Source organism: Halopelagius fulvigenes (assembly GCF_042662625.1).
GTDB classification, from domain to species: Archaea; Halobacteriota; Halobacteria; order Halobacteriales; family Haloferacaceae; genus Halopelagius; species Halopelagius fulvigenes.
Map to the genome: position 1 here is coordinate 1,049,144 of NZ_JBHSXH010000015.1, position 53,375 is coordinate 1,102,518.

At 68.7% G+C, this 53,375-nt stretch carries 63 protein-coding genes and 1 tRNA gene (2 of these 64 running past the window's edge); 31 read left to right on the forward strand and 33 right to left on the reverse strand.

Annotated features, from left to right (window positions below):
- The 10 genes from ACFQEV_RS15530 to ACFQEV_RS15575 all read right to left on the reverse strand — a co-directional run.
- On the reverse strand, positions 1-290 hold the beginning of the coding sequence (locus ACFQEV_RS15530) for an SDR family oxidoreductase (protein WP_379697941.1). Its footprint begins 613 nt before the window's first position; the window shows 290 of its 903 coding nt (coding positions 1-290); the start codon lies at positions 288-290; its stop codon lies off the left edge, out of view.
- A complete protein-coding gene (locus ACFQEV_RS15535; RefSeq protein WP_379697944.1) occupies positions 291-722 on the reverse strand; it encodes a DUF5791 family protein in 432 nt (143 codons plus the stop codon).
- An 80-nt stretch (positions 723-802) separates the two neighbouring features.
- Positions 803-3,871 (reverse strand): DUF7286 family protein, encoded by a 3,069-nt coding sequence (locus ACFQEV_RS15540; protein ID WP_379697946.1) that lies wholly within the window; start codon positions 3,869-3,871, stop codon positions 803-805.
- Positions 3,871-4,743: a DUF7284 family protein gene (locus ACFQEV_RS15545; RefSeq protein WP_379697949.1), complete on the reverse strand. Its 873-nt coding sequence runs from the start codon at positions 4,741-4,743 to the stop codon at positions 3,871-3,873. Before ACFQEV_RS15545 ends, ACFQEV_RS15540 begins: the two co-directional genes overlap by 1 nt.
- Entirely contained in the window at positions 4,740-5,150 is a 411-nt protein-coding gene (locus tag ACFQEV_RS15550; RefSeq protein WP_379697951.1) for a DUF7285 family protein, read from the reverse strand. Before ACFQEV_RS15550 ends, ACFQEV_RS15545 begins: the two co-directional genes overlap by 4 nt.
- Entirely contained in the window at positions 5,128-5,607 is a 480-nt protein-coding gene (locus tag ACFQEV_RS15555) for a DUF7283 family protein (protein WP_379697953.1), read from the reverse strand. Before ACFQEV_RS15555 ends, ACFQEV_RS15550 begins: the two co-directional genes overlap by 23 nt.
- Positions 5,608-5,649: 42 nt before the next feature.
- Positions 5,650-7,380, reverse strand: coding sequence for a type II secretion system protein (locus ACFQEV_RS15560; RefSeq protein ID WP_379697956.1), 1,731 nt, complete (start codon positions 7,378-7,380; stop codon positions 5,650-5,652).
- Position 7,381: 1 nt separating this feature from the next.
- On the reverse strand, positions 7,382-9,337 hold the full coding sequence (locus tag ACFQEV_RS15565; RefSeq protein WP_379697959.1) for an ATPase, T2SS/T4P/T4SS family: 1,956 nt from the start codon (positions 9,335-9,337) through the stop codon (positions 7,382-7,384).
- A 55-nt stretch (positions 9,338-9,392) separates the two neighbouring features.
- The gene (locus ACFQEV_RS15570) at positions 9,393-9,854 is read right to left on the reverse strand and encodes a DUF7311 family protein (protein WP_379697961.1); all 462 of its coding nucleotides are present in this window, start codon (positions 9,852-9,854) and stop codon (positions 9,393-9,395) included.
- A 1-nt stretch (position 9,855) separates the two neighbouring features.
- Positions 9,856-10,455: a DUF7310 family coiled-coil domain-containing protein gene (locus tag ACFQEV_RS15575; protein ID WP_379697963.1), complete on the reverse strand. Its 600-nt coding sequence runs from the start codon at positions 10,453-10,455 to the stop codon at positions 9,856-9,858.
- 75 nt (positions 10,456-10,530) lie between these two features.
- Between ACFQEV_RS15575 and ACFQEV_RS15580 the strand changes: the two genes are divergently transcribed.
- Positions 10,531-11,619 (forward strand): tubulin/FtsZ family protein, encoded by a 1,089-nt coding sequence (locus ACFQEV_RS15580; RefSeq protein ID WP_379697966.1) that lies wholly within the window; start codon positions 10,531-10,533, stop codon positions 11,617-11,619.
- A gap of 106 nt (positions 11,620-11,725) precedes the next feature.
- On the opposite strand, the gene ACFQEV_RS15585 is transcribed toward ACFQEV_RS15580, so the two are convergent.
- Entirely contained in the window at positions 11,726-13,075 is a 1,350-nt protein-coding gene (locus ACFQEV_RS15585; RefSeq protein WP_379697969.1) for an alkaline phosphatase family protein, read from the reverse strand.
- Positions 13,076-13,271: 196 nt separating this feature from the next.
- On the opposite strand from ACFQEV_RS15585, the gene ACFQEV_RS15590 reads away from it, so the two are divergent.
- Genes ACFQEV_RS15590 through ACFQEV_RS15600 form a run of 3 tightly spaced genes read left to right on the forward strand, consistent with a single transcriptional unit; the run spans position 13,272 to position 15,954 of the window.
- Positions 13,272-13,718, forward strand: a complete 447-nt coding sequence (locus ACFQEV_RS15590; RefSeq protein WP_379697972.1) for a DUF5788 family protein — start codon at positions 13,272-13,274, stop codon at positions 13,716-13,718.
- Complete coding sequence (polX, locus tag ACFQEV_RS15595) at positions 13,715-15,463, forward strand: DNA polymerase/3'-5' exonuclease PolX (RefSeq protein ID WP_379697975.1); 1,749 nt, start codon at positions 13,715-13,717, stop codon at positions 15,461-15,463. The genes ACFQEV_RS15590 and polX overlap by 4 nt, the downstream gene beginning before the upstream one ends.
- Positions 15,463-15,954, forward strand: coding sequence for a Mut7-C RNAse domain-containing protein (locus ACFQEV_RS15600; protein ID WP_379697978.1), 492 nt, complete (start codon positions 15,463-15,465; stop codon positions 15,952-15,954). Before polX ends, ACFQEV_RS15600 begins: the two co-directional genes overlap by 1 nt.
- A gap of 45 nt (positions 15,955-15,999) precedes the next feature.
- On the opposite strand, the gene ACFQEV_RS15605 is transcribed toward ACFQEV_RS15600, so the two are convergent.
- Positions 16,000-16,878 (reverse strand): cell division protein CdpA domain-containing protein, encoded by an 879-nt coding sequence (locus ACFQEV_RS15605; protein WP_379697980.1) that lies wholly within the window; start codon positions 16,876-16,878, stop codon positions 16,000-16,002.
- A gap of 188 nt (positions 16,879-17,066) precedes the next feature.
- On the opposite strand from ACFQEV_RS15605, the gene ACFQEV_RS15610 reads away from it, so the two are divergent.
- The 3 genes from ACFQEV_RS15610 (at position 17,067) to ACFQEV_RS15620 (ending at position 18,719) form a co-directional block, all read left to right on the forward strand.
- Positions 17,067-17,348 carry a DUF5789 family protein gene (locus ACFQEV_RS15610; RefSeq protein WP_379697982.1) on the forward strand — a complete coding sequence of 94 codons (282 nt, stop codon included), beginning with the start codon at positions 17,067-17,069 and terminating at the stop codon, positions 17,346-17,348.
- 10 nt (positions 17,349-17,358) lie between these two features.
- Positions 17,359-18,048 carry a CPBP family intramembrane glutamic endopeptidase gene (locus ACFQEV_RS15615; protein WP_379697985.1) on the forward strand — a complete coding sequence of 230 codons (690 nt, stop codon included), beginning with the start codon at positions 17,359-17,361 and terminating at the stop codon, positions 18,046-18,048.
- Between the two features lie 218 nt (positions 18,049-18,266).
- The gene (locus ACFQEV_RS15620; protein WP_379697988.1) at positions 18,267-18,719 is read left to right on the forward strand and encodes a DUF302 domain-containing protein; all 453 of its coding nucleotides are present in this window, start codon (positions 18,267-18,269) and stop codon (positions 18,717-18,719) included.
- Between the two features lie 30 nt (positions 18,720-18,749).
- On the opposite strand, the gene ACFQEV_RS15625 is transcribed toward ACFQEV_RS15620, so the two are convergent.
- From ACFQEV_RS15625 to ACFQEV_RS15635, 3 genes are all read right to left on the reverse strand, one after another.
- Positions 18,750-19,073 carry a DUF7344 domain-containing protein gene (locus ACFQEV_RS15625; RefSeq protein WP_379697991.1) on the reverse strand — a complete coding sequence of 108 codons (324 nt, stop codon included), beginning with the start codon at positions 19,071-19,073 and terminating at the stop codon, positions 18,750-18,752.
- A gap of 149 nt (positions 19,074-19,222) precedes the next feature.
- The gene (nreA, locus tag ACFQEV_RS15630; protein ID WP_379697994.1) at positions 19,223-20,488 is read right to left on the reverse strand and encodes a DNA repair protein NreA; all 1,266 of its coding nucleotides are present in this window, start codon (positions 20,486-20,488) and stop codon (positions 19,223-19,225) included.
- A 210-nt stretch (positions 20,489-20,698) separates the two neighbouring features.
- On the reverse strand, positions 20,699-21,682 hold the full coding sequence (locus ACFQEV_RS15635; protein WP_092537505.1) for a transcription initiation factor IIB: 984 nt from the start codon (positions 21,680-21,682) through the stop codon (positions 20,699-20,701).
- 118 nt (positions 21,683-21,800) lie between these two features.
- Between ACFQEV_RS15635 and rnhA the strand changes: the two genes are divergently transcribed.
- Both rnhA and ACFQEV_RS15645 read left to right on the forward strand, forming a co-directional pair.
- Positions 21,801-22,394, forward strand: coding sequence for a ribonuclease HI (gene rnhA / locus ACFQEV_RS15640; protein ID WP_379697998.1), 594 nt, complete (start codon positions 21,801-21,803; stop codon positions 22,392-22,394).
- Complete coding sequence (locus ACFQEV_RS15645; RefSeq protein WP_379698001.1) at positions 22,387-22,977, forward strand: DUF7108 family protein; 591 nt, start codon at positions 22,387-22,389, stop codon at positions 22,975-22,977. Before rnhA ends, ACFQEV_RS15645 begins: the two co-directional genes overlap by 8 nt.
- An 18-nt stretch (positions 22,978-22,995) precedes the next feature.
- Here the strand turns inward: ACFQEV_RS15645 and ACFQEV_RS15650 are convergent, their stop codons facing one another.
- Entirely contained in the window at positions 22,996-23,355 is a 360-nt protein-coding gene (locus ACFQEV_RS15650) for a PadR family transcriptional regulator (protein WP_379698003.1), read from the reverse strand.
- Positions 23,356-23,688: 333 nt separating this feature from the next.
- Here ACFQEV_RS15650 and ACFQEV_RS15655 point away from each other — a divergent pair, with 333 nt between their 5' ends.
- The 5 genes from ACFQEV_RS15655 to ACFQEV_RS15675 all read left to right on the forward strand — a co-directional run bounded on the left by ACFQEV_RS15655 (position 23,689) and on the right by ACFQEV_RS15675 (position 27,291).
- Complete coding sequence (locus ACFQEV_RS15655; RefSeq protein ID WP_379698006.1) at positions 23,689-24,222, forward strand: inorganic diphosphatase; 534 nt, start codon at positions 23,689-23,691, stop codon at positions 24,220-24,222.
- 241 nt (positions 24,223-24,463) lie between these two features.
- A complete protein-coding gene (locus tag ACFQEV_RS15660) occupies positions 24,464-24,598 on the forward strand; it encodes a hypothetical protein (RefSeq protein ID WP_379698009.1) in 135 nt (44 codons plus the stop codon).
- Positions 24,599-24,718: 120 nt separating this feature from the next.
- Positions 24,719-25,636, forward strand: a complete 918-nt coding sequence (locus tag ACFQEV_RS15665; RefSeq protein ID WP_379698012.1) for a rhomboid family intramembrane serine protease — start codon at positions 24,719-24,721, stop codon at positions 25,634-25,636.
- 1 nt (position 25,637) lies between these two features.
- Positions 25,638-26,402, forward strand: a complete 765-nt coding sequence (locus tag ACFQEV_RS15670; RefSeq protein ID WP_379698016.1) for an endonuclease V — start codon at positions 25,638-25,640, stop codon at positions 26,400-26,402.
- 46 nt (positions 26,403-26,448) lie between these two features.
- On the forward strand, positions 26,449-27,291 hold the full coding sequence (locus ACFQEV_RS15675; protein ID WP_379698019.1) for an SDR family oxidoreductase: 843 nt from the start codon (positions 26,449-26,451) through the stop codon (positions 27,289-27,291).
- A 68-nt stretch (positions 27,292-27,359) separates the two neighbouring features.
- Here ACFQEV_RS15675 and ACFQEV_RS15680 read toward each other — a convergent pair whose 3' ends face one another.
- Positions 27,360-28,625, reverse strand: coding sequence for an ArsA family ATPase (locus ACFQEV_RS15680; RefSeq protein WP_379698022.1), 1,266 nt, complete (start codon positions 28,623-28,625; stop codon positions 27,360-27,362).
- 45 nt (positions 28,626-28,670) lie between these two features.
- Positions 28,671-29,807 (reverse strand): pyridoxal phosphate-dependent aminotransferase, encoded by a 1,137-nt coding sequence (locus ACFQEV_RS15685; RefSeq protein WP_379699903.1) that lies wholly within the window; start codon positions 29,805-29,807, stop codon positions 28,671-28,673.
- Between the two features lie 85 nt (positions 29,808-29,892).
- On the opposite strand from ACFQEV_RS15685, the gene ACFQEV_RS15690 reads away from it, so the two are divergent.
- Positions 29,893-30,405 (forward strand): CinA family protein, encoded by a 513-nt coding sequence (locus tag ACFQEV_RS15690; RefSeq protein ID WP_379698025.1) that lies wholly within the window; start codon positions 29,893-29,895, stop codon positions 30,403-30,405.
- 112 nt (positions 30,406-30,517) lie between these two features.
- Positions 30,518-31,048, forward strand: a complete 531-nt coding sequence (locus ACFQEV_RS15695) for a metal-dependent hydrolase (protein ID WP_379698028.1) — start codon at positions 30,518-30,520, stop codon at positions 31,046-31,048.
- Position 31,049: 1 nt separating this feature from the next.
- Here the strand turns inward: ACFQEV_RS15695 and ACFQEV_RS15700 are convergent, their stop codons facing one another.
- The gene (locus ACFQEV_RS15700; protein ID WP_379699906.1) at positions 31,050-31,784 is read right to left on the reverse strand and encodes a PHP-associated domain-containing protein; all 735 of its coding nucleotides are present in this window, start codon (positions 31,782-31,784) and stop codon (positions 31,050-31,052) included.
- A gap of 147 nt (positions 31,785-31,931) precedes the next feature.
- Here ACFQEV_RS15700 and ACFQEV_RS15705 point away from each other — a divergent pair, with 147 nt between their 5' ends.
- Positions 31,932-32,234 carry a DUF7565 family protein gene (locus ACFQEV_RS15705; protein ID WP_092537529.1) on the forward strand — a complete coding sequence of 101 codons (303 nt, stop codon included), beginning with the start codon at positions 31,932-31,934 and terminating at the stop codon, positions 32,232-32,234.
- A gap of 180 nt (positions 32,235-32,414) precedes the next feature.
- Here the strand turns inward: ACFQEV_RS15705 and ACFQEV_RS15710 are convergent, their stop codons facing one another.
- The 5 genes from ACFQEV_RS15710 to ACFQEV_RS15730 form a co-directional block, all read right to left on the reverse strand.
- Complete coding sequence (locus ACFQEV_RS15710; RefSeq protein ID WP_092537531.1) at positions 32,415-32,870, reverse strand: transcription elongation factor Spt5; 456 nt, start codon at positions 32,868-32,870, stop codon at positions 32,415-32,417.
- A 1-nt stretch (position 32,871) separates the two neighbouring features.
- Positions 32,872-33,045: a protein translocase SEC61 complex subunit gamma gene (locus ACFQEV_RS15715; protein WP_092537533.1), complete on the reverse strand. Its 174-nt coding sequence runs from the start codon at positions 33,043-33,045 to the stop codon at positions 32,872-32,874.
- Between the two features lie 184 nt (positions 33,046-33,229).
- On the reverse strand, positions 33,230-34,378 hold the full coding sequence (ftsZ, locus tag ACFQEV_RS15720; protein WP_379698032.1) for a cell division protein FtsZ: 1,149 nt from the start codon (positions 34,376-34,378) through the stop codon (positions 33,230-33,232).
- Positions 34,379-34,480: 102 nt separating this feature from the next.
- Positions 34,481-35,800 (reverse strand): D-aminoacyl-tRNA deacylase, encoded by a 1,320-nt coding sequence (locus ACFQEV_RS15725; RefSeq protein WP_379698035.1) that lies wholly within the window; start codon positions 35,798-35,800, stop codon positions 34,481-34,483.
- A 53-nt stretch (positions 35,801-35,853) separates the two neighbouring features.
- Positions 35,854-37,176 carry a sodium:calcium antiporter gene (locus tag ACFQEV_RS15730; RefSeq protein ID WP_379698038.1) on the reverse strand — a complete coding sequence of 441 codons (1,323 nt, stop codon included), beginning with the start codon at positions 37,174-37,176 and terminating at the stop codon, positions 35,854-35,856.
- A 228-nt stretch (positions 37,177-37,404) separates the two neighbouring features.
- Between ACFQEV_RS15730 and ACFQEV_RS15735 the strand changes: the two genes are divergently transcribed.
- From ACFQEV_RS15735 to ACFQEV_RS15760, 6 genes are all read left to right on the forward strand, one after another.
- Positions 37,405-38,208 (forward strand): shikimate dehydrogenase, encoded by an 804-nt coding sequence (locus ACFQEV_RS15735; protein WP_379699908.1) that lies wholly within the window; start codon positions 37,405-37,407, stop codon positions 38,206-38,208.
- A gap of 255 nt (positions 38,209-38,463) precedes the next feature.
- Positions 38,464-39,114: a helix-hairpin-helix domain-containing protein gene (locus tag ACFQEV_RS15740; RefSeq protein ID WP_379698041.1), complete on the forward strand. Its 651-nt coding sequence runs from the start codon at positions 38,464-38,466 to the stop codon at positions 39,112-39,114.
- Positions 39,115-39,204: 90 nt separating this feature from the next.
- On the forward strand, positions 39,205-40,836 hold the full coding sequence (locus tag ACFQEV_RS15745; protein WP_379698043.1) for an anthranilate synthase component I family protein: 1,632 nt from the start codon (positions 39,205-39,207) through the stop codon (positions 40,834-40,836).
- On the forward strand, positions 40,833-41,429 hold the full coding sequence (locus ACFQEV_RS15750; protein ID WP_379698045.1) for an anthranilate synthase component II: 597 nt from the start codon (positions 40,833-40,835) through the stop codon (positions 41,427-41,429). The genes ACFQEV_RS15745 and ACFQEV_RS15750 overlap by 4 nt, the downstream gene beginning before the upstream one ends.
- Complete coding sequence (locus tag ACFQEV_RS15755; RefSeq protein WP_379698048.1) at positions 41,422-42,330, forward strand: aminotransferase class IV; 909 nt, start codon at positions 41,422-41,424, stop codon at positions 42,328-42,330. Before ACFQEV_RS15750 ends, ACFQEV_RS15755 begins: the two co-directional genes overlap by 8 nt.
- Before the next feature lie 46 nt (positions 42,331-42,376).
- On the forward strand, positions 42,377-42,787 hold the full coding sequence (locus ACFQEV_RS15760; RefSeq protein WP_379698051.1) for a Rieske (2Fe-2S) protein: 411 nt from the start codon (positions 42,377-42,379) through the stop codon (positions 42,785-42,787).
- A 28-nt stretch (positions 42,788-42,815) separates the two neighbouring features.
- On the opposite strand, the gene ACFQEV_RS15765 is transcribed toward ACFQEV_RS15760, so the two are convergent.
- The 5 genes from ACFQEV_RS15765 to ACFQEV_RS15785 all read right to left on the reverse strand — a co-directional run bounded on the left by ACFQEV_RS15765 (position 42,816) and on the right by ACFQEV_RS15785 (position 44,783).
- Positions 42,816-42,971, reverse strand: coding sequence for a hypothetical protein (locus ACFQEV_RS15765; RefSeq protein WP_379698054.1), 156 nt, complete (start codon positions 42,969-42,971; stop codon positions 42,816-42,818).
- 15 nt (positions 42,972-42,986) lie between these two features.
- Entirely contained in the window at positions 42,987-43,148 is a 162-nt protein-coding gene (locus ACFQEV_RS15770) for a hypothetical protein (protein ID WP_379698056.1), read from the reverse strand.
- A gap of 231 nt (positions 43,149-43,379) precedes the next feature.
- Positions 43,380-43,454 (reverse strand) — tRNA-Met (locus tag ACFQEV_RS15775).
- Positions 43,455-43,524: 70 nt separating this feature from the next.
- Entirely contained in the window at positions 43,525-43,974 is a 450-nt protein-coding gene (locus tag ACFQEV_RS15780) for a GtrA family protein (RefSeq protein ID WP_379698058.1), read from the reverse strand.
- A gap of 2 nt (positions 43,975-43,976) precedes the next feature.
- On the reverse strand, positions 43,977-44,783 hold the full coding sequence (locus tag ACFQEV_RS15785) for a glycosyltransferase (protein WP_379698060.1): 807 nt from the start codon (positions 44,781-44,783) through the stop codon (positions 43,977-43,979).
- Between the two features lie 169 nt (positions 44,784-44,952).
- On the opposite strand from ACFQEV_RS15785, the gene ACFQEV_RS15790 reads away from it, so the two are divergent.
- Positions 44,953-47,403: a DUF2298 domain-containing protein gene (locus ACFQEV_RS15790; RefSeq protein ID WP_379698063.1), complete on the forward strand. Its 2,451-nt coding sequence runs from the start codon at positions 44,953-44,955 to the stop codon at positions 47,401-47,403.
- 32 nt (positions 47,404-47,435) lie between these two features.
- Here the strand turns inward: ACFQEV_RS15790 and ACFQEV_RS15795 are convergent, their stop codons facing one another.
- Positions 47,436-47,693: an HAH_0734 family protein gene (locus ACFQEV_RS15795; protein WP_379698065.1), complete on the reverse strand. Its 258-nt coding sequence runs from the start codon at positions 47,691-47,693 to the stop codon at positions 47,436-47,438.
- A gap of 174 nt (positions 47,694-47,867) precedes the next feature.
- Between ACFQEV_RS15795 and ACFQEV_RS15800 the strand changes: the two genes are divergently transcribed.
- From ACFQEV_RS15800 to ACFQEV_RS15820, 5 genes are read left to right on the forward strand one after another with little or no spacing between them, the layout of a single operon-like run.
- Positions 47,868-48,149 carry a 50S ribosomal protein L44e gene (locus tag ACFQEV_RS15800; RefSeq protein ID WP_379698067.1) on the forward strand — a complete coding sequence of 94 codons (282 nt, stop codon included), beginning with the start codon at positions 47,868-47,870 and terminating at the stop codon, positions 48,147-48,149.
- Positions 48,150-48,152: 3 nt separating this feature from the next.
- The gene (locus ACFQEV_RS15805) at positions 48,153-48,338 is read left to right on the forward strand and encodes a 30S ribosomal protein S27e (RefSeq protein ID WP_379698069.1); all 186 of its coding nucleotides are present in this window, start codon (positions 48,153-48,155) and stop codon (positions 48,336-48,338) included.
- Positions 48,339-48,362: 24 nt separating this feature from the next.
- Complete coding sequence (locus ACFQEV_RS15810; RefSeq protein WP_379698072.1) at positions 48,363-49,160, forward strand: translation initiation factor IF-2 subunit alpha; 798 nt, start codon at positions 48,363-48,365, stop codon at positions 49,158-49,160.
- Position 49,161: 1 nt separating this feature from the next.
- On the forward strand, positions 49,162-49,341 hold the full coding sequence (locus ACFQEV_RS15815; protein ID WP_379698075.1) for an RNA-protein complex protein Nop10: 180 nt from the start codon (positions 49,162-49,164) through the stop codon (positions 49,339-49,341).
- A gap of 7 nt (positions 49,342-49,348) precedes the next feature.
- Positions 49,349-50,107, forward strand: a complete 759-nt coding sequence (locus ACFQEV_RS15820) for a proteasome assembly chaperone family protein (RefSeq protein WP_379698077.1) — start codon at positions 49,349-49,351, stop codon at positions 50,105-50,107.
- Positions 50,108-50,478: 371 nt separating this feature from the next.
- On the opposite strand, the gene ACFQEV_RS15825 is transcribed toward ACFQEV_RS15820, so the two are convergent.
- The 3 genes from ACFQEV_RS15825 to ACFQEV_RS19940 form a co-directional block, all read right to left on the reverse strand.
- Positions 50,479-50,850 (reverse strand): DUF7344 domain-containing protein, encoded by a 372-nt coding sequence (locus ACFQEV_RS15825; protein ID WP_379698079.1) that lies wholly within the window; start codon positions 50,848-50,850, stop codon positions 50,479-50,481.
- Positions 50,851-50,923: 73 nt separating this feature from the next.
- A complete protein-coding gene (locus ACFQEV_RS15830) occupies positions 50,924-51,823 on the reverse strand; it encodes a PhzF family phenazine biosynthesis protein (protein ID WP_379698082.1) in 900 nt (299 codons plus the stop codon).
- A 66-nt stretch (positions 51,824-51,889) separates the two neighbouring features.
- Positions 51,890-52,057: a DUF7563 family protein gene (locus ACFQEV_RS19940; RefSeq protein WP_464391782.1), complete on the reverse strand. Its 168-nt coding sequence runs from the start codon at positions 52,055-52,057 to the stop codon at positions 51,890-51,892.
- A gap of 169 nt (positions 52,058-52,226) precedes the next feature.
- Between ACFQEV_RS19940 and ACFQEV_RS15835 the strand changes: the two genes are divergently transcribed.
- Together ACFQEV_RS15835 and ACFQEV_RS15840 are read left to right on the forward strand one after the other, a co-directional pair.
- Complete coding sequence (locus tag ACFQEV_RS15835; RefSeq protein WP_379698085.1) at positions 52,227-52,934, forward strand: phosphoribosyltransferase; 708 nt, start codon at positions 52,227-52,229, stop codon at positions 52,932-52,934.
- A gap of 7 nt (positions 52,935-52,941) precedes the next feature.
- A protein-coding gene (locus tag ACFQEV_RS15840; RefSeq protein WP_379698088.1) for an HD domain-containing protein crosses the window boundary here: on the forward strand, positions 52,942-53,375 show its 5' portion. It continues 205 nt past the right edge of the window; 434 of the gene's 639 nt are visible here — the first part of the coding sequence; the start codon lies at positions 52,942-52,944; its stop codon lies off the right edge, out of view.

Here is a 53,375-nt window from a genome sequence, read left to right on the forward strand (position 1 = left end):
CCGTACTCGGCGATGGCGTTCTCCAGTCCCTCGACGAAGACGCGCCGGGCGGCGTCCGCGCCGCGCCCGCCCGAACTGGCCGCGAAGACGACCCACTCGGCGTCCGGCAGGTCGGCGAGGCTCTCGGGGTCGGTCACGTCGGCGCGGCGGGCGTCGAGGCCCGCGTCTTCGACGGCCGAGAGACCTGAGTCGGAGCGTCGGACGCCCGTCACCTCGTGGCCGTCGGCCGCCAACTGCCGACCGAGTTCGAGTCCGACGTAGCCGCACCCGAGGACGACGGCGCGGGCCATCTATCGGTCGTTACGCTCCTCGATGTAGCGCTGGATGGCCGCCAGTTCGCGGAGGGTCATCGCCGAACGCCCCTCTATCGCCTGCTGAATCTCCTGCCCGGAGAGGTCGAGGTCTACGTTCGAGGCGATGGTGTCCACGTCGAGGACGCCGGTCGTCATCCCCAAGAGGAGGTGATCCCGGATTTCGAGGACGATGGTCTCGGCGTCCGGCGCGTCGCCGTCGAGGGCGGCGAGTTCGGCGGCGTCTTCGAGGCGAAGGTCCGGCGCGGGGCCGTCCGCGACGGCCGCGACGTCGGACTCCTCGACGCCGGTGCGTTCGGCCGCCGTCTCGACGCCGACGCGTTCGACGGCGCGCCGTATCTGCGCCTCGTAGGCTTCTCGCAACTCCGCTGTCGAGAGCGACGCCGGGTCGTCCGCCGCGTCGTAGAGCATACCACCGACTCGCCGCCGCGCACTCAAAACCGTTGTCCTGTTCGCGCACGCTCGCGCCGGGGCCGCGCTCGTTTCGGCCGTCACTCCCGCGGACACCGCCCCGTCGGCGTCTCGCACCCCGGGCCCGGTTTCGCGCCGTTCCACGCGGGCGACCGCTCGACCGCGTCGCCGTCTTTGTCGCCGACGCCGAGTCCCCCCGACGGGACGACCACCGGAACGACCGTCCGAACGTTGAACCCGACGCGTTCGCTCCGGCCGAGCGTCTCCTCGGTTCCGTCGCCGTCCACGTCGAGGGAGACTGCGCTCCCGTCGCGGACGTAGGTGACCGGCGTCTCGCCGCCGCGGTCCGCCGAGACGGCGAAGCGAGCGTACTCGCCGCGCGTCTCGACGACCCAGACGTTCGCCGTCGCCACCCACGGGTTCAGCGTCGGCGAGAGGGGGAGGCCGGCGGGCGTGCCGCCGACGGAGGCGTCCGCGTACTTCTCGGCGGTGCGTTCGACGGCGCGTTCGGTCCCGCGCGCCGCCGCGTCCTTCAGGAGTTTCGTCCCGAGTTTGCGCGTCCGCGACACCGTTCGGTTGGTGGCGCGTTCCGGCACGCGGACGTCGGACTCCGTCGCCGCGGCGGCGACATCGACGCGAAGCGCCGTCTCCACTCGGTCGCGGGCCGTCGCGTCCGCCGGTTCGACCTCGGCGGCGACGGCCGCTGCGAACGACCCGTTCGTCGCCGCGACGGCGCGCCGCCCGGTCCCCTCCCACCGGTCGAACGCGGCGTCGACCGCCCGCCGCCGGTCGTCCGCCGGAAGGTCGGTCTCCGCGCCCAACGTCTCGAAGGCCCGCGACCGAACGGCGCGAAGCGAGTCCTCGGTCTTCCGTTGGAGGACGGCGCGGCGACCCGCCAACGTCTCGTCGTCGATGGCCGCGAGCGTCCGGTTCGCGGCGGTGAGCGCCTTCCCCGCGGTTCGGAGCGACACGGAGTCGCCGGACCCGAACAGGCCGTTCACGACGACGTCCGAGGCGTCCCCGTACGGGAGCGTGAACACGTTGGTGTTGCGCGCCGCGAGGGGGTAGTATCTGGTCTCGTCTTCGACGCCGTCCACCCGGTCACCGGAGACGGGTTTCAGAGAGAGGTACGCCGGGTCGCCGTCGGGGACGAACGTCGTCATCCCCCCGAGCGTGGAGTCGTTTCCGTACGCACGTCGGGCGGGCGTCCGCACCGTGCGGTTGGCCGCGAGGCGGTTCGTCCGTCCGGCGTCGACGCCGCGGGAGGCGAGGGCCTCCTCGATGCCGTCGTTTCGGGTCGCGGTCCGGTTCGCCCGTTCGTCGAGGGCCGCGAGGAGTCGGTTCAGGTAGGCCGCCCGCGCCGCGACGCGAACGCGGTCCGCCGCCCCGTCGTACGAGTCGGGGGCGGCGACAAGCGACGCGCGGCGTTCTCTGATGGAACTCGCTAACTGGGCCGCGGGGTTGACGCGTCCGGTCGCAACCGCCCGCGCGGGTGGTTCGACGGCGACGTTCCGAACTCGTTCGCGGAGAGACGCCACGTCGTCGTACACCCACGTGCGGAGCTCGTCCGGGCGTCGGCCGTCGACGGTCGTCACGTCCGGTTCCTCGCCGCCGACCGCGCGCCGGGCGACGGCGTCCGCACCGCCGCGGTCGGAGAACGCATCGCCGGCGGCGGCGGGTACCTCTCGAAGGTTCGGTCCGCCGACCGCGCCGCCGCGTTCGAAGAGCGGTTCGACCGGTCGCTCCGCCCCCGGAACGGGTGTGAGCGACGCGACGATGGCCATCTCCACCCGGTAGACGTCGGTCCACGTCGCCTCGGTAGTTCGGGACGACCGGTTCGCGTGCCGCCACGTCCGTTCGACGCGGCGTTCGACCGCGACGCGCCGGACTGCGGTGTCGAAGACGCGTTCGCCCGAGTCGGTCCGCGGACGCGTCGTCGTCCCGTTCGCCGACTCCACGCGCGTCTCGCGGAACGTCTCCCGTGAGGTCATCGTCCACCCCTCTCCGGGGGCGTCCGGCGCGGGGCGGGACCCGTCGTGGACCGTCGTCGCGTCGGTTCGGACCGCCACCCGCACCCGGTACCCGTCGCGGCGAACCGTCTCGAACCCCGGGCGCTCCCCGCCGCCGCGGAGGAACCCGACGAACGCCTCGTCGGCCGTTCGGCCCACGTCCACGCGGAGCGTCTCGTCCGTAGAGGGCGGTGCGGCGGTCGGAATCGTCGCATTCTCCGACTCGGGAGGCGCCGCGGCGTCGGTCACTCCGTCGGCGACGAACGCCGCCGCGTCGCTCCCCGCAACGGGCGCCAGCACGTCCGTGAGTCCGGTTCGGGCGGTGGCCCGCCGGACGCCACGGCGCGCGTCGGGGTCGGTCCGGCCGAACGCGGCGCGTTGGGCGGTCAGGAGGCCGGCGTTCGTCGAGAGTTCGACGTGCCGGTTCGCGAGGACGTTCTGGATCGGCGCGCCGGCGTACTGGGCGGCCCCCCGGGCCTGCGCGACGCCGAGAAGTCCCGCCGTCGTCCGGCGGGCGAGTCCCGGGGCTTCGAGCGGGTTCGCGTCGAGACGGCGCTGGTAATCGACGGTTCGGTCGTGTAGTCCGAGGACGGGAACGGCCACGGTGAGCGTCCGCGTGACCGACTCCTCGGCGACCACCCGTCCGTCGCGTCGGGCCGAGAGCGAGACGTTCCTGACGGTGACCCGAAGCGCGGTTCCGTTGGCCGCCTTCGCGACCGACACCCGGCGTATCGCCTCGCGGACCGACGACTCGTTCGTCGGACGCGGGAGCGACGCGTTCGCCACCACGTCGCCGCGGACGTGTTCGACCGAGCGAAGCGACTCCGCCGCGGCGAGCGAGATGCGGAGGCGGAGATACCGGCGGAACGTCCGGTTCTCTCCCAGAACGTCGCCGACGGCGGTGGTCGAGTTGTCGGTCACGGGGTCGCGGGCGGCGGCGAGTGCGGCGTCGCGGGCCGCGGTTCGGAGCGCCGTCGTCGTCTCGGCGTCGATGCGGTCCATCGACTCGTCGACGGACCGGTCGGCGGCGCTCGGTCCGCGCGTCGCGAGCGACGCGCCGTACGTCGAACTGGTCACGAGGAGGAGGACGCCCACGAGAGCGAACGGAACGCGTCCGCGGTTGTCGTCCGCGAGGCGCATCAGACGGCCCTCCCGTCGGACTCCCACGTCCGAACGACGACCCGGACCCGGTGGACTTCGACCGCCTCCGCCGCCGCCGCGGGTGACTCGAACCGGTCGCGCAGTTCCGCCTCGACCGTAGGTGCGAGAGCGTCGGCGAGGCGGCGGTTCAGCGCCGTCGTGTTCTCCGCGCGGAGGTCGCGTTCCACGGGGGCGCCGAGTTCGTGCCCGAGGCGACCGTAGCGGTGCCACGCCAGCGCCGAGACGGGGTAGTCGCCGCGAAGGGCAAGCGACGTTGTTTCGGAAGGAACGAGCGCTTCGACGGTTCGCTCGGCGACGGCCGAAGAGAGCGTCTCGAAGTCCTGCGTCGCGGCCGAAGGAACCGGTTCGACGCCGCTCGGAACCGACAGCGTCGCGGCGTGGACCGTCGCCGCCGCCGGCGGTTTCGTCCCGACGCCGACGCGCCCGCCGACGGTCGAACCGGGGTAGGGACGCCACGCCGCATCGACACGGAGCGAGGACGTGTCGAACGCGCCGACGACCGCGCCTCGGACGGCCCGCCGGAAGTCGTCCCGCGACCCAGTCAGTGAACCGTTCCCGAACCCGGCGGTGGCGACGGCGGCGCGCGAGAGGAGGCCCGCGAGCGTCCCGTGCGTCGTTCGGCGGAAGTCCGAGCCGTTCCCGCGGGGGAACGCGGCGGAGGTGCCCCGTACGGGTCCGGTCCCCGGTCGAAGCGCGTACTCCACCGTCGCCGTACTCGTGGCGAGCGTCTCCGCCGCGGCGTCCGTGCGCGTCGCATCGCTCGTTTCGACCGGGTCGGAGACGGCGGTGACGCCGAAGACGGCCGCGCCGACGAGGAGGAGACAGACCGCGGCATCGACGGCGGCGTTCATCGCCACACCTCCACGCGGAGGCGGCCGGGGACGGCGGACCCGGGGGCGAGGCGGACGCTCGTCGTCCGACTCGCCGCGTCGGTCGCCCTCGCGCGCGGCGGCGTCGGACCGGCCGTCCACCGCCGGTCGCCGGCGGTGAGCGTGACGTTCAGTCGGCGTCCGTCGGGCGCTACTGACTGCGCCGTATCGAGCGCCGACGGGTCCACGACGCCACCGTCGGCGAGTTCTTCGGAGACGCGGTGGAGCGTCGGGTCGGCGTACGCTCGGTCGTCGCCGACGGGGACGGTGCCGCCGAGGGCGACGACGTAGATGCTCACGCCGGTGCAGACGGCGAAGAGCGCGGCGAGGGCGGCGAGCGGAGACGCCTGCCCCCGTTCGCTCCCCTCACGCGTCCACGAGAACGACATCGACTCCCTCCCAGGAGGTGCGGCGAACGATGAGCGTGCGGTCCACGTCGCGCCACGTCGCGTCGTCCGCGCCGACGCGGGCGTCCACGACGGCCTGCTGAAACGCCGCCTTCGACTCGAAGACGCTCTCCGGCGGAGCGCCGTGGAGGACCGCGCGAAGCGGCGAATCGCCGACCGGAACGGGCGTCACGGGGCCGAATCCGAACGTCGCGTGCGCGGTTCCGGCGTCGTTTCGCAGCGAGATGCGACGAGTGCCGATTCGAATGGCAGAGGCGTCCAGCGGATGTTCGGCGGTGGCGTCGTACTCCGCGGCGGCCACTCGGTCTACGGTCTCCGCGGCGTCCGCCGCGTTCGGCGGCGGCGTCGTCGGGAGGCCCGCGACGGCGCCGACGAGTGCGAGACTCGCGAGCGACAGTCCGAACCACGCGTACCACGAGTCGAGGGGAACGTCGAGCATGGGGACGCTGGCCCCGCGTCCGTATATAAAGTCTCGCAGGGGTCAGAACAGAAGCGACGCGCCGGCGAACGCGGCGAGGTACGCTCCGGTCGCCGCCAGAAGCGCGAGGCCGACGCGGTAACCGACGAGCGTTCGGTCGAGTCCGCGGTCGAGTCCGGTCGAGAGTACCGTCAGCAGACCGGCGAGACAGAGCGCGTACGCGCCGACCGAGACGCCGAGCGTCGCCGTCGGGAGCGCCGTCGCCTCGCCCGAAAGCGAGAGGTCCGTCTCGGCCATCCGGGCCGCCATCGCAACCGTCGCGCCCGCGACGAGGGGAGCGAAGAACGCCGCCGTGTTGGCGAGCGTCCCGGTCACGGACGACAGTTGCCGCCGCGCCTCGCGTTCGACGCGCCGGAGTTCGCGGAGGTGGTCGGCGGTGGCGACGACGGCGCCGCCCGCCGGCCGGCCTTCGCTCGCGGCGGCGGCGAGAAGCGCGGCGGCCCCCCGCGTTCGAGGGCTCGGAACGCCGGCGAGCGCGCCGTACTCGCCGAGAAACGCCTCGCGAACGCCGACGCGGAGTCGCCGCCGAACCCCGGCGGCGTCCGACAGCATCTCGCCGGTCGCGCCGTCGATGTCCTCGGCGGCGTCTTCGACGGCCGTCTCGACGGCGGTTCCGTCGTCCACGCGTCGGCCGACGAGGTACAGGGCGTCGTCCAATCTGGACTCCACGTCGCGGACGCGGCGGCGAACGCGGGCCATCGGGTAGTAGTGGGCCGCGAGCGACGCGCCGAGACCGAATCCCGCGGCGGCGACGGGCGACGCCCACGTGGCGACCGCTCCGCCGCCGACCCATCCGACGCCGACGCCGGCCAGTCCGGCGAGGAGTCCGCGGCGCGGACCGGCGGTCACGTCCGGGTGGTCGCCTCCGACGCGCGGCGGCGGGAGGGCGACGGGACGGCGGACGAGCAACCACGCGCTCGCCGCGACGACGACGAGAGGCAGGAAGGCGTTGTAGACGAAGACGAACGCGCTCGTCGGGAGCGTCAGCCCCGCGGCCCGTGCGGCGGGGAGGACGCCGACCAACGCGAGGGGTAACAGGACGCCGAAGGCGTACAGCGCCGTCGTCGGCCCGCGGACCGTCGAAGCGAAGTCGGCCATCTCGTCGTGCGTCCCGTCGAGAACCGCCTCCAGCGCCCGGTCCAGCGACCGACTCCGCTCGCCCTCGGCGGCGTCGGCGCTGGTGAGGAGGAGCGAGACGGAGCGGTCGAGGGCGGGGAACCACGGCGACCATTCCTCGGCGAACGACTCCAGCGCCGACTCCGGCGCGCCGCGCGCCCGCCGGACGTGCGACTGAAGGCTCTCGGAGAGGGGACCGTCGCCGGTTCTCGTGGCGAACGCCGCAGCCCGTTCTGGCGTCGGTTCGAGTCGCATCCGGAGGGCGGCCCGGCCCACGAGGTCGGCCGTCTCGCCCAGCGCGCGCGTCCGGCGGAGCGCCGCCGTTCCGACCGGGAGGCGGTGGACGGCGTGCGTCGCCGCGAGGCCCGCCGTCACCGCGAGGAGGAGTCGCGTGACGACCGGAGACGCCGGGGCGAGGAGCGTCGACGCGACGAGGACGGACACCGAAATCGGAACGGCGGCGACGTAGCCCGCCCGCACGACGGTTTCGCCGTCCGCGTCGGAGCCGAGAAACGCCAGCGACCGCCGAAGGTCGTCGCCGACGGACACCGGCCACGGATACGCGCGCGCCAACTGCCGCGCCACCGCCGTCGCCGTCGAATCGCCGCTCGCGGCCACGTCAGTTCACCTCCCGTCGGCGGTAGGCGGTACGGACGTCCTCCGGGCGGGTCCTGTCCGTCTCGGCGAGGCGGCCGAGGTGCGCCGTCCGTTCGTCGAGGGCCGCGAGAACGTCGGCGTACGCTTCCGTCGGCCCGGCGAGGGACTCCGCGAGCGTGCTGTCGCCGCGTTCGAGGAGGCCCGTCGCGTCGAGTCCGTCCGCGCCCGACTCGTAGAGCGTCTCGAACCGCACGCCGTCCGCGCCGGTGCGCACCTCCTCGACGCTCGCGACGCGCCTCTGAGGGCCGTCGCGGGCGCACGTCACCACGAGGTCGGTCGCGCCGAACGCCGACTCGGCGACGCCGAGGTCGGAGACAACTCGTTCCCGAACGGCCGCCGCGGAGTCGCCGTGTATCGTCCCGAGGACGGCGTTGCCGTGCGCGCCGACGCGCATCGCCTCGTACAGCGTCCCCGCCTCCTCGCCCCGAACCTCGCCGACGACGAGAGCGCCGTCGCCGAGTCGGAGCGCCGTCTCGAGGGCGTCGTCGGGCGAGAACGACCCCTCGCTCCCGTCGAGTTCGACGGTGAGCGGTTGCACGTCGCGGCCGCCCTCTCTGAGCGCTTCGACCGGCAGTTCCGGCGTGTCCTCGACGGTGACGAGGCGCGTCGCGGCCGGGAGTTCCCAGAGCAGGGAACCGAGGAGCGTCGTCTTCCCCGCCCCGCGCGTCCCCGCCACGAGCGCCGCGGCCCCGCGTTCGGCGGCCAGAGAGAGCAGTGCCGCCGCGTCTGTGGGGAGCGTCCCCGCCGCGACGAGTCCCGGGAGCGTCCACGCGTCGTCGCCGTGCGCCCGGAACGCGAAACCGATGCCGTCGCTCGCGGGCGCGGTGACGCCGGCGACGCGCACCTTCGTCCCGTCGGGACGCGTCACCGCGGCGTCGAGTGCGGGCGTCGCGCGCGAGAACGCCCGTCCGCTGGCGCGGCGGAATCGCGACGCGAGGGCGGCCGCGCCGTCGGCGGTGAGTCGGACGTTCGTCCGCACGCGTTCGCCGTCGAGGGTGACCCGAACCGGGTTCTCCTCGACCGGCGCCGACGCCACCACGTCCGTGACGCGCGGGTCGGCGAACAGGTCGTCGAGGACGCCGTTCCCGCGGGTGTACCGCCGGAGCACGTCCGTCAGCGTCTCCACGGGCGTCGCGTCGTCAGCGACGCGGCGGACGGCGCGGCCCGGCGCGCGGTCACCGCCCTCGACTCGGCCGCGGGCGAGGCAGTCGTACGCGGATTCGAGCGTCGCAGTCGCGGAGGGGTCGAGGGCGTGCGCGACGGGCGTGAGGTGATAGAGCGTCCCGTCGGGCGTCTCGTACGTGCGGACGGTGGCACCCGACGGAAGTTCGCGGCGGCCGAGAAGCGACGCCCCGGCGGGCGGACGAAGCGTGACCCGCGACCGGGCGACCGACGGCCCCACGGCGGGTCGAAGCGCCTCGTCGTACCCCGCCGCTCGCGCGGCCCCCTCTTCGAGACCGGTTTCGGCGACGATGCGGCCGACGGCTCCAGCCCGCCCCGCCGCCTCGCGCGCCGCGCCGAGCGGGTCGCGCCGGGCGCGGGCCGCCAGCGACTCGTCGTGAAACGCGACGCGTTCGACGAACCGACCCGCCGCGAGGAGGAGTCCCGCCGCGGCACCTTCGTACGTCCGACCGACGCCGTCGGCGACGGTCCGGACGACGTCGGCGTCGCGGGTCGCCAACGCGCCGACGACCGTCGCGCGGCAGTCGGGGCTCGAAGCGAGGTCGCCGCCGCCGGGGCAGTCGTCCGCGTCCACGACGAGCTCCGCGCGACGCCGACGCCCCCGCCCGGCGGGCGTCTCGAACCGCGGGTCGCACCGGCAGGTGTCGTCTTCGGAGTCCGCTCCCGACCGAACGGCCCCGACTCCCGCTGCGACGGCGGAAGCGAGGTTCAGACCGGCGTCGAAGTCGATTGGCATGGGGTGGCTGGTCCCGTTTCGGTATATAAACCTCCGGCGGTGCGACCCGACCCGTTCACGCCGGGCGAACGACGACGACGGTTCCCTCGGGCCGGGAGAGGAGCGAGAACGAGAGCGCGTGCGACCCCGGCCCCCGGAGGACGACCGGTCCGTCGAGCGTCCGGAGGGGGACCGGAAGCGACAGTCGTCGCTCCGTCTCCCGACCGCCGGAGAGGGCGTACGTCAGCACCGGACGGGACCCCGTCGTACCGGGTCTGCCGCCGACGGCGACGTACGAAACGCCGGCGGCGGTCCACGAACGCGCGGGGACGCTGACGCGGACCGTTCGCCACGGGGCCGTCGAGAGCGAGGGCGTCGGGTCGTCGCCGTACGCGAGCGATTCGACGGCCCGAACCATCCGCTCGGCGTCAGCGTCGAGACTCGTCGCCGCGCGGTCAGCGCGGGCGTCTTCGACGGCCGGAAGCGCCGCCGCGAGGAACGCGGCGGTGAGCGTCACCGAGAGGAGCAGTCGAATCACCTCAGAGCGCCCCACGGAGACGCGCAGCGAGGGAGTCTCCCTCCTCTTCCGCCCCCGTCGCGTCCCCTCGCGCGTCCGACCGCTCCGTCTCCGCGTCCCTCCCCGAGACGCCCGCGTCCGCGTCCGTTCGGTCCGCTCCCGTCCCGCCGTCCTCCGGCGCGCCGGAGAGGTCGTCGACCGGAACGCGTTCCACGACGAGATCCGACTCCCCGGCCGCGGAGGATCCGAGCCGTTCGACCGCCGCGAGGGCGGCGTCCGCCTTGCGTTCGACCGACTCGTCGACCGCGCGCACGCCGCCGAGGAGGCCGCGCACGGCGTCGAGTTCGGCTTCGAGCGTCTCGACGCGCTCCCGCAGCGCCCCGAGTTCGGCGTCTCGCCCGTCCGTCGAGTCGTCCTCGCCGCCGCTGCGCGCGCCGGTCGCTCTCCCGGCGTCGCCCGCCGGAGAGGGTTCGTCAACAGGCCGAGAGGTGCCGTCGCCGTCGGCCGCCACCGCCCGTTCGACGGCGTCGAGGCGGGCGGCGAGCGCGTCGAAATCGACGGACGTCGTCCGTCGGTCGGTCGTACGCCGCTCGGCGGTATCGCGCGTCGAGTCCGGAGTCATGGGACTGACTGGTCGCGTCATCTGACTTAAACTACTGGTGGGAAGGTTGAAGGTGTCCAGCCTCAAGCGAAGGGTATGAAAACCGTCCTGATTGGTGTCGGGCAGGCGGGTGGCAAGCTCACCCGGGAACTGGCCGACTTCGACTCTCGAATGGGCTTCGGGGCCGTCCTCGGCGCTATCGGAGTCAACACCGCGGAAGCCGACCTCCGAGAACTCCCCTTCGAGACGGTCCTCGTCGGACAGGACCGCGTGAAGGGTCACGGCGTCGGCGGCGACAACGAACTCGGCGCGGAAGTGATGCAGTCCGACAAACAGGAAGTGCTCGCGGCCCTCGACGGTCGAATCACCGCGGAGGCCGAGGCGATCTTCGTCGTCGCCGGACTCGGCGGCGGCACGGGAAGCGGCGGCGCGCCCGTCCTCGTGAAGGAACTCAAGCGCATCTACGACGTGCCGGTCTACGCCCTCGGCGTCCTCCCCGGCCGAAACGAGGGCGCGATGTACCAGGTGAACGCCGGCCGGTCGCTGAAGACCGTCGCCCGCGAGGCCGACTCCCTCCTCCTCGTGGACAACGACGCCTTCCGCGCCACCGGCGAGAGTCTCGGCGAGGGGTACGACGCCATCAACCGCGAAATCGCCCAGCGAGTCGGGTTGCTGTTCGCCTCCGGCGAGGCCGTCGAGGGCGTCGGCGAGAGCGTCGTGGACTCCTCTGAGGTCATCAACACGCTCCGCTCCGGCGGCATCGCGGCGCTCGGATACGCGTCCGGCGAGTCCGCCGAGAACGCGGAGGGGAACATAAACACCGTGATGAGCACGACCCGTCGCGCGCTCATGACGGGGACGAGTCTCCCGGAGGCCAACGAAGCCGATGCGGCGCTTCTCGTCGTCGCGGGCGTCCCCGACAAGATTCCGCGCAAGGGCGTCGAGCGCGCCCGGCGATGGCTCGAAGAGGAGACGGGCAGCCTGCAGATCCGCGGCGGCGACTTCCCCCTCGACAGCGACCGAATCGCGTCGCTGATCCTGCTCGGCGGCGTCGAACGCTCCGACCGACTGAAGAGGTTCATGGCGCGCGCGAAGGAGGCCCAGAAGGAGGCCGAGGAGGAAGCGGCGAAGCAGGAAGACCCGGCGGACGCGTGGCGGAACGACGAGCTCGAAGACCTGCTCTGAGGGCTCCGGTCGCGGACCCGGTACGACCGCTATTTTTCGGCGTCGGCGCGGAAAACGGAGAACGACAGCGACGGAGCGGAGGCCGTCGGGCGGAACCGAGCGTCGGTTACTGGTTGAGGAGGCTCGCGCCGTCGAAGTCGGGGCGGCCGTAGTCGACGCCCATCAGGTCCAGAATCGTCGGCGTGATGTCGTAGAGGTTGGCGTCCCCGATGCTCGCGTTCGGGTCGTCGATGTAGAGCGACGCGTTGTCGAAGCTGTGCATGCCGTTCCGCGGACCCTGTCCGAACACCTCCTCGTGGCCCTTGAAGCCGGACTTGAGGTCGAATCCGTTGTTCGGGACGACGACGAGGTCCGGGGCGATGTCGTCGTGGTCGCCGCGGAACGCCTCCTCCTTCTCGACGACGCGGGCGGCCACCTTGTTGCCGTCCGGGCCTTCGAGGTTCTCGAGCATCTCCTTCAGTTCGTCGCGGCGTTCCTCGTACTCCGCTTCCGGAACCGCGCCGCGCGGTTCGCGGCCTTCGAGGTTGATGTAGAAGCGGCCGGGGATGAGCGAGTACGCCAGCGTGTCGTCGGAGATGTCGGCAAGCTGGTCGTGGTCGTCGTCCTCGTAGGAGAGCCACCCCTCCTCTTCGAGCAGGGCGTTGCAGTGCACCTCGTAGTCGAGCGAGGTGAAGCCGTGGTCGGAGGCGACGACCATCGTCACGTCGTCGGGGAGCATCTCCCGAATCTGGCCGAGGTAGTCGTCCACCTTCCGGTAGAACTCCATGAACGCCTCCTTGTTCTCGCCGTCGCGTTCGTAGTCCTTGAAGAGGAAGTGGTTCACCCGGTCGGTGGTCATGAAGACGCCGAAGAAGAGGTCCCAGTCGTCCTGTTGGATGTAGTGAGAGAACGCGTCGAACCGCCTGTCGATGGTCTTGTGGGCGTTCTCGACGAAGTCGGACTTGTCGTCTTGGTGTCCGAGCTTCGCGTTCACGTCGATGATGTAGTCCAGTTCTTCGAGTTTGTCGCGGAAGTCGTCGGGGTAGGCGGCCTTCTCGACGCTCGGCGAGAGGAAGCCCGAGACCATGCGCTGGACGTTTCGCTGCGGCGGGAACGTCACGGGCACGTTCATCACGGTGGCCTTCCGTCCGGCCTCCGTGACGCGGTCCCAGAGGCGCGTCGCCTGCACGTCCCGACCCATCGGAACGTACGTGTCGTAGGAGCCGTTCTCCCGGTCCTGGAAGCCGTACACGCCCGTTTCGCCGGGGTTCACGCCCGTCGTCAGCGCCGGCCAACAGGCCGACGACTCGGGCGGGACGATACTCTCTATGTCCCCGGCGCTCCCGTCGTCGGCGAGACGAGCCATGTTGGGGAACTCGTCGGGATTCTCGGAGAGGAGACTAAACGGGACACCGTCGATTCCGATGAAGGCGACGCGCGGTTCGTCCTTCCCGCGCAGTCGGTCGAACAGACCCATAGAGTTCCGTACCGTGGTTACGCATAAGAAGGTTCTTCTACTTCCGAACGTCTGCCGCCGGCTACGACAATCTGAATCCGTCTGACTGTCGCCGATACCGACTCGTCCGCGGTACGCGGGCCGAAGACGCCTCCGAACCGGACGACTGGGGGCGAAGGAGCGAAGTGTCGCGCCCCCCTACTCCGGCGCAGTAACCGTGAAAGAGTTCGAGCGAAAGCAGCTACTCGAACGCGCCAATCGCGAGGCGGCGACGATAGGCGCGGACATCCCCGACGTGATCGACGTGCAGGGCGAAGAGGTCGAACTCCGCGACTTCGTCTTCGAGATAAAGCGCCGCGACACCGTCCCCGCGGGGGAGAAAGAGCGAGTCGAGACGGCGAAGCGCAACCTCCGGCGCGAACGCCTCCAACGCCTCCGGAAGATAGAGGACAACGAGGTGAGCTTCGAGGAGGGCGAGGAACTCGTCGAGAGCATCATCGGCATCGACCGGGCGTTGAACGCCCTCGAACAGCTCCGGCCGAAGGACCTCGAACAGGAAGAACAGCTGCAGGAGGCCGCGGACAAGAAGCGCTGGATGAGTTTCCTGAAGCAGGCGTTGGGCCGCGACGACGCGAGCAGCAAGCGGCGGGGTGGCCGCCTGTGAGCCGAAACGCCGACGTGGCCGCCCTCTTCGAGGAGTTCGCCGACAGACTGGAGGCGAAAGGCGTCAAGTACAAGCCGAACGCCTACCGCCGCGCCGCGGACAACATCCGCGCGCACGACCGCCCCATCGAGGGACTCGCCGCCGAGGGCGAGGAGGCCGTCGAGGAGATTTCGGGCGTCGGCGACGCCATCTCCACGAAAGTCGTCGAGTACTTCGAGACGGGCGAGATCGAGGAGTTGGCGGAGTTGCGCGACGAGATGCCGGTCGACATCCAGGCGCTGACGAGCGTCGAAGGCGTCGGGCCGAAGACGGCCGGAACGCTGTACGAGACGCTCGGAATCACCACGCTGGACGAACTGGAGGCCGCCGCCGAGGCGGGCGAGATACGCGAGGTGAAGGGGTTCGGCCCGAAGACGGAGGAGAACATCCTCTCGAACGTCGCGTTCGCCCGGCAGGCCCAAGAGCGAGAGCGCATCGGCGACGCTCGCCCCCTCGCGGACGACGTCCTCGAACTGCTCCGCGGCGACGGCGCGGTGGCGCAGGCGGAAGTCGCGGGCTCCATCCGCCGGTGGCGCGACACCATCGGCGACGTGGACGTGTTGGTCGCGAGCGAGGACGCGGCGTCCGTCGTGGAGACGTTCACCGGGTGGGCCGGCGTCTCGACGGTCATCGAGTCCGGGCCGGAGAAGGCCAGCGTCCGGGCCAACGGCGTCCGAATCGACCTCCGCGTCGTCGTCCCCGAGGAGTACGGTGCGGCCCTGCAGTACTTCACCGGGAGCAAGAACCACAACCTGAAGGTGCGGAACGTCGCGATCCGGCGCGACCTGAAGATGAACGAGTACGGAGTCTTCGACGTGAGCGACGTCGAGGACCCCGACGCGGGCCAACGGGTCGGCGAACGCGTCGGCGGCGAGACGGAGGAGTCGATGTACGCAGCCCTCGATATGCCCCCGATACCGCCCGAACTCCGCGAGGACACCGGCGAGGTGGAGGCCGCGTTGGAGGGCGACCTGCCCGAACTCGTCGAACGGTCGGACCTGCGCGGCGACCTGCACACGCACACGAACTGGTCCGACGGGCGCAACTCGCCCGCGGAGATGGTCGCCGCGGCGGAGGAACGGGGCTACGACTACTACGCGGTGACCGACCACGCGACCGGACCGGGGATGGTCGGCGGCGTCGGACTGGACGACGACGAACTCAGAGAGCAGATGGACGCCCTGCAGGACGTGGCGGCGGACGCGGACCTCGAACTCCTCCACGGCGTGGAGGCGAACATCGGCGCGGAGGGCGACATCCACACCGACGACGACGTGTTGGCCGAGTTGGACGTGGTCGTCGCCTCCCCGCACGCCGCCCTCGACCAGGACCCCGAGGCGGCGACCGAACGGCTGATCCGGGCGGTCGAACACCCGTCCGTCGATATCGTCGGCCACCCGACGGGCCGCCTCATCAACGACCGGGCGGGCCTCGACATCGACGTTCGGCGGGTCGCGGAGGCCGCCGCCGAACACGACGTGGCGCTCGAAATCAACGGCGACCCCGCGCGATTGGACCTGCACGGCGAACGCGTGAAGACGGCGATAGAGGCGGGCGCGACCGTCGCCGTCGATACCGACGCCCACCGGCCGGAGACGCTCGATTACGCGCGGTACGGCGTCCACACCGCCCGCCGGGGGTGGTGCGAACCCGCGGACGTGCTGAACGCGTGGGACCTCCCAGAGTTACGGTCGTTCCTCCACTGATGGTCGAGGAATCGGACTCGGCCCCCGCCGACGCCGAGGACCGCCTCCTCCTCGATTCGATGCTCGGCAAACTGGCGACGTACCTGCGGATGTGCGGGTACGACGCCGCCTACGTCCTCGACGAGGGCGAGGACCCGGGCGACGAGAGTCTCCTCGAACGCGCTCGGGAGGAGAGCCGAACGCTCGTCACGCGCGACGAACAGCTTGCGCGGCGCGCCCCAGAGAGCGTCTTCCTGCGGACCAAAGACATCGAAGCGCAGTTGCGCGAGTTCCGCGACGCCGGATACGACCTGACGCTGAGCGACGAACCGGTCCGCTGCGGGTCGTGCAACGGAGACGTCGTCCCCGTCGGCGACGAGGAGGCCGTGCCGACGTACGCGCCGGGCGCGGAGGAGGCGAAGCGGTATCGCTGCCGCGACTGCGGGCAGGTGTTCTGGCGGGGGAGTCACTGGACCGACGTGGCGGAGCGACTGGACGAGCTCGGAGAGTAACGGGGGAGGCGGGAAACGGAAGCGGAGAATCCGATTTTCGGGGGCTCAGCGCGGCGTCCACTCGTCGCAGGCGTCCATGTCGTCCATGAGTTCGTCGTATCGTCCGCAGTAGGGTTGGATGCCCTCGTCGGTTCGGACGTACTCGAAGTGGTCGCAGTTGCCGCAGTACGCGTCGGCGGGCGTCGACGGAGACTGCCCGGCGGCGTCCATCGGCGAGGAGAGGGACTGCGTGTCGGTGCCGCCGTCGGACATCGACGCCGTGGACGCGGGAGACGACGGAGAGGGGTCGGCGGCCGGGCCGGAGTCGGCGGCCGAGTTCGCGGCGGTTTGGGTGTCCACCTCGCCGTCGGGTTGCCCGCCGAGGAAGCCGATGCCGCCGAGTCCGCCGCGGGAGCGTTCGACTTCGACGTAGCGGGTTTCGCCCTTCTTCGTCACCTCGACGGTGGCGGTGCCGCCGGGGTCGTTCCGCGTCTTGAAGTTCGCGACGCCGACGAACAGGCACCAGAACGTGGTGATGGTGCCGAGAAAGTAGACGGCGACGGTGGGGAGCGTCAGTTCGGTGAGTCCCTGTCCGCACGTCGCACCGGACCACTGGCAGGGGTACGCGTGCGAGAAGAGGACGACGCCCATCAGCGCGATGGCCGCGCCGACGACGGCGGCGGCCTTCGTCAGCCGATCCGACGGGAGGACGGCGAAGACGCCCAGAAACACCGCCGGGACGCCGACGCCGCCGAGGATGCCGCCGAGCTCCCGAACGTCGCCGAGCGTCGTTCCGGCCCCGATGAGAAGGTCCGTCGATGCGACGACGATTCCGGCGATGACGAGGAGTGCGCCGACGAGGAACAGCCCCAGTCCGAACGTCAGTCGCCGGAGGCTCGGCCCCGAACGTCCCTCCCCGTGGTACACCTCCGAGAGACTGGTCATGGCCCGAGTTTGAACCTCATCCCACAAAACGGTGCGTCAGACGCACGTACGACGCCGCCGGACTGTCGCGGAGCGAAGAGCGTTCGACGCCGGCCGCCGAAGCGGCGCGAGAGCCCCGCGAGAGCGGTGCTGCGGCCACCTGAAGTCGTGTCGAAGGGATTATTGCCGGGGATGGCGAACTCCGGAATATGGCTGACGAGGAAGAAGACGAGGGGCCCGTCGTCGAACTCGGCGAAGAGACGCCCGTGGAAGGGCAGCCAATCGCGCGCGTCGCGTCTCGACTGACGTGGCCCAAGCAGGCCAGTTGGGTCGAACGGCAGGAGGGCGACGCGGTGATTCGGACGCCGTCGGGCCCGCAGACGCTCTCGGACGTGCTCGACCGGGTGGACGAGACGTACTTCGACAAGCGTCAGACGTTCATCGAGGAGGTCCAATCGATCGTCGGAACCGGACCCGTCGAGACGGAGTAGGACACCACCGGTGTTCGGATATCGGACGCTTCGGGACTCGCTCGCCCGCCTCACGTGGGTTCAGCGCTCTCTCCTCCTCGGATCTCTCCTGACGGTTCTGTGGGGCGTCTGGACCGTCCCGCCGTCGAACCTCACGTACCGCGTGGTCCGCGACGTCGTCGTGTTTCTCGTCTTTCCGGGGATACTCGCCATCACGCACGGCCGCGACCTCGGGTGGCGCGTGGACCGGACGGCGCTTCGGAACACCGTCCTTCTGGCCCTGTTCGTCCTCCCCTTCTACCTCGTCGGGTCGTCGCTCCCCTCGATACGGGCGTACTACCCGATGTGGGAGACCAGCGCCGCCCTCGGGGAGTTCCTGCCGCACGCCCTCAAGCAGTTCGTCGTCGTCGTCGCGGCGGAGACGTACTACCGCGGACTGCTCTGCGTCGGCGTCGGCGACGAACTCGGCTTCAAGAGCGTGTTCATAAGCCCCGTCGTCTACGCGTTCCACCACCTCGGGAAACCGCCGATAGAACTCCTCCTCTCGGGGCCGACGGACGTGCTGTTCGGCGCGGTGGACTACAAGAGCGACTCGATCCTCCCCTCCGTCGTCGCCCACGGGTTGGGTCTCGGACTCCTCGATTGGTTGGTCCTGCACGACCCCCTGCTGCCGCCCGAACAGGTCGTGGGGTGGTTCCGGTGGCTACAGATTCCGCTCTAAAACCCACCTTTTTCGAGGGGGTCCTCGCGCGCCGGAGGCGCGCTCGAACCCCTCCAAAAACCTGGCCAAAAAGGGCCGCGACTCGCTCGCTACCGCTCGCTCGCCGCGGTACAGTAGGGTACAGGACAGCACCGTACCGCACCGCTACTGCGACGGGGAGTCGTGCGCGTTAGACGCACTCCCATAGACTTTCGCCGGTACCGCGCGAACCGACGAGTATGGCACTACCGTTCGACCCCGACAGTCTCGACTCGGAGGACATCGGCGAGAAGCGCGCGACACTCCACATGGACCACGAGGAGGCGGTCGAACACGTCCGCGAGGCGTTCACCGACGCCGGGTTCGGCGTGGCGACGGAGTTCTCCCCCTCGGAACTACTGAACGAGAAGGTGGACGCCGACCGCGACCCCTACTACGTCCTCGGGGCGTGCAACCCCCAGATGGCCGACGAGGTCCTCGACGCCACCGACAACCGGATGGGGGCGCTCTTCCCCTGTAACGTGGTCGTCTGGCAGGAGGAACCGGGCGTCCAGACGGTGTACCACGTGAGCATCATACGAATCGGCAGGCTCACCGGGGTGGCCCCCGACGACGAGGCGATGGCGGAGATCATCGAGACGACCGGCGAACTCGCCGACGAAGCGTACGCGAACCTCGACACCGCGGAGTGACGGCGAGGCGGTCCGCCGCGCCGGCGGTCGTCACTGTTCCCCGTCGAACACCGCCTCCAGAATGTGCTCCGCGTCGCCGATGTTGTCCGCTAAGGCGACGCGGTTCCCGCCGTCGGAGAACTCGACGAGGCCCTCCGAGTCGAGTTTCGGGAGGTGAGCGTGGTGAAGCGAGATGAGAACGGAGTCGATGTGTCGGTCCGAGACGTCCTCGTTCGGAAAGTCCGTCTCCTTCATCGCGATGTCCGTCGCCAAGGCGTCTATCGACATCGGCGTCTGGTTCTCCTTGAGCGACAACAGAACCAGTAGACGACGAGCGTTGGCCAGTGCGCCGAGTCTCCGCACATCGTCATCCATGATTCTATAAATAGACGCTGAATATGGCGCTGGATGCACAATCACCTCTCACGAATATTATACCTTGCGTCGAACGCCGCGCGGCGGGAGTACGCGTCCGTCAGTGAGGCAACCGGCGAAGCGAGCGTCCGCCCGAGTTCGCCGACGACTCAGGAGAAGTCGGCCAGGTTCATCTGCAGTCCCGAAGCCATCGTGGACTTCCGCCGCAGGTCCGAAAGCGAGACGGGGAGGTACTCCGCGACCTGACGGACGGCGGCGGCGAACGTCTCCGCCTCGGCGTGTTCGCCGTCGAAGGCGTTGCGAATCGACTCGCGCACCTGCCAGACGCCGACCGGCCCCCAGTAGTCGTCGGAGACGTGGCGGACGACGAGCGCTTTCGCCTGCCGCCCGCGTTCGTTGAGGTGTTCGAGGACGCCGAGTCGGGAGGCGTGGTACGCGCCCGCCGTCTCCTCTACGTACCCGGTGCGCCCCTCGAACCCCTCGCGGTCCGCCGCCAACCACATCCCCGCGTCGGGGTCGGGGTTCCAGACGCTCCCCGGCGCTTTCAGTTCGACGAGTTCGTACTCCCACTCGCCGGGCGCGAGAATCACCCAGAAGGCGTTCCCGAGGAACTCCTCGCGGTGAATCTCCACGGAGTTCACGCTCGGGTTCGTCTGTATCCCCCCGCGGAGGAACTTCCCGACGGTGTCGTCCACGGCGGTGATGGACCACCGGGTGGGGACGAGTTTCCGGTTTCGCCCCTGTCCGAGTGCGCCCGCCGAGAGGATGGTGTTGATGTCGTAGACGTCGAACCCGCGGCGGTAGAGGTAGTTCATCGCGCCCTCGGCGTTCCAGTCGTCGTCTTCGAGCGTCTTCTCCACCGGACGGGGGACGTGGGGGTTCTCCGCCAAGTCGGCGGACCGAGCCCTCGCGCGGGGGCCGGTCGGCGTCGCGATGTCGTTCTCGGTCACGTCGAAGTCGATGTCCGGCGTCCCGTCGAGGCCGATTTCGACGCTCACCGGCCGGTCGGCGATGGCGACTTCGCGTTGGACGCCGAGGAAGCCGTCCCACGCGTCGTGCACCTCGACGGACTTCGTGGTCTGATTCGAGTTCAGGAGGCTCGTCCGTCGCTGAAACACGTCGTCGATGCTGACGCCCTCGTCGTACCACCCGGCGGACGTCTCGAAACGGGCGGCGTCGTCCTCGTGGCCGACGGGCGAGAGGATGCCCGTCGAGACGTTCGGGTAGTTGGAGGTGCCGACGAAGATGGAGGGCGAGACGCCCCCGAACAGCGAATCGCCCTGCACCGTCTCCTCGAACCGGTGTTGGAACCGTTCGAGGTGGTTCAGGATGTCGTAGGACTTCTCTTGGGCGAGGCGGCGGCGCTTCGCGCGGTCGCCCTCCGCTTCGAGGTCCATGTACTCGTCGAGGCGCATCCTAGTCGTCAGAGATACGGCGGCCAGTCGCTTGAACCTGTCGCGCTGACCGCGAGACGGCGCGGCGAGAGGGGGTTCGCCGCGGCGTCGCAGTCGGGGGACGAAAACGAGAACCGAGTCGAAACCGGGTCGGGTCGAACCGACCCGAGTCGAGTCGGACGAGCCCAGTCGGGCGGTGCAGAGAGGAGTCGGGTCGGGTGCGAGGCGGCGTTACCCGTGGATGCCCATCGCTTCTATCTGCTCTTGGTAGCGGTTGCGGATGGTCACTTCCGTCACCTGCGCCACGTCGGCGACTTCGCGTTGGGTCTTCTTCTCGTTACAGAGCAGCGACGCGGCGTAGATGGCGGCGGCGGCGTAGCCCGTCGGGGACTTCCCCGAGAGCAGTCCCTTCTCCGCCGTCGTCTCGATTATCTCGTTGGCCTTCGATTGGACTTCCTTCGAGAGGTCGAGTTCCGAGCAGAACCGGGGGACGTACTTCTTGGGGTCGACGGGCTTCATCTCGAGGCCGAGTTCCTGAGAGATGTATCGGTACGTCCGGCCGATCTCCTTCCGCTCGACACGGGAGACTTCGGAGATCTCCTCGAGCGACCGGGGGATGCCCTCCTTCCGACAGGCGGCGTAGAGCGCGGAGGTGGCGACGCCCTCGATGGAACGGCCGCGGATCAGGTCCTCGCTGAGTGCGCGGCGGTAGATGACGGAGGCGACTTCCCGCACCGACCGCGGAACGCCGAGCGCAGACGCCATGCGGTCGATCTCCGAGAGCGCGAACTGCAGGTTCCGTTCGCCCGCGTCCTTCGTCCGGATGCGCTCCTGCCACTTGCGGAGGCGGTGCATCTGCGACCGCTTCCGCGAGGAGATAGAGCGTCCGTACGCGTCTTTGTCCTTCCAGTCGATGGTCGTCGTCAACCCCTTGTCGTGCATCGTCTGGGTGGTCGGCGCGCCAACCCGAGACTTCTCCTGACGCTCCGAGTGGTTGAACGCGCGCCACTCCGGACCGGGGTCTATCTGCTCTTCCTCGATTATGATGCCCGTCGGTTCGTGGATGAGTTCGCCGTCGCCCGTGCGGACGAGTTCCTCCTCGTCCACCTCCTCTAAGTCTATCTCGTCCTCCTCTTCGTCGTCTACGTTCTCACTTTCGCCCTGCCATCGCGTCCGTTCAACATCTCGCTCCCGCTGGCGGGTGGGCCGTGTCATCGCATTTTTATAGTCCAGAGTGGCTTACACTTAAAATCTGGGGCGCATTTCGGTGAACGTTCGGCACGCGTGGAGTTCAGAACGAACGCGATTTACGGACGCTCCCGAACATGGGAGTATGCCGACTGTCGAGTGCGACCCAGAGGAGGCCCGACGGCGACTCGAAGACGCCGGCGTCGAGGTAACGGACGGCAACACCGAGTACGAGCGGTGGCGGGCGACGCACGGCGACGCCACCGCCGTCGCCTACGACGAGAAAGTCGTCGTGCAGGGGGCGCGGCCGACCGACCTCGTGGCGCTGTTGGAGTCCCGCGGCGGCCGAGCGCACGTCTACTTCGACGGCGCGAGTCGCGGCAACCCCGGCCCGGGGGCCGTCGGGTGGGTCATCGTCTCCGCGGACGGAATCGTCGGCGAGGGCTCCGACACCATCGGGCAGACGACGAACAATCGCGCGGAGTACGAGGCGCTGATTCGTGCGTTGGAGGCCGCAGAGAAGTTCGGCTTCGACGAGGTGGACGTCCGCGGCGACTCGGAGCTCATCGTCAAGCAGGTCCGCGGCGAGTACGACACGAACAACCCCGAACTCCGGGAGCGTCGCGTCCGCGTCAGGGAACTCCTCGAACGGTTCGACCGGTGGTCCTTAGAGCACGTGCCGCGGGAGATAAACGACCGCGCCGACTCCCTAGCCAACGAGGCACTCGACCATGCCTGAAGACGACTCCGCGGCGGAGACGGAAGAGGAGACGGACGAACTGCCCGGTGAGGCTGTGGAGGAGGTGGAGCGTCTGACTCGACTCGCCAGAAGCGCGGTGGACGAGAACGAGGCGGCCGCCTACGAGGACCGGCGCGAGACGATCTTAGCGCAGTTCGGGTTCGACGCGCGGGTCCGCGAGGAGGACGAAACGCTCGTGCTGTACCCCTCGGAGTGGCTCGAAGACGGCGTGGTCCAGTTGGACCGCATCGACGACGTAGACAGGGGGATAGAGCGTCCGCTGGGGACCGACGCGGGGGACGAAGGCGAGTTCGACGCCGTCGAGAGTCACAACTCCTCGGTGGTGGATGCGGTCGAAGAAGCCCACGGCCCGGTGCACGCGGCGAACGCGCGCGCGTTCGCGGACTTCATGAGTAACCACTACGTTCGGCGCGTCGAGTCGGCGTCGCGGAAAGAAATACGGGAGTTCTTAGACGAGTACTACCTGCGGAACGCGTGGCCGTCGGAAGATCAGTCGTCCGTGGTCGCCGAGAGTCTCGAACTGACGTTCGAGGCCGCCGGAGCGGACGTGCCCGAGTTCTGATTCCGTCGGCGTTCGCGTCTACAGGTACGAGTCGATGAGTTCGCGAACCTCGTCGGCGCGCGTCTCGTCCGTGACGAACTTGCCGAGCATCCAGTCGAATCGGTCGAGGACGGCGTCGTGGCCCTTCTCGGTCAGTTCGTACTGGTTGGTCCGCTTGTCGAGTTCGCTCTTCTCGACGAGTTCCATCTCGACTAAGTCGTCGAGGTTGGGGTACAGACGCCCGTGGTTGACTTCCGTGCCGTAGTACTCCTCGAGATTTCGCTTGATAGCGAGCCCGTACATGGGTTCCTCGGCAAGGATGACGAGGATGTTCTGTTGGAACGCGGTGAGGTCCCGCGCAATGCCGGAGATGTCGGTAACTGTTTGTGCCTCTGACATGGTAGGCAAAATGTCATCAAGCTATTTAACACTTCTCAACTGACGGTACATTTCCCGTTTATCCGTCGAAACCGGGCATCTCACTGGGGTACGGTTGTGTATACGTTCCCGCCTCGAAGTCCACTTTCGGTCATTTTTGTCAAGAAATAGTCGTCATTCGATACTCCTTTAGTATTATCTATAGGTGTTCGCCTGTCAAAATTTACTAGCCGGCTGCCGGACGGAACCGCGCGGAATCGCGTCCCGTCGGCGGTTCATGCGGAGAGCGAAATCGAGTCCCGTCGGCCACGTCGATTCGAAAATACTTTGCCGGCGTTGGGAGTGGCAGACGGTATGGTAAACCTCTGGGAAGACATGGAGACCGGCCCGGACGCGCCCGACGTGATTTACGCCGTCGTCGAGTGCCTGAAGGGAGAGCGAAACAAGTACGAGTACGAGAAGGACATCCCCGGCGTCGTCCTCGACCGAGTTCTCCACTCGAACGTCCACTACCCCTCCGACTACGGGTTCATGCCGCAGACGTACTACGACGACGAGGACCCCTTCGACGTTCTCGTCCTCGTCGAGGACCAGACGTTCCCCGGGTGCGTCATCGAGGCCCGCCCCGTCGCCCTCATGGAGATGGACGACGACGGCGAGAAGGACGACAAGGTCATCGCCGTCCCCGTCGAGGACCCCCGCTACGACCACGTGCAGGACGTCGAGGACCTGACCGACCAGCAGAAGGACGAAATCTCCGAGTTCTTCGAGACGTACAAGAACCTCGAAGAGGGCAAGCAGACCGAAGTGCTCGGCTGGGAGGACGCCCAAGCGGCGAAGGACGCCGTGGAACACGCGATGGACCTCTACGAAGAGAACTTCGCGTAACCGCTCGACTACGGACGCACTTTTTCGCCGCCGTCGACGGACGGAGTCCGTCGGGAAACCGAGTGCCCTCGGTGACGACGAACGCCGAGAGCGTCGCGTGTCGCGGCCTCCGGCGCCCGCCCCCTCCGCTAATCGCTTGACCGCGAGAGGGCCGATTCCCGCCGGTAATCTCCGCCGCCGGGGAGCATGTGTTATGCTTATGAGTAATCTTTTCCGCGCGAGGCCGCTAGTTCGAACCGAGATGAGCGTCGATAGCGCGTACCCCGGCATAGACCACGTAACGGTCGTTCCGACGAACTACCACCCGGAGGAGTCCGAGGGCGGCGACGGAGACGCCGAGGGAAGCGACGAGTCGGCGACGGCGGAGCGACGCTGACGGACCGGCGGTGACGCGCGGTTCGCGTTCTCGCTCGACTGCGGGCGTCCTTCGACGGTAGAGTATCGTCTTCGCGCGCGAGGGGAACCCCTTTTATCGCGCCGGGATTAACCCTCGGTAATGGCAACCTGCGACGAGTGCGGGAAGCACGAGAACCTCCCGTACCAGTGCCGACGGTGCGGGAACACGTTCTGTGCGGAGCACCGCCTCCCGGAGAACCACGATTGTCCGGGGTTGTCGGAGTGGAACGACCCATCCGGGGTGTTGGACAGCGGTTTCGACGACTCGGTGGCCGACGAAGGGAGCCGAAGGTCCGGCGTCCTCAGCCGTCTCACCGGGACCGGCGGTCCGCTCGGCTACTTCCGCGGCAACATGGCGTACACCTTCCTCGGCCTCATGTGGGTGACGTTCGCCCTGGAGTTCGTCGTGCTGTTTACGCTCGGCGGGGAGACGTTTCAGTCGCTGTTCATGCTCACTTCCGAGAATCCGCTGTACGTCTGGACGTGGGTCACATCCGTCTTCGCGCACAGCCCCAACTCCTTCTTCCACATCGTCGGCAACAGCATTGTCCTCTACTTCTTCGGCCCGTTGGTCGAACGGTACGTCGGGTCGAAGAAGTTCGCCGCTCTGTTCCTCGTAAGCGGGGTGATAGCCGGACTCGCCCACGTCGGGTCGAGCATGCTCCTGACCCCAGCCGTTCCCACCGCCGTCCTCGGCGCGTCGGGTGCGGTGTTCGCCGTCCTCGGAGTGCTGACGGTGCTGAACCCGAGCCTGAAGATTTACCTCTACTTCCTCATCCCCGTCCCGCTTTGGCTGTTCACCGCCGGGTTCGCCCTCATCTCCACGGTGTTCTTCCTCTCGCCGGGTACCGCCGGGGCGGTCGGACAGGGCAACGTCGCGCACTTCGCACACCTCGTCGGCCTCGTCATCGGTCTGGCGTACGGCCGCCGAGTGAAAGGTAGACGCCGGGTCCCCAACAGCCTCCAGTTCGGAAGCGGCGGCGGCAGGGGCCCCGGGGGGCCGGGCAGGCGCTTTTAAGATGCTCCCGACTCGTCCCGAGTTCGTCCCCGACTCGTCGCAGTCGCGCGAGGAAATGGAGTCGATGCAGCTCGACGTGGCGGACGCCGCGACGTGGGACGACGACTTCGGATTCGAGGTGGAGGCGGTCGGACTCGCCGACTGGGCGCCCGACGACGCTCCCCTCGTCGCGGGCGTGGACCAAGCGTTCCTAGACGACCGGGCGGTCAGCGTCGTCGTCGTCATGCGCGGGGGCCGCGTAATCGAACGCGCGTCCGCCGTCGTGGACCTCGAAATCCCGTACATCCCCGGGCTGCTCTCCTTCCGCGAGGGGAACCCGATTCTCGCCGCCTTCGAGGAGTTGGAGGCGACGCCGGACCTCGTCGTCTTCGACGGGAGCGGCCGCATCCACTTCCGGCAGGCCGGGTTGGCGACGCACCTCGGCGTCGTCCTCGACGTGCCGAGCATCGGCGTGGCGAAGAGCCTCCTCTGCGGGACGCCCCGCGAGGGCGTGGACGGCAGACCCGCCGGGTGGCGGACCGAGATTCTCGCCGGCGGCAGGGTGGAGAACGCCGACTCCGGGGAGGTCATCGGTCACGCCTACCAGTCGCGGCAGTACGACAACGAACCCATCGTCAACCCGTTGTACGTCAGTCCGGGCCACCGCGTCTCGGTGCCGACGGCGACCGACCTGGTGGCGCGCCTCTGCGGGAAGTACAAGCTCCCGGAACCGACGCGGCGCGCGGACTCCTACGCCGACGAGGCGAAGTCGTCCGTCGAGAGCTAGGTCTAGACCGCCTATAATTAACACACCGGGGGCCGATGACGGTGACGTGCATCCCAAGACGGTCCTCATCACCGGTTGTTCGTCCGGCATCGGCCGCGCCGCCGCCCGTCAGTTTCTCGACGAGGACTGGCGGGTTTACGCGACGGCGCGAAATCCCGCCGACATCGAGACGCTGGGGGAGGAAGGCTGCGAGATAGCCACCCTCGACGTGACCGAACAGGACGACGTGGACCGCGTGGTGGAACGAATCGTAGAGGAGGAAGGACACATCTCGGCGCTGGTGAACAACGCCGGGTTCGGCCAGTTCGGCCCCCTCGAAGACGTTCCGACCGAACAGGTCCACCGCCAGTTCGACGTGAACGTCTACGGCCCGCACCGCCTCGTCCGGGCCGTCCTCCCGCACATGCGCGAACAGGGCGACGGCACCATCATCAACGTCTCCAGCGTCGCCGGGCGCGTCTCCTTCCCCGGCGGGGGCGTCTACTCGGGGTCGAAGTTCGCCGTCGAGGCGATGACCGACGCCCTGCGGAACGAGGTGGCCGAGTACGGCATCGACGCCGTCGTCGTCGAACCCGGGCCGGTGAAGACGAACTTCTCGGACCGCGTGCAGGAGGAGGTGGCGGGCGGCGAGGACGACATCCCCGGCATCGAGCGCTCGGGGGCCTACGAGTCGTTCTACGCCCTGTTCGAGGACACCAGAGAGCTCGGCGGCGGTCCGGGGTCGATTCCGGCCGAACGCGTCGCCGACGACATCGTGGACGCCGCCTCCTCGACGCAACCAAAGGCGCGCTACCAACCTGGGACGGTGGCGCGCGTCTCGACGCTGGCGCGCTTCCTCCCGGACGCGTGGTTCGACACCACGTACCGACTCCTCCAGAAACTGGTGTGACCGCCGGCCGACCGCCCCGGGTTTCTCGTTCCCGTCTCCGTCTCGCGTCCCCGCGTCCGCCGTCGGGCCTACGCCAGGCAGGCGGCGACGACGCGGAGGGCGTCCTCTCCCTGTACCTCCTCGGCGAGGAGGGGGACGCGCTTCACGTCGCGCCCGCGGAACAGGTCCGTCGCCGTCTGTAAGGCGTTCTGCTGGACCTGCCAGCGACGCTGGCAGAACTCGCAGTGCTCTAAGTCCGGCGTGACGACCCACTTCGGGTCCACCGACGCGTCCGTCACGTCCGCGAGGTTCTCCATGACGCGGTTGACGACGAGCGTCTGCACCGGAATCTCGTAGCCGTCGAGTCGTTCGACGAGTCGCTTCGACTCCACGACGCTCATCTCCTCGGGAATCATCACCACCCGGAAGTCCGTCTTCGAGGGGTCCCGGAGGACGCGGCGGAGTCGTTCGATTCGCTCGCGAAGTTCGTCCAAATCGCCCATCCCCGAGTCGTTCGTCCCCCCGCCGAACAGACCCTTTATCTGGTCCATCATGCCGGAGAACTGCTGTTTCATCCGGGCGATGCGCCCGAGCATCGAGTCCATCACCTCGGGGAGTTCGAGCAGTCTGAGCGTGTGCCCCGTCGGGGCTGTGTCCACGACGACGCGGTCGAACCGCGGGTCGTCGAGGTACGCCAGCAGTTGCTGCATCGCCGCCGCCTCGTCCGCGCCGGGCATCGAACCGGGCGACATCCCCATCGGCCCCTCCGGACCGAGGAGTTGCTCCATCCCGCCCATGTCCATCCCGAAGGGGTTCTGCCCCGAGTCGTCGCCGAAGGGGTTCCCCCCGCCTCCGCCGGACTCCTCGAAGGGGTTCTCCTCCTCGGGGGACTCGAAGGGGTTCTCGTCCGAGTCGGGGTCGAACCCGCCGCCCGCGCCCGCGTCCGCGCCGCCCCCGGTGAACGGCCCCTTCATCGCCGCGTCGGGGTCGATTTCGGCGGCGTACAGGGGGATGTCCTCGCGTACGCGCGCGGGTTCGGCGGGCACGTCCGTCCCGAGGGTGTCCGAGAGCGAGTGCGCGGGGTCCGTCGAGACGACGAGCGTCGAGGTGCCGTCGGCGGCGGAGGCGAGGGCCGTCGCCGCGGCCATCGTCGTCTTCCCGACGCCGCCCTTCCCGCCGTAGAGGACGTAGTCGGGGGCGTCCACGCCCGACGGGAGATTCGTCTCGTCGGTTCGCGTCTCGGTGTCGACGGGGACGCCGGCGCCCCCGCCGTCGTCCGGCGCGTCGTCGCTCGACTCGTCCGCCTCAGCGTCGTCTTCGACGCGTTCGACGGGTTCGACGTCGATGTCGGCCATGGAGGGAGGGACGCGGCGCGGACTTGTGTACCCGTCGGTCTCGGGTTACTCGCCCGACGCCGAGAAGTAGTCCGCCAGACGGGCGGCGGCGTCGTCGGCCCGCGGCGTGCAGAGGGCGAACCGAATCCAGTCGTCGTACGCCTCGCCGAACGCCTCGCCGGGCATCCCCGCGACGCCCGCCTCGTCTATCAGTTTCTTCACGTTCTCCAGCGTTCCGGGGAAGTCCTCGAACCGCGCGAGCACGTAGAACCCGCCGTCGGGGTCGGTGTAGGACGCGCCCGCGGCGTCGAGGGCGTCGGTGAAGGCGTCGATTCGGTCGCGGAGTCTGTCGCGCGACGCCTCGTAGTACTCCGGCGGCGTCTCCTCCAACGCCCGGAGGACCGCCGCCTGCGCCGGTCTGCTGGTGGCGACGTTCACGAGCATGTGGCGCGTCTTCGCCGCCTCCACCAGCGATTCGGGGAACACGGCGTACCCGACGCGGAAGCCCGTTATCGCCATCGTCTTCGAGTATGCCGACGTGACGACGACGCGGTCGGAGTCGAAGGTGAGTGCGCTCTCGAACCGCCGGGAGAAGTCGAAGTGGTCGTACACCTCGTCCACGAGGAGGAGGGCGTCGTTCTCCTCGGCGAGGGCGACGAGTTCGGCCACCGACTCGCGGTCGTACACCGCGCCGGTCGGGTTGTTCGGCGTGTTGACGACGACGCAGGCGGTGTCCTCGGAGATGGCGGCCCGCATCGCGTCGAGGTCCAACGACCCGTCGGTGGCGACGGGCACCTTCGTCGCCTCCGCGCCGAGCATCTGCGCCTTCCCCGGGTAGTACGGGTACACCGGGTCGGTCAGCACCATCTCCTCGCCCGCGTCCCGTTCCATCGCGCGCGCCATCGCGAGGTAGTTCGCCTCGCCCGCGCCGTTCGTCACGACGACGCGGTCGGAATTGACGTTCCGGCGGGCGGCTATCTCCTCGCGGAGTCGCCGGAGACCCTCGCTCGGCGGGTACTGGAAGTCGGCGGGTTCGCCGTCGGCGTACTCGCGCAGACCCTCGCGGACGGCGGCGGGCGGATCCCAGTCCGGACTTCCCGACACCATGTCCACCACGTCCCTGTCGGCGCGGTGGGCGTACTGCATCACGAGATAGAACAGGGGCGAGTCGTAGGCGTCGCCTGCGCCCTCCTCGGAGTTCATGTCGTGCGACGGGTGGCCGCCGAGGGTGGTGGTTCTTTCGCTCCGCAACGGGGAACTTTTGCCCGCCGCCCCCGTCGTCTCTCGCATGCGCGAGTTCGCCTCCGACCCGCCGGTCGAGGAACGCGTCGGCGACGCCCTCCGCGAGGCGGGGGAGACCCTCGCCGTCGCCGAGTCCTGTACCGGGGGCCTCGTCGGATCGCTTCTGACGGACGTTCCGGGCTCTTCGGACTACTTCGACCGGTCGGCCGTCACCTACTCCTACGACGCGAAGTTGACCGAACTGGCCGTCTCGCGGGAGTCGTTGGACGAACACGGGGCCGTCTCGGAACCGGTCGCCCGGCAGATGGCCGCGGGCGTCCGCGACACCGCCGGCACCGACTGGGGCGTCGCCACCACCGGCATCGCGGGACCGACCGGCGGCACGGCGGAGAAACCGGTGGGGACGGTGTACGTCGGCCTCGCGTACGCCGGCGAGTGGGGAAGCGGCGACTCCGAGACGACGGTCGAACGGCGCGTCTTCGACGGCGACAGGCGACAGGTGAAAGAGCGAATCGCCCGGACGGCGCTGGAGGCGGTCCTCGAAGCGGTCGAAGGCTGAATCCTCGCCCCGGCCCCGTCCCGGACTCCGCCCTCGTTCGCGCCCGGCGGATGACAGACACCCCCGATACGTGACAAAACGTTTGTATCACAGCATTACGGACTAGTCACCGATGAACAAAGACGGTCACGTGCTGAACGCGGCGTTGTTGGCGGTCGGTCTCGGCGTCGTCCTCAGCGTCGATCCGACGGCGGGTCCCGTCGTGGACGACTCCCCGACGGAGACGCTACTCGCGGCGGGTCGGACGGCGGTCGAACTCTCCTTACCCGTGGTTCTCGGCGCTCTGTTCCCCGACGTGGACACGGCGTTCGGGAAACACCGCAAGACGCTGCACAACCTCCCCGTGCTGGCGCTTTTCGTCGCCTTCCCCCTCGTCTTCGGCAACTTACAGTACGTCTGGGTGGGCGTGGCGACGCACTACCTGTTGGACGTGGTCGGGTCGAAGCGCGGCATCGCGCTGTTCTACCCGTTCTCGCCGACGGAGTACGACCTGCCGACGGGCGTCGCCACCTCCAGCAAGTGGGCGACGACCGTCACCGTCGTCGTGACCGCCGTCGAACTCGTCGCGTTGGCCGTCGTCCACTACTTCGTCTTCGCTCTGGACACCACGTTCGTCGAGATGATGGCGATGGTCGGCGTCTGACTCAGTACTCGCGCACGTCGTCGAACCGGCCGTCGTAGGCGATGTGACCGGGGTGGGTCGGTTCCATCCCGGACAGAAAGAGGCGGTCTATCTTCCCCCACGAGTTCTCGAAGCCGAGGTGGGCGAACTCCGCGAGTGCCCGGCCCCGGTGGACGAGGCCGGACCGGTGCACGACGCGGCGGGGCGCGCCGGAACGGAGGGCCGCCACGAGGTCGGACTCCGACCCGACGGGGCGGTCGAACTCCGTCCACGTCTCGCCGACGGTGCCCGGCATGTGCGCGTACGACGACCCGAACCCCGGGAGGTCGAGTTCGCGCGCGATTTCGCGCGCCGCGCGGTTGTGGTACGGGAGCGACTTCGTGTTGTACGTCTCCACCGCGTGAATCTCGTCGCGGTGGGCGTCGATTTCGTCGCGGTCCAGACTCACGGTCAGGAGCGTCGGGTGCGGGACGAGGACGGCCGCCTCCTGTTCCGCGAAGGCGGCGAACGCGCCCTCCATCGAGATGAAGTCGGGGACGGGGTCCGAGAGACCGATAGCGAGGAGGTGGCGGCGGCGACGCCACGACCCGGAGAACACCTCGCGGGCGGGGACGACGAGGAGTTCGTCGTCGGAGAACTCCGCCGCGCGTTCGCGGACGTCCGGCAGGCGCACGAAGTGCGGCGCGTACACCAACACGTCGATGCCGCGGGCCTTCGCGCGGGCGACGACGCGTTCGTCGAGAATCTTCACGTGCATATCGACGCGGGTCGTTTCCGAGGCGGACGCGGACGTGGACGCGGTCACGTCTCTCGATGTGCGGACGCCGGAGTTAGATATTACTATTCGCCGACCTATCGAGGGAGCCTGCGGAACGATTTAGTCCCCGGTATCCGTCTCGCGGGTATGGGCCTGTGGAAATGCGGTATCGAGGGGTGCGACGGGCGGTTCGAGGACGTGGAGTCCGCCGTCATCCACCAGACGACCGAACACGAACGGCACGAGTGCAAGGTCTGCGGCACCATCGTCCCCGAGGGGTACTTCGCCATCCGACACACGTTCGAGGAACACTCGCGCGCGGAGTTCGTCCGGGCGTACGACGCCGACTCTTCGGCGGTACGAGAGCGCGAGGACGTCAAAGCCGCGGTCGAGGAGGAGGCGGACCTCGAACGCGTCGTCTCGGACCTCAAAGAACGCGGTGCGCTGTAACGGGCGACGGACCGCGGCGCGAACCGGGGAGAGGGAGAGCGCGGAGAACAGTCGAACGCGGCGCTATCCGGGCAGAGAGGGTCGCCGAGAGACGGAGACGGAGACGGAGCGGTGCGAACCGCGCGCGTTCCGTTCGTCGCTGTTCCCGTGAACGAAGTGAACGAGAGTCAGACGAACGCGTTAGCGTTCGTCACTGTCGAGGACGCGAATCTGGTCGCCGCGGACCGTCACCGGAATCGGGACCGTCGCCTCGTACAGTTCGACCGTCACTTGGTCCTTCGTCTCGTCGATTCGCTGCACGCGGGCCTTCTCGCCCTTGAACGGGCCGGCGATGAGTTCGACGATGTCGCCCTCCGCGATGCCCTCCACGTCCGGCGTCGGCGAGAGGAAGTGTTCGACTTCGGCCATGCTGGATTTGCCGACGTTACCGCCGCTCGAGACGAGTCCGCGTGCGTGCGGAATCTCCTCTAAGACGCGCTTTATCACCGCGTCTCCGTCCGCCTCGACCATCACGTAGCTCGTGAGCGAGTCGGGCGCGAGGACGGCGTGTATCTCCGACTCCTCGCGGTTGGCGATCATGTCCGCGACGGTCCGTTCCTGTCTCGCGGTCGTCTTTACGGCGAAGATTGGCGGCACCTCAGACACCTCCGGGGAGGAAACTCATGACCGCGAAGATGACGAATCCCATGAATCCCACGAGGAAGATGCCGGCACCGGCGATGAGACCGATTTGGGAGAACTCCTCCCAAGAGGGGGTGCTCGCCAGTTTCAACACCCGCACGTAACTGTTCAGGTCGTACTTGACGTCCATGTTATCGGGGTTTGTGCGGCGGGCTTTTTCTATCTATTGATGCGAACGGGAGCCTCGGCCGGAGAATCGTCCGATGGCCGACGCTCGACCGCCCGCGAGAACGAGAGAACGGGGTCCGACGCCCCGAACCGACCCGAGAACGGCGCGCGCGCGAGGTTCGCGCGGCGACTCCGAACGGCGGCGGTTAATCGACGTAGTCGATGTCCTGACCCGCGTTCGCCGGTTGCGGTTGGGGTTCCTCCTCTTCGTCGCTGCGACCGTAGATCTGCGGCGACTCGACGCCCGTGACGACGATCATCGTCCGCATCTGGCCCTCCAGTTCCTCGTCCACGGAGGTGCCCCAGATGATGCGCGCGTCGGGGTCGATGCGGTCGTAGATCTCCTCGACGACGCCCTCGGCCTCCTCGATGCTCATGTCCGACCCGCCAGTGACGTTGACGAGCGCGGAGTTCGCGCCGGAGATGTCCACGTCGAGAAGCGGCGAGCGAAGCGCGCTCTTGACCGAATCCTGCGCCTTCTTCTCGGTGTCGGACTCGCCGAGTCCGATCATGGCGACGCCGCCGCGTTCCATGACCGTCTTCACGTCGGCGAAGTCGAGGTTGACGAGGCCGGGTTTGGTGATGAGTTCGGTGATTCCCTTCACCGAGCGCATGAGAACTTCGTCGGAGACTTTGAACGCCTGCCGGACGGGCAGTTTGCCGACTGCGTCGAGCAGACGGTCGTTCGGGACGACGATGACCGTGTCCGCCACGTCGCGGAGGCGTTCGAGTCCGGCCTCGGCGTTCGTGCGCCGGACTTCGCCCTCCGCGGTGAACGGCGTCGTCACGATGGCGATGGTGAGCGCACCCGACTCGCGGGCCGCCTTCGCCACGACGGGCGCGGACCCCGTGCCGGTGCCGCCGCCGAGTCCGGCGGTGACGAACACCATGTCGGACCCGTCGATGGCCTCGTAGATCTCCTCTTGGGATTCGATTGCCGCTTCCTCACCCACCTGCGGAAGCGACCCCGCGCCGCGCCCCTGCGTCTTCTGTTCCCCCATCAGAATCTTCGTGTCCGCGTCGATTTCGACGAGATGCTGCACGTCGGTGTTCGCCGCGACCAGCTTCGCCCCCTTGATTCCCTCCTCGAACATCCGGTTGACCGTGTTCCCGCCCGCGCCGCCGCACCCGACCACGGTGATGTTCGTCTGTAAGTCCTGGAGGACGTCCTTCAGTTCGTCGTCGGTCATCGTTCCCGTCCGGCGAATCTCTTCACCCTCGGAAGCGCCGACGTCAGGAGTCCCATCCCCCGTCTCTTCGGCCTCGTCAATTGCTTCGTCGACGATAGAGTCCATACTATATGGCCGTTCTTACCGAATGGAGCATTATTATCTTTCCCCCTCGCGTCAGACGACTGTCGGACGACTGACGCGGCAGTTTACTGCGATATTAAGCGGTCAGACTTTGAACACGATGCGCTGTTCGGTGCGCACGTCGTCTGGCTCGACGGTTTTGCCCCCGACATCGACAGGTTGACCGGCGGACAGCTTTCCGAACGCCGGCCCCTCGGGGACGCCGAGTTCGGCGGCGGTCGAGGGGTCGAACGCCTCCCGGCGCGCGACGACGGCCCGTTCCGTCCGTTCGACGGAGTCGTACTTCTCTCGGAGGACGTCCGCGAGTGCCGCGACGAGTTCGTCGTACGCGCCTTCCTCCGGGAGTGCGGCGCGCCCCCGCGCCTTCGTCCCTCCGTCGATAGTCTCGTAGGCGACGGAACGGTCGTGAATCGCCGCGAGGGCGGACTCCGCGTCCACGCCGCCCGCCTCCGAGAGCAGTTCGTCCGGAAGCGAGACCACCTCGTACTCCGCCGCGTCCGCCTTCCCGAGGCGCAGGCCGTCTTCGACCGGCGAGAGGTCAGATTCGAGGCGGTCGAGGAAATCGAGGGGGACGCCCGTCGCCTCCCGAACCCACGACTCGTCGACGACGCGGTAGCCGAGTTCGTCGAGGACGGCTTCGAGTTCGGGGCGGTCGTCGTCCACGACGGCGTACTCGGCGTCGGACGCCTCGAAGGCGCGCCGGAGGACGTCGCGGTTCGCCTCCGGGTCGCCCATCGCGTCTAACTGCCAGTCCGCGCCGACGTGGCCGACGGCCCAGTCCGTCTCGCGGACGATGCGCGTGAAGCGCGGCGCGTAGTGGCCGCCGCCGAAGCCGACGAGCTGTCGGTCTCGGTCGGCGTCGGCGTTCGAGAGGTCGAGAACCGCCGCCGCCACGGCGCGCGCGCCCGCCGGGTCCTCCCACTCAGACTCGCCGCTTCCGAGTTCGACGAACATGGAGGGCGCGCCCGCGTCGGTCGGACCGTGGTGGGTGCACTCGATGCCGACGTCGTACTCCTCGGGGGCGTGTTCGGCGAGGGCCTTGACGACGCGCTTCTGTGCGTTCGGGCAGGCGCGGGCGAACGCGCCGGGTTCGCCGCCGTACTCGGCGGGGCCGAAGTTGCCCGTGAAGTGCGCCGTCAGGAGCGGTCCCGTCTCGCCCGCGTGCCGGGAGACGAACGCGACGAACTCGGGGTCCTCGGAGAACGCGTCGGCCACCCGGCCGAGTTCGATGTGGAGGCCGTCGAACTCCCGGAGTTCGAACTCGCCGCGGCGGTAGTACGTTCCGCCGCCCTCGCCGTCCGGGCGGGAGCCGTCGGTCCGTTCGTCCCAGTCGGCCAGTTCCAACAGGCGGTCGCCGATGTGGGCCGATGCGCTGTCGGCGCGGCTGACGACTACGGCTATCACGAGAAGAAGTCGCCGCGCCGCGATGTAAAGCGCGTCGAAGGCGGTCGGTCCGGTCAGTCCGCCTCGACGTCCGTCGGCAGGGGTTCACCGCGGATGGTCGCGGCGGTGATGCGGGTGAGCCGGCGGAAGTCGTCGAAGCGCTGCGCGACGAGTCCGACTCCGAGGATCATGTAGACGACCGAGTAGCCGACGAGCAGGTAGATGGAGTACGTCTCGGCCAGCGGTTCCGCGACGGTTTGGATGATGAAGAACTCGGCGACGACCTGCGAGACGAACAGGACGAGAAGCGCCACCGCCTCGCGGACGCTAATCTCGAAGTTCATCAGGATGGCCAGCGCGAAGAAGCTCTGCGCGGCGGTGAGCCAGATTTCGGCCGCCTGCTTGAAGTCGAACGGGAGCATGCCGTACCGGCCCAGCGCGATGCTGTAGACGACGACGAGCGTCCCGATGAGCAGCGTCCACTGGTTCAGTTTCGAGGAGATGAGGGCGTTGAACGCCGCGGTGGCTCTGGCCTTGTTCACGAGGTACGCCGTGACGATGAGTTCGGGACTCTCGCTCGCCAGCGGCGCGAACCACTGAATCATGAAGAACTCGGGGATGCCGAACTGGAGGCCGATCTCCTCTAAGCCGTGCGCGAACGGTTCGACGGCCGTGAAGATGAGAAAGCCCGAGTAGGCGAAGAGCGTCAGCACCGCGGGGATGCGCACGCCCTTCTTGCGCGCTTGGAAGTACGCGGGGACGCCGACCTGTTCTTCGTGCTCCTCCGTGTCGCCGCGGATGATGATGCCGATGTAGGCGAAGTAGAGGCCGACGAGGACGACGGTGTCGAACCAGTCGATGCCGCCGTGGAGGGGGACGAAGAAGGCGAACACCGTCGCGGCGAACAGGAAGAGGATCTCGGTGGAGATGCTCGGGTCGAGTTGCACCGCGTCGCGCAGCGTGCCCGGCTTGTCCACGACGTCGTCCTTCGAGTCGGGGAGCTGCGACGCCTTGTAGATGGAGAACAGCGCGATGCCCGACCAGCCGAGGCCGATGAGGATGCGGTTCGCGCCGGTCATGTTGGCGACCGCGAGGTTGGCCGCGTTGGGGTCGCTCGCGGCCTGCCACGCGTACAGCGCGTCGACGGCGTACTCGGGCGCGACGGCGAGCACCGCGAGCACCGCAAGCGCGAACGCCCGCGGCACGTCCTTCTCGGCGGTTTCGGCGCCCCACGCGAGGAGGAACGACGCGCCGAGGACGGCGATGCCGCTGATGGCGACTCTGGTAATCGTCGAAACGCTCTCTGCGGACCCGGTCGCCCACAGCCCGACCCACGGGAGAGTCAGGAGGACCGTCGCCGCGACGGCGACGAGCGGATGGCGAAGGCGTGAACTCATCGTAAACCGTTCAGTTCCCCGTCCGCCTATCTTTTATGCTTCCGACAGCAGACCGCGCTTCCCGCGCGAGACGCGTCGTTACCCGCCATATCGTCGGTTTCGCGCCGGGGAAGTGCCGATGTGCGAGCGACCCGCGCGGCGAAATTGTCCGCCGCCCCGTCCGCGGACCGCGGGCGAGCCGTCTCGGGGTCTTTTAAGCCGCCCCCGGTCCGAGAGGGACGCATGAGCATGCAGGTGTTCGGACTGGTGGGCAACCCCGTCGGCCACTCGCTGTCGCCGCCGATGCACGAGGCGGCGTACGAGGCCCTCGGGATGGACGCGCGGTACGTCACCTTCGAACCCGACCCCGACGGCGTGGACGCGGCGTTGGCGGGGGCGGACGCCCTCGGCATCTCGGGGCTCAACGTCACCATCCCGTTCAAGGAGGACGCGCTCTCTCACGTCGAACCGGACGAACTCGCCGAGCGAATCGGCGCGGTCAACACTGTCGATTTCGGCGGCGACGGCGCTCCGCGCGGCTACAACACCGACGCGGCGGGCGTCCGCCGCGCGTTCGAACACCACGGCGTCCGTCTCGACGGCCGCGAGGCGGTGGTCGTCGGCGCGGGCGGGGCGGGACGCGCCGCCTCGTTCGCTCTCGCCGACGCCGGCGCGTCGGTCCACGTCGCTAACCGGACCGTTGAACGGGCGGAGTCGTTGGCCGCGGACGTGTCGGGCGCGACGGCGGGCGGTCTGGACTCGCTCTCCCGCGTCGGCGACGCGGACGTCCTCGTCAACGCGACGAGCGTCGGGATGGAGTCCGACGAGACGCCCGTCCCCGCCGAACACCTCCACTCGGACCTCGCGGTGTTGGACGCCGTGTACACGCCCATCGAGACGCGACTGCTCCGCGACGCCGCCGACGCGGGCGCGACGACGGTGGACGGCGCGTGGATGCTCCTGTATCAGGGCGTGGAAGCCTTCGAACGCTGGACCGGCCGCGACGCCCCGGTGGACGCGATGAACGAAGTGCTCCGTTCGGAGTTGAAATGAACGCCTCGGTCCGCTTCGGGGTAACGATTTTTAAATAAGCGCAGGACATATTGAGATACAATGGGCATATTTGACAGGATTGTGTCGTCGTTCCGGTCGCTTCTCGGCCGCGACACGTCTTCGGACGGCGAATCTTCGGCGCGAGAGACCCGCGTATCGGTCGAGCGCGACACTCGGACGGACGCCGACGACGCTGCCGAGAGTACGTCGGCGAGCGGTCGGACCCCGTCCGGTGACGTCGCAGAACAAGGTTCTGTGGGCGGCGAGACGCAGTCTCGCGACGTTGACGAGTCCGAGACGGATGAATCGGTCGCCTCCGAGACGGACGCGACGGCGTCCACCGGGTCGGTCGTTGACGAGGAGACGACCGACGAACCGGAGGAGGCCGCCGAGCCCTCCGAAGCGGTCGAAGTCGGCGGCGACGAACGGAGCGAGCTAGACTCCGACGACGAGGCGGACGAGACGGCCGACGAGAGCGTCGCGGCGGACACCGACGCCGCCGCCTCGACCGGGTCGGTCACCGACGAGGGGACGACGGACGAACCCGCGGAGTCCGCAGAGCCCTCGGAGGCGGCGGAACCGACCGAGGCCGACTCCATCGAGGGCGAGGCCGCCGGCGCCGACATCGTCGAGGAGGCCGAACCGGAGGACGAACCGTTCGAGGGCGAGTCGTCCGAGGACGACGCGACCGGCGACGAGTCGGTCGGCGACGAGGCGGCGGACGAACCGGTCGACAACGTGAAGGGCATCGGTCCGGCCTACGCGGAGCGACTGTCCGACGCCGGCGTCACCACCGTCTCGGAACTCGCCGGCGCCGACGCCGAATCGCTCGCGGACGAGATCGGCGTCTCCGACAAGCGCATCGGTCGGTGGATAGACCGCGCGAAAGAGCGCCTCGAATCCTAATACGGTTTTTTTCGCCGTCCGAGTTATCCCGCCGAACCGCCTCCGGAGCCGTCGCGAAACCGTTTACCCCCCGCCGCCGTACTCTCCTCCATGACCGAATCGGACATCGCCGTCGCGACGCCGCGGGCGGCGTTTCGCTCGACGGCGGCGGCGGCGCCGGACGGCGCGCGCGTCCCCGTCGAAGTCCGCGTCGTCGCGTCCGACCCGTTCGCCGCGTACCGCCGGGTTCGGAGCGACGACGCCGACGGCTTCTTCTACGAGACAACCGGTGGACAGCCCGGATGGGGCGCGTTCGGCGTCGAACCCGTCGAACGACTCCGCGTCGGGTCGGAGGCGGTCACCCTCCGCGACGCCGACGCGACCCGCGGCCCAGACGCCGACGGACTCGATCCGTCGAGCAACCGCGTCCTCCGCGGTGACGCCTCGGCGACGTCGCCGTCGCTCTCCGCCCTCGACGCCCTCCTCGACTCGGAGACGCTCGTCCGCGGCGACACCGGGTGCGACGTGCCGTACCCCTGCGGCCTGTTCGGGTGGCTCTCGTACGACGTGGCCCGGGAACTCGAATCGCTGCCGGGCGGGGCGGAGGACGACAGGGGACTCCCGCGCCTGCAACTCGGCCTGTTCGACCGCGTGGCGACGTGGAGCGAACCGCGACCGGACGGGGAGTGCACGCTCCGAATCACCGCGTGTCCGCGCGTGCCCGCCGGGAGCGACCCCGACGACCTGTACGACCGCGCCATCGCCCGCGCGACGAACCTCGCGGAGGCGACGCTCTCGGGCGAGACGGCCCCGAGCGATCCGCCCGTCGAGACGGACGAAGCGCGGTTCGAGAGCGACTGCGACCGCGAGGCGTTCGCCGACCGAGTGCGGACGGTGAAGCGGTACATCCGCGAGGGCGACACCTTCCAAGCGAACGTCTCGCAGCGACTCGTCGCGCCCGCGGCGGTCCACCCCGTCGCCGCGTACGATGCGCTCCGGCGCGTCAACCCCGCGCCGTACTCCGGCCTCGTGGAGTTCCGCGGGACCGACCTCGTCGGCGCGAGCCCCGAACTCCTGTTGGACGTCGAGGGCGACAGACTCGTGACCGAACCGATAGCGGGCACGCGGCCCCGCGGGGCGACGCCCGCCGAGGACGACGAACTCGAACTCGACCTGACGGCGGACGAGAAGGAACGCGCCGAACACGCGATGCTCGTGGACCTCGAACGGAACGACCTCGGGAAAGTCTCCGAGTACGGGAGCGTCGAGGTGTCGGAGTACCGGCGCGTGGACCGCTACTCCGAGGTGATGCACCTCGTGAGCGTCGTGGAGGGCGTCCGCCGACCGGACGTGTCGATAGCGGACGCCGTCGCCGCCGTCTTCCCCGGCGGCACCATCACGGGCGCGCCGAAACCCCGGACGATGGAGATAATCGACGAGGTGGAGTCCACCCGCCGCGGACCGTACACCGGGAGCGTGGCCGCGTTCGGCTTCGACGACCGCGCGACGCTCAACATCGTCATCCGGACGCTGGTCCGCCGCGGCGAGGAGTACTTCCTCCGGGTCGGCGCGGGAATCGTCCACGACTCGGACTCCGACGCCGAGTACGACGAGACGCTGGCGAAGGGGCGGGCACTCGTCACCGCCATCGACGAGGCACTCGCCGCCGAGGGTCGCGGGATGAGCCTCGACGGGGACGCCGACGGTTCGGACGCCGCGGACGCGGCGGAGGGCCGACGATGACCCGCGTCCTCGTCGTGGACAACTACGACTCGTTCGCCTACAACCTCGTCCAGTACGTCGGCGAGTTCGCCGAGGAGGTGGTCGTCCGCCGGAACGACGCCGTCGATACCGACGGCATCCGCGCGATGGACCCCGACGGAATCGTCGTCTCGCCCGGCCCGGGAACGCCCGCAGAGGCGGGCGTCTCGATACCGATCTTCCGCGACCTGCGGTACCCGACGATGGGCGTCTGTCTCGGCCACCAAGCCCTCTGCGCCGCACTCGGCGCGCCCGTCGTCCGCGCTCCCGAGGTGGTCCACGGGAAGTCCTCGCTCGTCTCCCACGACGGGAAGGGCATCTTCCGCGGGATGGCCGACCGCTTCGAGGTGGGTCGCTACCACTCGCTGGCGGTCGAACGCGACGACTTGCCCGCCGGCCTCACTGAGACGGCGCGGACCGACGACGAACGCGAAGTCGTGATGGGCGTCCGCCGCGACGACGGGCCGCACGTCGGCGTGCAGTTCCACCCCGAGAGCATCCTCACCGCCGAGGGGAAGCGCCTCGTCGCCAACTTCGTCGCCGCCTGCGGCGACGGGGAGGACGCCGATGTCTGAGGATTCCGACCTCCTGTACCACGTGAACGGCGAGTTGGTGCCCGCCGACGAAGCCGCGGTGAGCGTCCGCGACAGGGGCTTCATGTACGGCGACGCGGCGTTCGAGACGCTCCGCGCCTACGGGGGCGACGTGTTCCGGTGGGGGACGCACGCCGACCGCCTCCGGGAGACGTGCGACGTCATCGCTCTGGACCACGGCCTCTCCGACGCGGACCTGAAAGCCCGCGTGGACGAGACGCTCCGCGGGAACGAACTCGACGACGCCTACGTCCGACTCTCCGTCACGCGGGGCGTCCAACCCGGCAAACTCACGCCCGGCGAGGCGGTGGACCCGACGATCGTCGTCCTGGTGAAACCCCTTCCTCGGGGCGGACGCGGAAGCGATCCCGCGTGGGACGGCCCCGCGTCGTTGCAGACGGTGAAGACGCGGCGCGTCCCCGACCGGTCGATCCCCGCGCGTGCGAAGACGCACAACTACCTCAACGGCATCCTCGCGCGCCTCGAACTCCGCGTCACGGATGCTGACGAGGCGGTGATGCTCGATTCCGAGGGCCGCCTCGCCGAGGGCGCGACGAGCAACCTCTTCTTCGTCCGCGAGGACGCCCTCTGCACCCCGTCGCTCGACGGCCCGGTGCTGCCGGGCGTGACGCGCGCGGAGGTTCTGGACATCGCCGCCGAGGAGGGCATCCCGGTTCGGGAGAGGGCGTTCACCCCCGACGATCTACGAAACGCCGCGGAGGCGTTCGTCACGAACACGACGTGGGAGGTGCGCCCCGTGGAGTCGGTGGACGGCATCGACGTCGGCGGCGGCCCGGTGACGATGCTCCTCTCCCGCGTGTTCGACGACCGGGTGGAACGAGAACACTACGCAGACGACGCGACGGAGCCGAACGGGCAATAAATTCGAAGACCGTCAGCTTTTGAAGACACCGACTCGGAAGGCCGGTATGGACGACTCGCGCCGAATCGTCGCCGCCGACGACGTGCCCGAGGACGGCACGCTTCTCTTCACCGTCTCGGAGGGCGGCGACCGGACGGAAGCGATTCTCACCCGCCTCGACGACGGGGCCATCGTGGCGTTCTCGAACTACTGCCCCCACTGGACGGACGTGCGACTCGACAAGGGGGCCGGTGCGCTGGTCCGAAACGGCGAACTCGTCTGCCAGAAACACGGTGCGACGTTCGAACGCGACTCGGGAGTCTGTGACTTCGGCCCCTGCGAGGGCGCGGTGTTGGAGACTATCGACGTGACCGTCGAGGACGGGTCCGTGCTGTTGACCGACGACGACTACGCGTTCGAAAATCTCGGCGCGGCGCAGGAGTACGACCGGTCGTCGGGCAACCAAATCGGGTTCTGAGCGACTCTCCCGTGGGTGTACGGCGTCTCTACCCGCTCGTTTCCGTCCCGGGGCCGACCGACGCAAAGTTGACGACGACGAACGCGACCAGCAGGACCACCGCGAGGGCGGCGAACGACAGCGACAGGGTACGTCGGCTCGCCGACGAGAGGCCGAGGCGGTCACCGACCCCTTCGGTCGCCAACAGCGCCGATAGGACCTACGAGAGACCGATAGCCGCGATCCAACCGCCCCCGAGGGCCGACACGGGGACCAGCAGAAGGCCGTAGCCGAACACCGCCGCCCCGACGAGGACGGCCAGCACGACGCCGACGGCGAATATCCCGGACGCGGTCGATTCGACCGATTCACTAGTAGTCAAGTGTAGACGTACGGCGTCTGGCAGGATAACCGTTCTACGACCGCGAGACGCGAAAATTCGGCGCTTAAAGGGGTCGTGTTCGGTAAACCATAGCGGGAGGGAGATTTCAACCTCGGTCGCTCACGTCCGTTCGCTCCCCGATTCAAATCTACTCGATGTTACTCGCACCGACAGTCACGATTCTACGCCGAGACGAGACTCGGCGTTCGGTTGGTGACTGTCGGAGAGAAGTAGCGGGAGGTAGATTTGAACTACCGATCTCCGGGTTATGAGCCCGGCGGAATCTCCTGGCTATCCCATCCCGCTACATGGTTCAAACTCCGGCTGACGGTTAAGGGTTATGTTTCGGGCGCCGTATGCTAATTTCCACCGTTCGTCACGGCCGTGAGATGCGCCACGTGAACGTGCTCTCGGCGACGTAGTTCACCAGCATCGAGGCGGCTATCGCGATCGGAATCGGGATGACCTGCCAGAAGTCGAAGCCGAACAGGACGACCGAGAGGTCGATCTGGCGAAGCGACCGGACGATGAGGAACTGGAGGGCGAGGCCGCCGCTTCTGACGAGATTCGACGTGAGGAAGCGCCGAACCGTCGGGAGCGTTCCGCCCGCGCCCTCGTCGGCGAACGTCCAGTTCTCGTTGATGACGAACATGACGACGATGGCGACTTCCGCGCCGACGAGCTTCGCGTACTCGCCGAGGACGCCGAGGAGGACGATGAGCGCCGTCGTCGTCGTCATGTCGAAGACTGCGCCCACCGCACCGACGGAGACGAACTTGCCGAAGCGAACGCCCGAGAAGAGGGCGTCTAGCGAGCGATTGCTCATCCTCAGTCGGCCTCTGTCGCCTCGACGGAGTCGGTCAGACGGTTCACGAGAGTCGGCCTGTCCGTCCGCGTCGTCTCCAACAGTTCGTGGACGCGATCCTCACTGATGATGCGGGCGCGGTGCCGCGAGAGGAGGAGGCCGCGGGCGAGGCGGAACGTCGTCTCGACCGGCGAGACGGTCGAACCCGGCCGGTCCTCCCAGCGGACCGGCACCTCGGCGACGCGGTAGTCGAGGGCGTCGGCGACGGCGATGAGTTCAATGTCCCACGCGAACCCCGGATCGTACAGGTGGTCGCGGACCTCTACCCACGCGTCCGAGGCGATGGCCTTCGCGCCGCACTGGTAGTCGTAGAGACCCACGTCGAGGAGTCGCCGCGCCAACCACGCGAACCCGTCGCCGAGGCGTCGCCGGGCGAACGTCTGGTGGGAGGCGACGTCCGCGCGCGGGTGTCGCCGCGACCCGACGGAGAGGGAGGCGTCGCCGTCCGCGACGGGGGCGACGACGTCCGCGAACGAGTCGGCCGGCGTGCTACCGTCCGCGTCGGCGAAGGCGAGGACGTCCACCTCCGACGCGAGCGATTCGAATCCGGCGGTGATTGCTGCACCCTTCCCGCGGCGGTCGGCGACGGCGTTCACGGTTACGAACTCGGGGGCGTCGCGGAGGTGGGCGAGGACCTTCGGGCGGGGGTCGTCCAGTTCGATTCGGACGAGTTCGGGGGTCAACTGGTCGTCGAGGGAACGTACGTACGAGAGGAGGCGTTCCGGGTCGGGCCGGTACGCGGGCACCACGACCCCGACGGTACGGTTCATTGGAGACCCATACCGCCTTCGGGGTAAAAAACGAACCGTTACTTCCGCCCTCTTGCAAAACGGACGGACGAGACGACACGCCGCCCCGCGAGTCCCTCGGCGGCCGTGCCATCGTCGAACGCATCATAAAGTGTATGCACCGTGGCCGCCCTCTGACCTATAGAACGCGATGGAGTACGCCCTCGTCATCCGCTGGTTGGTCCTCTACGCCGTACTGTTCGCGGCGGGACTGCCACTCGCCGCCCGCCTCCTCCCCGACGCCGCGGGGCGAGGGGCCGGACTCGCTCTCCCCGCCGCCCTCCTCGTACTGACGGTGCCCGCCTACTGGGTCGGTCAGATCTCGTTCGGTCCGATAGCCCTCGCCGCGGGCGTCGTCGCCCTCCTCGTCGCCGCCGCCCTCGCGGCGTTCGACGCCGACGCCCTCCGCGACGGGCGCGCGGATCTCGCCGTCGATATCGACGTCAGGGCCGCGGGAGACGCCTTCGCCGTGTTCACCGCGGCGTTCCTCTTCGTCGTCGCGATCAGGGCGTTCGACCCCGCGGTGTTCCCCGCCGGCGGCGAGAAGTTCCTCGACTTCGGCCTCCTGAAGACGCTCGAACGCTCCTCGACGCTCCCGCCGGAGGACTTCTGGTTCGCGGGCGAACCGGTGAAGTACTACTACGGCGGCCACCTGATGACCACGCTCCTCTCGTGGCTCAGCGGGACGGAACCGCGCTTCGCGTACAACCTCGCCCTCGCGGGGTTCTACGGCGCAGTCGTCACCGCCGCTTTCGAACTCGCCGGCGCGATCGGCGCGGAACGCGGCGTCCCCCGTCGAATCGCCGGCCTGTTCGCGGCGTTCTTCGTCGGGTTCGCGAGCAACCTCGTCACGATGGGTCGCTTCGCGCTCCTGGCGTTGCCGGATGATCTCCAACGGACCGCCGCCGAGTTGATCGCAGAGCAGACCGAGTACGCGGTGTCCGACGTCCTCGCGGGCGCGGGGTCGTTCTCCTACTGGAGCGCGAGCCGCGTCATCCCGGGGACGATCAACGAGTTCCCCCTGTTCGCGTGGTTGAACGGCGACCTGCACGCGCACATGACGGGGACGCCGTTTCTCCTCCTCGCGGCCGCCGTCGGGTTCGCGTACTACCGGACGCCCGACGCGAACCGCCGCCGGCGGCGCGCGCTCGTCTTCGGTGCGGTGCCCCTCGTCGCGTCGTGGCAGGCCGTCCACAACACGTGGAGTTTCCCGAGCGTCCTCGGTCTGGCGTGGTTGGCCGTCGCCTTCGCCCCCGCCGCGCCGTGGTCGCTCCTCCCGGGCGTGGGGGCGGTCGGTCGCCGCGCCGCGTCTCGCTCTCGACTCGCCGCGGAGGCGACGCGCGTCGCGTCGGCGTTCGTCGCCGTCGGCGTCGCCGCCGTCGTCGCCGTCGCCCTCGCGTCGCCGTTCCTCTTCGGCGCGGCAACGGGCGCGGGCGGACGCTCGATCGAACTCCTCGGCCCGGAGATGCGGAGCGGGTTCGGCGGGTTGCTGTTCGTCCACGGCGCGTTCATCGCCGCCTTCGGCGCGTACCTCCTCGCGCGCCTCCGCGTCGAACGGCCGGCGTACGTCGTCGGCGCACTCGCCGCCGCCGCGTTCGTCGCCCTCGAAATCGGCTTCGCCGCCCTCGCGGTGGTCGTCCCCCTCCTCGTCTTCGGGTGGGTCGCCCTGCGGACCGACCGCCCCGTCGGGTACGAGACGGTCCTGATAGTCGGCGGGGCGGGCATCGTCACGCTCGTCGAACTCGTCTACGTGAGCGAACAGGCCGGGCCGGGGCGCATGAACACCGTGTTCAAGACGTACATGCAGGTGTGGATGCTCTGGGCGACGGCGATGGGCGTCGTCCTCCCGTCGCTGGTTCGGGGCGTCCCGGCTTCGGCGTCCGACGCCGCGAGCGACGTCGCCGAACGGAGTTCGGCGGCCCGTGAGACAGCGTCCCGCGACGTACGGTCGCGGGCGGGATCCGTCGCCACCGACGGCGGGCGCGTCCCGTGGCGGCGGTTCGCCGCCGCCGCGTTCGTCGTCGCCCTCGTCGCCTCCACGTCCGTCTACGGCGTGATGGCCCTCGGTAACCACTTCCAGCAGGGGCCGCCCGGCGGGACGACGCTGGACGCGACGCAGTTCGTCGAGACGTACCACCCCGAACAGGCGGCGGCCATCGACTGGCTCGATAAACGGGAGGGGACGCCCACGCTGTTGGAAGCGCCGGGGACGCACTACTACCCCGGCGGGAACGACGGGCGGACGAGGGTGATGTACAACTGGAACGCCAGCGCCGCGTCGTCGCTCACCGGCGTCCCCTCCGTCGCGGGGTGGGCGCACGAAGTCGGCTACCGCGGCGACGAGGTGTACTACGACCGCGTCCGCGACGTGGACGCGATGTTCACGGGCGACGCGGAGACCCGCGCGGACCTGTTCCGCGAGTACGACGTGCGGTACATCTGGGTCGGACCGAGCGAGAGACACCGCTACGGCGACGTTTCCTTCGAGATGGAGGGCGTGACGGTGGCCCACCGGTCGGGCTCCGTCACGATATACGAGGTTCACCCCGACCGGCTACCGGGCGCGTCCGGCGGGTCGGCGACCGAGAACGAGTCCGCGTGAGCGTCGCGGTCGGGGGCGGGAGCGACCGAAAGTTAGGCGCCGCGCTTCGAGATGACGTCTACGGCCTCGGCGTCTACGGCGTTGACGTCGAGGAAGTGGGGGACGTACTCGCGGCGGTCGAACGTCTCTCTTTCCTCCTCCGTGCCGACGGTGCACCACAACTGGACGCGGTCCGGACCGTGCCAGTCGCCCTGTCGGTCGATGGAGAAGCAGACCACTTCCTCACCGTCCACTTCGATGATCGCGTTGCGCCGGATGCCGGGATCGCCGCGGATGATGAGCTTCTTCATACGGCGACGTTTTGCCCAGTCGGGGCTTAACGGCTTCGGAGATGGCTCGCCGCCGTCGCGGTCGTCGCCGCGGGCGAGAGGCGTGCCATTCGGCCCCACGGAACCGTCCGGGGACCGACGCGAACCAAACGGGTTTTAACGGGCCATGCCGAACTTCGCGTAAGGTCGATATCTATGCAGATGCCACGCCGGTTCAACACGTACTGTCCCCACTGTAAAGCGCACGAGGAACACGAAGTCGAGAAGGTCCGCTCGGGCCGTCAGACCGGGATGAAGTGGGCCGCCCGTCAGGAGAAGCGCGGCGAGTCCACCATCGGGAACGCGGGGAAGTTCTCGAAGGTGCCCGGTGGCGACAAGCCGACGAAGAAGACGCACCTGAAGTACATCTGCTCCGAGTGTGGGAAGGCCCACATGCGGAAGGGATGGCGCGCAGGCCGTCTGGAGTTCCAGGAGTAAACGATGGCCGGAAACTACTATCTCGTCCAGTGCACCGACTGCGACAACGAACAGGTCGTCTTCGGTAAGGCATCGTCCGTCGTCAACTGCGCCGTCTGCGGCACCACGCTCGCCACCCCGACCGGCGGGAAGGCCGACATCCGCGGCGAAGTTGTCGACACCGTCGAACGTCGCACGACCGAGGCGTAAGCTCCCCTCCGGAGGTATTTACATATGAAGTACAGCGGCTGGCCCGACAAAGGCGAACTCGTCGTGGGAAAAGTCGACGAAATCGCCGACTTCGGGGTCTTCATCGACCTCGAAGAGTACGAGAACAAGCGCGGCCTCACCCACATCAGCGAGGTCGCCAGCGGCTGGATCAAGAACGTCCGCGACCACGTACGCGAGGGACAGACGGTGGTCGCGAAGGTGCTCGACGTCGACACAGGCTCTCAGCAGATAGACCTCTCTATCAAGGACGTCAACGAGCACCAGCGCAAAGAGAAGATCCAGGAGTGGAAAAACGAGCAGAAGGCGGACAAGTGGATGAGCATCGCCTTCGGCGAGGACGTCTCCGACGAGCAGTACAGCTCCGTCGCGAACGCCCTGCTCGCGGAGTACGAGACCCTGTACGACGGCTTCGAACAGGCGGCCATCCACGGCGCCGAAGCGCTCGAAGACGTCGATTTGGACGACGAGGAAGTCGAGGCGATAGTGGAGACGGCCCGTCAGAACGTCTCCGTCCCGTACGTCAACGTCACGGGGTACGTCGACCTTCGGTGTCCCGCCGGCGACGGCGTCGACGACATCAAGGAGGCGCTGAAAGCCGCCGAGGGGGAGGACATCCCCGAGGAGATAGAGCTCTCCGTCACGTACGTCGGGTCGCCCGAGTACCGAATCAAGGTGCGCGCGCCCGACTACAAGACGGCGGAGACGGCGCTCGAAGACGCCGCCGCGCGGGCGGCGGACTCCATCGAGGCGTCCGGCGGAACCGCGGAGTTCCACCGCGAACGCAACGAAGACGACGAGTAGGATGAAGTCGGACATCCGGGTCTGCGGCGCGTGGCGCACTCGTCACGACCGCCCGGTGTACACGCTTTCTGCGGCCTGTCCCGACTGCGGCGCCGACACCGAAAACAGCGCGCCCGCGCCGTTCAACCCCGAAGACCCCTACGGAGAGTACCGACGGTCCTTTAAGCGAAGCGACCGGTAACACGGCTATGAACGAAATCGAAGTCGAGACGGTGGCGGACCCGGAACTCCGGGACCCCGTCCTCGTCGAAGGGCTTCCCGGGGTGGGGCACGTCGGCAAGCTCGCCGTCGAACATCTTCTCGAAGAGTTAGACAGCGAGCTCGTCCGCCGCGTGTACGCCGACGAGTTCCCGCCGCAGGTGTCTATCGACGACGACGGCGTCGCCGAACTGGCGAACGCGGAGTTCTACGCCGTCGACGCGGGTGACCGCGATCTCCTCGTTCTGACGGGCGACCACCAAGCGCAGTCGAACTCGGGACATTACCACCTCACCGACGCGTTCCTCGACGTCGCCGAGGAGTTCGGCGTCGAACGCGGGTTCGCCCTCGGCGGCGTGCCGACGGGCGAACTGGTGGACGACCCCGCCGTCCTCGGGGCGGTGACCCGCGAGGACGCGATAGCGCGACTGGAGGACGCGGGCGTGGAGTTCCGCGAGGACGAACCCGCGGGCGGAATCGTCGGCGTCAGCGGTCTGCTCCTCGGCCTCGGCGAACGGCGGGGACTCGACGTCGCCTGCCTCATGGGCGAGACCAGCGGCTACCTCGTGGACCCCACGAGCGCGCAGGCCGTCCTCGAAGTACTGGAGGAGGCCGCCGGCTTCGAGGTGGGGTACGACTCGCTGGAGGAACGCGCCGAGGAGATGAAGGAAGTCGTCGGGAAGATCCAGGAGATGCAGAACCAACAGCAGGGGATGCCGACCGACGACGACCTGCGGTACATCGGCTGAATCGTCGGTCGGTACCCGTCGAACGGGTCCGCGGCGCGAACCGTCACTCCGGGCGACCACTTCGACTTTTATCCCATCCGAGTCCTCGCAGTAGAGCGCGTAGTAGCCGCCGGCGAAGGGATGGCGGTCCTCGTACGACACGGTCGCGTCCGCGCGTTCTCTGACGCCCGCCGTGAGCGAATCGACCTGTTCGCGCGAGACGGCGTGGAACGCGAGACGGCGTGAACGCGAGGTAGTTCAGACCGGGGGTCCGGCGGTCGAAGGACTCGGGGTCGGCGTGGTCGTCCATGGAAGGGGTGCAGGCGTGAACGCAAAAGAGCGCTCGGTCGGCGAACGCGGGCAGACGGGTTCGAGGGGACCGACGGTCCCGTTCAGTCCGCCCGTTCGAACTGCTGTGCGAGTTCGAGGCCCTGTTCGACCACCTCGGGTTCGACCGCGAGGCGAACCTCCTCGTCGTCGCTCTCGACGAGTCCCGCGCGTTCGAGCCCGGGGATGTGGACGTGGGTGAGCTCTATCTTCGCGTCCGTGGGCGACGCCGGTCGCTCGGGGATACCGCCGTCGGCCAGTTCTTCCCGTCCGTCCTCGGAAACGAGCGCCGCGACCAACGTCTCGACGCTGGCCCGCGGCGCTTCGTCTTCGTCCGACGACGACCGCTCGCAGAGCGTAGAGAGGACGATTCGTCGAGAGACGTCCGCGAAAGCGGCGAACCTATCGTCGACGCGGGGGTCAGAGCCGCAGTTCATATAGGTTCCTTGAACTGTATGCGACATAAGTATCACCCCGGTAATCAGACGATGCAAACGAGAGGCTGAAAGTTCAAGCGACCACGATGTCGTCGTCGTCCGAGGGCGGGACGGCGAGCGTCCCGTCGAGGGCGGTGACCCCTCGTCCGCCGACGCGAACCCGTTCGCCCGCCCGGACGCGAATCCGGCCCGGCCTATCGACGAAGTGGCCCTGTTCGAAGACCATCTCCTCAGGCGTCTCGTCGAACGCGTTCGCCTGTCGGAGGTAGGCCCCGCACGCGCCGGCGGCGGTGCCGGTGGCCGGGTCCTCGGGGACGCCGATGCCGGGCGCGAACGCGCGGGCGTGAAGCGTCGCGTCGCCGTCGAGGACGTCGAAGGTGAACGCGTAGACGCCCGCGGCGTCGTACTCGGCGGCGAGTTCCTCGACGGCGGCGAAGTCCGGGTCGGCGTTGCCGAGGTGTTCGAGGAAGTTGACCGGGACGACGAGGAAGGGGAGGCCCGTGGAGGCGACGGCGACGGGCGCGTCCTGTCCGATGTCGCGGAGGGCCTCGGGGTCGATGCCGAGGGCCGCGCCGAGGCGTTCGTACTCGACGTCGACCGGTTCGACGCGCGCGGCGTTCTGCGTCATCCAGACGGTTCCGTCCGACTCGACTTCGACGTCGAGGGCGCCGACGTTCGTCTCGACGGTGTGGTCGCCGGCGTCGATAGCGCCCTCCTCGAACAGGTGGGCGTGGGCGGCGATGGTCGCGTGGCCGCAGAGGTCCACCTCCTGCGTCGGGGAGAAGTACCGGAGGCGTCGGTCCGCCGTCCCCGAGGGGAGGACGAACGCCGTCTCGCTAACCGCGAGTTCCCGGGCGACGGCGCGCATCTGCGACTCTGTCAGGTCCGACCCCTCGGGGACGACGCCGGCGGCGTTGCCCGATAGCGGTTCGTCGGCGAAGGCGTCCACGAGGAGGGTTCGACGCGTCTGCATGCAGGGGTCAAGGAACCTCCCTCTCATCAATCCCGGCGGTCGGACGGCGAGATGGAGGCGGCCGGCCTACGGGGAAGGCGGTCCGGCCGAGGGGGCCGGACTCGACGCCTTCCCCGCCTGCAGGTCCGCAGTGGTCGCACACGACGGACAACCGAACACGCGGCCGTCCTCGTCGCCGAACACTCTCACGAAATCCGGACTCACGAACTCGTCGCAGTTGTTGCAGGTGTGCATGGCGATCTATTCGGTAAGTTAACACATACCACGGTAGTATAAGAGTATCGATGGGATGGGCGGTCCGACGTCGAACGGCGAATCTCCGTGCGCTAGCGTACCGAACCCGCGGCCAGACGGACACGTTAAAGGGGGACACCCGCCCTGTACGAACTGGTGAACGAAGTCCATGGGCGACCTCCCCGACGAGTTTAACTGCACCATCACGAACTGGGAGTACATCTACGGTCTCTGCCGGGACGTGAGCGACGCCGTGAAGGCGTCCGAGTTCGAACCGGACGTCATCGTCGCGTTGGCGCGCGGCGGGTGGTTCGCGGGGCGGTGCATCTGCGATTTCCTCGGGATGGACGACCTGACGAGCCTGAAGATGGAACACTACGTGGGGACGGCCCAGAAGTCGGGCGAACCCGAAGTCCGGTACCCGATGCCGGAGGGCAGCGTCGAGGGCAAAGACGTGCTCATCATCGACGACATCGCCGACACCGGGGGGTCCATCCACCACGCCTACGAGTACGTGACCGACCGCAACGCGGGCGAGGTTCGGACCGCGACGCTCCAACTCCTGCAGACGAGCGAGTTCGATCCCGACTTCGTCGGCGAACGCCTCGAAGAGTGGGCGTGGGTCGTCTACCCGTGGAACTTCATCGAGGACATGATAGACCTCGTCTCCGGCGTCATGGAGAAGGCCGACGAGGAGACGTTCGAGGTCGAGGACGTCCGACACTACCTCTCCGAGTACCACAACGTGGACCGAATCGAGATGGAGATAGCCCAACCGAACCGGATGGGCGAAGTCATGAGCGAGATGGAACGCCGCGGGTACGTCGAGACGGCGGACGACGGCGCGTGGCGACTCCTCGAAGACGACGACGCCTGAGGAACCCGTGTCTCCGACGGACCGCGAGTCGGATCTGGACGCCCTCCTCGAAACGTACGGCCTGAAGGACGAACGCCGCACCGGGTGGCAACTCCGCGACGTCTCCGACCCCGAGTCCGTCGCCGCCCACTCGTGGGGCGTCGCCCACCTCTGTCTCTGCTTCGCCGACCGCGCCGAGGGCGTAGACCCCGACAGAGCGGTGCGTCTGGCTGTCCTCCACGACGCTGCGGAGGCCCGCACCGGCGACGCGGCGACGCGCGCGGACCCCGAGGCGGAGACGCCCGACCCCGAGGAGAAGGAACGCCGCGAACGCGCGGCGATAGCCGACCTCCTCGGCCCGTTCTCGGCTGACCTCCGCGACGCGTGGGAGGAGTACGAGGCGCGGGAGACGGAGACGGCCCGGTTCGTCAAGGACATGGACCTGTTGGACATGTGCCTGCA

Bases quoted from the DNA above. Each gene is read 5' to 3' on its own strand.
- ACFQEV_RS15735 (WP_379699908.1), top strand. From the start codon at position 37,405: ATGCAGGTGTTCGGACTGGTGGGCAACCCCGTCGGCCACTCGCTGTCG.
- ACFQEV_RS15545 (WP_379697949.1), bottom strand. From the start codon at position 4,743: ATGAACGCCGCCGTCGATGCCGCGGTCTGTCTCCTCCTCGTCGGCGCG.
- ACFQEV_RS15780 (WP_379698058.1), bottom strand. From the start codon at position 43,974: ATGAGCAATCGCTCGCTAGACGCCCTCTTCTCGGGCGTTCGCTTCGGC.
- ACFQEV_RS15650 (WP_379698003.1), bottom strand. From the start codon at position 23,355: ATGTCAGAGGCACAAACAGTTACCGACATCTCCGGCATTGCGCGGGAC.
- ACFQEV_RS15825 (WP_379698079.1), bottom strand. From the start codon at position 50,850: ATGAACTGCGGCTCTGACCCCCGCGTCGACGATAGGTTCGCCGCTTTC.
- ACFQEV_RS15645 (WP_379698001.1), top strand. From the start codon at position 22,387: ATGCCTGAAGACGACTCCGCGGCGGAGACGGAAGAGGAGACGGACGAA.
- ACFQEV_RS15795 (WP_379698065.1), bottom strand. From the start codon at position 47,693: ATGAAGAAGCTCATCATCCGCGGCGATCCCGGCATCCGGCGCAACGCG.
- ACFQEV_RS15620 (WP_379697988.1), top strand. From the start codon at position 18,267: ATGGCACTACCGTTCGACCCCGACAGTCTCGACTCGGAGGACATCGGC.
- ACFQEV_RS15785 (WP_379698060.1), bottom strand. From the start codon at position 44,783: ATGAACCGTACCGTCGGGGTCGTGGTGCCCGCGTACCGGCCCGACCCG.
- ACFQEV_RS15835 (WP_379698085.1), top strand. From the start codon at position 52,227: ATGGGCGACCTCCCCGACGAGTTTAACTGCACCATCACGAACTGGGAG.
- ACFQEV_RS15690 (WP_379698025.1), top strand. From the start codon at position 29,893: ATGCGCGAGTTCGCCTCCGACCCGCCGGTCGAGGAACGCGTCGGCGAC.
- ACFQEV_RS15760 (WP_379698051.1), top strand. From the start codon at position 42,377: ATGGACGACTCGCGCCGAATCGTCGCCGCCGACGACGTGCCCGAGGAC.
- ACFQEV_RS15820 (WP_379698077.1), top strand. From the start codon at position 49,349: ATGAACGAAATCGAAGTCGAGACGGTGGCGGACCCGGAACTCCGGGAC.
- ACFQEV_RS15575 (WP_379697963.1), bottom strand. From the start codon at position 10,455: ATGACTCCGGACTCGACGCGCGATACCGCCGAGCGGCGTACGACCGAC.
- nreA (WP_379697994.1), bottom strand. From the start codon at position 20,488: ATGCGCCTCGACGAGTACATGGACCTCGAAGCGGAGGGCGACCGCGCG.
- ACFQEV_RS15800 (WP_379698067.1), top strand. From the start codon at position 47,868: ATGCAGATGCCACGCCGGTTCAACACGTACTGTCCCCACTGTAAAGCG.
- ACFQEV_RS15600 (WP_379697978.1), top strand. From the start codon at position 15,463: ATGGTCGAGGAATCGGACTCGGCCCCCGCCGACGCCGAGGACCGCCTC.
- ACFQEV_RS15610 (WP_379697982.1), top strand. From the start codon at position 17,067: ATGGCTGACGAGGAAGAAGACGAGGGGCCCGTCGTCGAACTCGGCGAA.
- ACFQEV_RS15655 (WP_379698006.1), top strand. From the start codon at position 23,689: ATGGTAAACCTCTGGGAAGACATGGAGACCGGCCCGGACGCGCCCGAC.
- ACFQEV_RS15830 (WP_379698082.1), bottom strand. From the start codon at position 51,823: ATGCAGACGCGTCGAACCCTCCTCGTGGACGCCTTCGCCGACGAACCG.
- ACFQEV_RS15715 (WP_092537533.1), bottom strand. From the start codon at position 33,045: ATGGACGTCAAGTACGACCTGAACAGTTACGTGCGGGTGTTGAAACTG.
- ACFQEV_RS15625 (WP_379697991.1), bottom strand. From the start codon at position 19,073: ATGGATGACGATGTGCGGAGACTCGGCGCACTGGCCAACGCTCGTCGT.
- ACFQEV_RS15550 (WP_379697951.1), bottom strand. From the start codon at position 5,150: ATGTCGTTCTCGTGGACGCGTGAGGGGAGCGAACGGGGGCAGGCGTCT.
- ACFQEV_RS15680 (WP_379698022.1), bottom strand. From the start codon at position 28,625: ATGGCCGACATCGACGTCGAACCCGTCGAACGCGTCGAAGACGACGCT.
- ACFQEV_RS19940 (WP_464391782.1), bottom strand. From the start codon at position 52,057: ATGCACACCTGCAACAACTGCGACGAGTTCGTGAGTCCGGATTTCGTG.
- ACFQEV_RS15585 (WP_379697969.1), bottom strand. From the start codon at position 13,075: ATGGGTCTGTTCGACCGACTGCGCGGGAAGGACGAACCGCGCGTCGCC.
- ACFQEV_RS15810 (WP_379698072.1), top strand. From the start codon at position 48,363: ATGAAGTACAGCGGCTGGCCCGACAAAGGCGAACTCGTCGTGGGAAAA.
- ACFQEV_RS15790 (WP_379698063.1), top strand. From the start codon at position 44,953: ATGGAGTACGCCCTCGTCATCCGCTGGTTGGTCCTCTACGCCGTACTG.
- ACFQEV_RS15555 (WP_379697953.1), bottom strand. From the start codon at position 5,607: ATGCTCGACGTTCCCCTCGACTCGTGGTACGCGTGGTTCGGACTGTCG.
- ACFQEV_RS15665 (WP_379698012.1), top strand. From the start codon at position 24,719: ATGGCAACCTGCGACGAGTGCGGGAAGCACGAGAACCTCCCGTACCAG.
- ACFQEV_RS15750 (WP_379698045.1), top strand. From the start codon at position 40,833: ATGACCCGCGTCCTCGTCGTGGACAACTACGACTCGTTCGCCTACAAC.
- ACFQEV_RS15705 (WP_092537529.1), top strand. From the start codon at position 31,932: ATGGGCCTGTGGAAATGCGGTATCGAGGGGTGCGACGGGCGGTTCGAG.
- ACFQEV_RS15685 (WP_379699903.1), bottom strand. From the start codon at position 29,807: ATGAACTCCGAGGAGGGCGCAGGCGACGCCTACGACTCGCCCCTGTTC.
- ACFQEV_RS15565 (WP_379697959.1), bottom strand. From the start codon at position 9,337: ATGCCAATCGACTTCGACGCCGGTCTGAACCTCGCTTCCGCCGTCGCA.
- ACFQEV_RS15730 (WP_379698038.1), bottom strand. From the start codon at position 37,176: ATGAGTTCACGCCTTCGCCATCCGCTCGTCGCCGTCGCGGCGACGGTC.
- rnhA (WP_379697998.1), top strand. From the start codon at position 21,801: ATGCCGACTGTCGAGTGCGACCCAGAGGAGGCCCGACGGCGACTCGAA.
- ACFQEV_RS15755 (WP_379698048.1), top strand. From the start codon at position 41,422: ATGTCTGAGGATTCCGACCTCCTGTACCACGTGAACGGCGAGTTGGTG.
- ACFQEV_RS15695 (WP_379698028.1), top strand. From the start codon at position 30,518: ATGAACAAAGACGGTCACGTGCTGAACGCGGCGTTGTTGGCGGTCGGT.
- ACFQEV_RS15745 (WP_379698043.1), top strand. From the start codon at position 39,205: ATGACCGAATCGGACATCGCCGTCGCGACGCCGCGGGCGGCGTTTCGC.
- ACFQEV_RS15660 (WP_379698009.1), top strand. From the start codon at position 24,464: ATGAGCGTCGATAGCGCGTACCCCGGCATAGACCACGTAACGGTCGTT.
- ACFQEV_RS15700 (WP_379699906.1), bottom strand. From the start codon at position 31,784: ATGCACGTGAAGATTCTCGACGAACGCGTCGTCGCCCGCGCGAAGGCC.
- ACFQEV_RS15540 (WP_379697946.1), bottom strand. From the start codon at position 3,871: ATGCGCCTCGCGGACGACAACCGCGGACGCGTTCCGTTCGCTCTCGTG.
- ACFQEV_RS15635 (WP_092537505.1), bottom strand. From the start codon at position 21,682: ATGACACGGCCCACCCGCCAGCGGGAGCGAGATGTTGAACGGACGCGA.
- ACFQEV_RS15605 (WP_379697980.1), bottom strand. From the start codon at position 16,878: ATGACCAGTCTCTCGGAGGTGTACCACGGGGAGGGACGTTCGGGGCCG.
- ACFQEV_RS15670 (WP_379698016.1), top strand. From the start codon at position 25,638: ATGCTCCCGACTCGTCCCGAGTTCGTCCCCGACTCGTCGCAGTCGCGC.
- ACFQEV_RS15535 (WP_379697944.1), bottom strand. From the start codon at position 722: ATGCTCTACGACGCGGCGGACGACCCGGCGTCGCTCTCGACAGCGGAG.
- ACFQEV_RS15580 (WP_379697966.1), top strand. From the start codon at position 10,531: ATGAAAACCGTCCTGATTGGTGTCGGGCAGGCGGGTGGCAAGCTCACC.
- ACFQEV_RS15815 (WP_379698075.1), top strand. From the start codon at position 49,162: ATGAAGTCGGACATCCGGGTCTGCGGCGCGTGGCGCACTCGTCACGAC.
- ACFQEV_RS15805 (WP_379698069.1), top strand. From the start codon at position 48,153: ATGGCCGGAAACTACTATCTCGTCCAGTGCACCGACTGCGACAACGAA.
- ftsZ (WP_379698032.1), bottom strand. From the start codon at position 34,378: ATGGACTCTATCGTCGACGAAGCAATTGACGAGGCCGAAGAGACGGGG.